Source organism: Spirillospora sp. NPDC048824 (genome assembly GCF_043198455.1).
Taxonomy (GTDB): Bacteria; Actinomycetota; Actinomycetes; order Streptosporangiales; family Streptosporangiaceae; genus Spirillospora.
In genome coordinates this window covers 1-43,031 of sequence record NZ_JBICUS010000033.1, presented here as the reverse complement: position 1 = coordinate 43,031, position 43,031 = coordinate 1, and the positions used below count along the sequence as shown (strand labels likewise).

General features: G+C 69.2%; 39 protein-coding genes, 1 tRNA gene and 1 pseudogene. 33 read left to right on the top strand and 8 right to left on the bottom strand.

Annotated elements, in window-relative coordinates; translation table 11 throughout:
- Positions 1 to 221: 221 nt before the first annotated feature.
- Positions 222 to 914, top strand: a complete 693-nt coding sequence (locus ACGFIS_RS36030; protein ID WP_392973855.1) for an SUKH-4 family immunity protein — start codon at positions 222 to 224, stop codon at positions 912 to 914.
- A 349-nt stretch (positions 915 to 1,263) separates the two neighbouring features.
- On the opposite strand, the gene ACGFIS_RS36025 is transcribed toward ACGFIS_RS36030, so the two are convergent.
- Together ACGFIS_RS36025 and ACGFIS_RS36020 are read right to left on the bottom strand one after the other, a co-directional pair.
- Positions 1,264 to 2,424 carry a helix-turn-helix domain-containing protein gene (locus ACGFIS_RS36025; RefSeq protein WP_392973856.1) on the bottom strand — a complete coding sequence of 387 codons (1,161 nt, stop codon included), beginning with the start codon at positions 2,422 to 2,424 and terminating at the stop codon, positions 1,264 to 1,266.
- Complete coding sequence (locus tag ACGFIS_RS36020; RefSeq protein WP_392908291.1) at positions 2,414 to 3,175, bottom strand: hypothetical protein; 762 nt, start codon at positions 3,173 to 3,175, stop codon at positions 2,414 to 2,416. Before ACGFIS_RS36020 ends, ACGFIS_RS36025 begins: the two co-directional genes overlap by 11 nt.
- Before the next feature lie 1,213 nt (positions 3,176 to 4,388).
- Here ACGFIS_RS36020 and ACGFIS_RS36015 point away from each other — a divergent pair.
- The gene (locus tag ACGFIS_RS36015) at positions 4,389 to 5,333 is read left to right on the top strand and encodes a hypothetical protein (RefSeq protein WP_392908294.1); all 945 of its coding nucleotides are present in this window, start codon (positions 4,389 to 4,391) and stop codon (positions 5,331 to 5,333) included.
- 34 nt (positions 5,334 to 5,367) lie between these two features.
- On the opposite strand, the gene ACGFIS_RS36010 is transcribed toward ACGFIS_RS36015, so the two are convergent.
- Both ACGFIS_RS36010 and ACGFIS_RS36005 read right to left on the bottom strand, forming a co-directional pair.
- Positions 5,368 to 6,690 (bottom strand): hypothetical protein, encoded by a 1,323-nt coding sequence (locus tag ACGFIS_RS36010; protein WP_392908297.1) that lies wholly within the window; start codon positions 6,688 to 6,690, stop codon positions 5,368 to 5,370.
- 678 nt (positions 6,691 to 7,368) lie between these two features.
- Positions 7,369 to 7,440, bottom strand: a tRNA-Arg gene (locus tag ACGFIS_RS36005).
- 127 nt (positions 7,441 to 7,567) lie between these two features.
- On the opposite strand from ACGFIS_RS36005, the gene ACGFIS_RS36000 reads away from it, so the two are divergent.
- The 7 genes from ACGFIS_RS36000 (at position 7,568) to rho (ending at position 15,946) form a co-directional block, all read left to right on the top strand.
- Positions 7,568 to 7,930 carry a response regulator transcription factor gene (locus ACGFIS_RS36000; RefSeq protein ID WP_392908831.1) on the top strand — a complete coding sequence of 121 codons (363 nt, stop codon included), beginning with the start codon at positions 7,568 to 7,570 and terminating at the stop codon, positions 7,928 to 7,930.
- Positions 7,931 to 7,951: 21 nt separating this feature from the next.
- Positions 7,952 to 8,638: a DALR anticodon-binding domain-containing protein gene (locus tag ACGFIS_RS35995; protein WP_392908299.1), complete on the top strand. Its 687-nt coding sequence runs from the start codon at positions 7,952 to 7,954 to the stop codon at positions 8,636 to 8,638.
- Entirely contained in the window at positions 8,635 to 10,026 is a 1,392-nt protein-coding gene (lysA, locus tag ACGFIS_RS35990) for a diaminopimelate decarboxylase (protein WP_392973854.1), read from the top strand. Before ACGFIS_RS35995 ends, lysA begins: the two co-directional genes overlap by 4 nt.
- Positions 10,023 to 11,327: a homoserine dehydrogenase gene (locus ACGFIS_RS35985; RefSeq protein WP_392908305.1), complete on the top strand. Its 1,305-nt coding sequence runs from the start codon at positions 10,023 to 10,025 to the stop codon at positions 11,325 to 11,327. Before lysA ends, ACGFIS_RS35985 begins: the two co-directional genes overlap by 4 nt.
- A 49-nt stretch (positions 11,328 to 11,376) precedes the next feature.
- Positions 11,377 to 12,444 (top strand): threonine synthase, encoded by a 1,068-nt coding sequence (gene thrC / locus ACGFIS_RS35980; protein WP_392908307.1) that lies wholly within the window; start codon positions 11,377 to 11,379, stop codon positions 12,442 to 12,444.
- Positions 12,407 to 13,369 carry a homoserine kinase gene (thrB, locus tag ACGFIS_RS35975; protein WP_392908309.1) on the top strand — a complete coding sequence of 321 codons (963 nt, stop codon included), beginning with the start codon at positions 12,407 to 12,409 and terminating at the stop codon, positions 13,367 to 13,369. The genes thrC and thrB overlap by 38 nt, the downstream gene beginning before the upstream one ends.
- Positions 13,370 to 13,840: 471 nt before the next feature.
- Positions 13,841 to 15,946, top strand: a complete 2,106-nt coding sequence (gene rho, locus ACGFIS_RS35970; RefSeq protein WP_392973853.1) for a transcription termination factor Rho — start codon at positions 13,841 to 13,843, stop codon at positions 15,944 to 15,946.
- A 230-nt stretch (positions 15,947 to 16,176) separates the two neighbouring features.
- Here rho and ACGFIS_RS35965 read toward each other — a convergent pair.
- Positions 16,177 to 16,383, bottom strand: a pseudogene (locus ACGFIS_RS35965) (FCD domain-containing protein); the annotation flags it as partial.
- The gene (locus tag ACGFIS_RS35960) at positions 16,364 to 16,831 is read right to left on the bottom strand and encodes a hypothetical protein (protein WP_392908314.1); all 468 of its coding nucleotides are present in this window, start codon (positions 16,829 to 16,831) and stop codon (positions 16,364 to 16,366) included. The gene ACGFIS_RS35960 and the pseudogene ACGFIS_RS35965, both read right to left, overlap by 20 nt.
- A gap of 217 nt (positions 16,832 to 17,048) precedes the next feature.
- On the opposite strand from ACGFIS_RS35960, the gene ACGFIS_RS35955 reads away from it, so the two are divergent.
- The 20 genes from ACGFIS_RS35955 to ACGFIS_RS35860 all read left to right on the top strand — a co-directional run bounded on the left by ACGFIS_RS35955 (position 17,049) and on the right by ACGFIS_RS35860 (position 35,544).
- Entirely contained in the window at positions 17,049 to 18,455 is a 1,407-nt protein-coding gene (locus ACGFIS_RS35955) for a sensor histidine kinase (RefSeq protein WP_392908316.1), read from the top strand.
- A gap of 59 nt (positions 18,456 to 18,514) precedes the next feature.
- Positions 18,515 to 19,165, top strand: coding sequence for a response regulator (locus ACGFIS_RS35950; RefSeq protein WP_392908319.1), 651 nt, complete (start codon positions 18,515 to 18,517; stop codon positions 19,163 to 19,165).
- 329 nt (positions 19,166 to 19,494) lie between these two features.
- Positions 19,495 to 19,713: a 50S ribosomal protein L31 gene (rpmE, locus tag ACGFIS_RS35945; RefSeq protein WP_121434040.1), complete on the top strand. Its 219-nt coding sequence runs from the start codon at positions 19,495 to 19,497 to the stop codon at positions 19,711 to 19,713.
- Positions 19,714 to 19,836: 123 nt separating this feature from the next.
- A complete protein-coding gene (prfA, locus tag ACGFIS_RS35940) occupies positions 19,837 to 20,901 on the top strand; it encodes a peptide chain release factor 1 (RefSeq protein WP_392908322.1) in 1,065 nt (354 codons plus the stop codon).
- Complete coding sequence (prmC, locus tag ACGFIS_RS35935; RefSeq protein ID WP_392908325.1) at positions 20,898 to 21,758, top strand: peptide chain release factor N(5)-glutamine methyltransferase; 861 nt, start codon at positions 20,898 to 20,900, stop codon at positions 21,756 to 21,758. The genes prfA and prmC overlap by 4 nt, the downstream gene beginning before the upstream one ends.
- 72 nt (positions 21,759 to 21,830) lie before the next feature.
- The gene (locus tag ACGFIS_RS35930) at positions 21,831 to 22,748 is read left to right on the top strand and encodes an L-threonylcarbamoyladenylate synthase (protein WP_392908328.1); all 918 of its coding nucleotides are present in this window, start codon (positions 21,831 to 21,833) and stop codon (positions 22,746 to 22,748) included.
- Between the two features lie 132 nt (positions 22,749 to 22,880).
- Positions 22,881 to 23,966, top strand: a complete 1,086-nt coding sequence (locus ACGFIS_RS35925; protein ID WP_392973852.1) for a DUF2207 domain-containing protein — start codon at positions 22,881 to 22,883, stop codon at positions 23,964 to 23,966.
- Positions 23,967 to 24,153: 187 nt separating this feature from the next.
- Positions 24,154 to 25,317, top strand: coding sequence for a glycosyltransferase family 4 protein (locus tag ACGFIS_RS35920; protein ID WP_392908335.1), 1,164 nt, complete (start codon positions 24,154 to 24,156; stop codon positions 25,315 to 25,317).
- Between the two features lie 189 nt (positions 25,318 to 25,506).
- Complete coding sequence (locus ACGFIS_RS35915) at positions 25,507 to 25,923, top strand: hypothetical protein (protein WP_392908338.1); 417 nt, start codon at positions 25,507 to 25,509, stop codon at positions 25,921 to 25,923.
- Between the two features lie 84 nt (positions 25,924 to 26,007).
- On the top strand, positions 26,008 to 26,232 hold the full coding sequence (locus ACGFIS_RS35910; protein WP_392908341.1) for an AtpZ/AtpI family protein: 225 nt from the start codon (positions 26,008 to 26,010) through the stop codon (positions 26,230 to 26,232).
- 61 nt (positions 26,233 to 26,293) lie between these two features.
- On the top strand, positions 26,294 to 27,091 hold the full coding sequence (gene atpB, locus ACGFIS_RS35905) for a F0F1 ATP synthase subunit A (protein ID WP_392908344.1): 798 nt from the start codon (positions 26,294 to 26,296) through the stop codon (positions 27,089 to 27,091).
- Positions 27,092 to 27,193: 102 nt separating this feature from the next.
- Positions 27,194 to 27,427 (top strand): ATP synthase F0 subunit C, encoded by a 234-nt coding sequence (atpE, locus tag ACGFIS_RS35900; protein WP_358465636.1) that lies wholly within the window; start codon positions 27,194 to 27,196, stop codon positions 27,425 to 27,427.
- Between the two features lie 31 nt (positions 27,428 to 27,458).
- Entirely contained in the window at positions 27,459 to 28,016 is a 558-nt protein-coding gene (locus tag ACGFIS_RS35895; RefSeq protein WP_392908347.1) for a F0F1 ATP synthase subunit B, read from the top strand.
- Complete coding sequence (locus ACGFIS_RS35890; RefSeq protein ID WP_392908349.1) at positions 28,013 to 28,834, top strand: F0F1 ATP synthase subunit delta; 822 nt, start codon at positions 28,013 to 28,015, stop codon at positions 28,832 to 28,834. The genes ACGFIS_RS35895 and ACGFIS_RS35890 overlap by 4 nt, the downstream gene beginning before the upstream one ends.
- Positions 28,835 to 28,894: 60 nt before the next feature.
- Complete coding sequence (gene atpA / locus ACGFIS_RS35885) at positions 28,895 to 30,529, top strand: F0F1 ATP synthase subunit alpha (protein ID WP_392908352.1); 1,635 nt, start codon at positions 28,895 to 28,897, stop codon at positions 30,527 to 30,529.
- A 5-nt stretch (positions 30,530 to 30,534) separates the two neighbouring features.
- Positions 30,535 to 31,431: a F0F1 ATP synthase subunit gamma gene (locus tag ACGFIS_RS35880; RefSeq protein WP_392908354.1), complete on the top strand. Its 897-nt coding sequence runs from the start codon at positions 30,535 to 30,537 to the stop codon at positions 31,429 to 31,431.
- A 2-nt stretch (positions 31,432 to 31,433) separates the two neighbouring features.
- The gene (gene atpD, locus ACGFIS_RS35875) at positions 31,434 to 32,864 is read left to right on the top strand and encodes a F0F1 ATP synthase subunit beta (RefSeq protein WP_392973851.1); all 1,431 of its coding nucleotides are present in this window, start codon (positions 31,434 to 31,436) and stop codon (positions 32,862 to 32,864) included.
- Positions 32,865 to 32,944: 80 nt separating this feature from the next.
- The gene (locus tag ACGFIS_RS35870; RefSeq protein WP_392908358.1) at positions 32,945 to 33,331 is read left to right on the top strand and encodes a F0F1 ATP synthase subunit epsilon; all 387 of its coding nucleotides are present in this window, start codon (positions 32,945 to 32,947) and stop codon (positions 33,329 to 33,331) included.
- A gap of 37 nt (positions 33,332 to 33,368) precedes the next feature.
- Positions 33,369 to 33,833 (top strand): DUF2550 domain-containing protein, encoded by a 465-nt coding sequence (locus ACGFIS_RS35865; RefSeq protein ID WP_392908360.1) that lies wholly within the window; start codon positions 33,369 to 33,371, stop codon positions 33,831 to 33,833.
- A 166-nt stretch (positions 33,834 to 33,999) separates the two neighbouring features.
- A complete protein-coding gene (locus ACGFIS_RS35860; RefSeq protein WP_392908362.1) occupies positions 34,000 to 35,544 on the top strand; it encodes a M20/M25/M40 family metallo-hydrolase in 1,545 nt (514 codons plus the stop codon).
- Here ACGFIS_RS35860 and ACGFIS_RS35855 read toward each other — a convergent pair.
- Complete coding sequence (locus ACGFIS_RS35855) at positions 35,529 to 36,473, bottom strand: DUF4097 domain-containing protein (RefSeq protein ID WP_392973850.1); 945 nt, start codon at positions 36,471 to 36,473, stop codon at positions 35,529 to 35,531. The genes ACGFIS_RS35860 and ACGFIS_RS35855 overlap by 16 nt on opposite strands.
- Before the next feature lie 117 nt (positions 36,474 to 36,590).
- Positions 36,591 to 37,217: a cob(I)yrinic acid a,c-diamide adenosyltransferase gene (locus tag ACGFIS_RS35850; RefSeq protein WP_392973849.1), complete on the bottom strand. Its 627-nt coding sequence runs from the start codon at positions 37,215 to 37,217 to the stop codon at positions 36,591 to 36,593.
- A gap of 72 nt (positions 37,218 to 37,289) precedes the next feature.
- Here ACGFIS_RS35850 and ACGFIS_RS35845 point away from each other — a divergent pair, with 72 nt between their 5' ends.
- The 4 genes from ACGFIS_RS35845 (at position 37,290) to ACGFIS_RS35830 (ending at position 42,941) form a co-directional block, all read left to right on the top strand.
- The gene (locus ACGFIS_RS35845; RefSeq protein WP_392908369.1) at positions 37,290 to 38,882 is read left to right on the top strand and encodes a GMC family oxidoreductase; all 1,593 of its coding nucleotides are present in this window, start codon (positions 37,290 to 37,292) and stop codon (positions 38,880 to 38,882) included.
- 224 nt (positions 38,883 to 39,106) lie between these two features.
- Positions 39,107 to 40,492 carry an FAD-binding oxidoreductase gene (locus ACGFIS_RS35840; RefSeq protein ID WP_392908371.1) on the top strand — a complete coding sequence of 462 codons (1,386 nt, stop codon included), beginning with the start codon at positions 39,107 to 39,109 and terminating at the stop codon, positions 40,490 to 40,492.
- Between the two features lie 444 nt (positions 40,493 to 40,936).
- Positions 40,937 to 42,133: a serine hydrolase domain-containing protein gene (locus ACGFIS_RS35835; protein ID WP_392908376.1), complete on the top strand. Its 1,197-nt coding sequence runs from the start codon at positions 40,937 to 40,939 to the stop codon at positions 42,131 to 42,133.
- A gap of 283 nt (positions 42,134 to 42,416) precedes the next feature.
- The gene (locus tag ACGFIS_RS35830) at positions 42,417 to 42,941 is read left to right on the top strand and encodes a hypothetical protein (protein WP_392973848.1); all 525 of its coding nucleotides are present in this window, start codon (positions 42,417 to 42,419) and stop codon (positions 42,939 to 42,941) included.
- Positions 42,942 to 43,031: the final 90 nt, after the last annotated feature.

Here is a 43,031-nt window from a genome sequence, read left to right as displayed (position 1 = left end):
AGAGTACGAAGAAAGGTTTCGTGACGACCATGCAGCTGCTAGGCTAATGGCAGTCGGACACGCGAGATAGTCTCCAAAATCGCCGGGGCGTACCAGGTAGCCGACAGCGCTCGCGGAGGCACTGTAGGGACCTGAAGGCATAGGAGGAGTTTCTACCGGACTCAAACCCCGTGTCTAGGCGTGTCCCCCAAGATTGAACCACGTCTGCAACCCAACAGCGCATGCCGCTGAGTGACCCGCCCTGGAGTCTCTGGCTAGCAATACACGTCCACTCATGCCGCAGTCCGCGTGGCTCTGCCGATGGTCGGATGATGGCAACTGCGGGACAGCGGTGCCTGAACCCGTACCTGGATAGCCTCAGTGGTGTGCCTGTTGGTGATCTCCCAGTGCCTCCTGCGTTCGACGCGGTTACCTCCTGGGCCGGCGCGGGGCGGGTAGTGCGTGCCGTCGAATCCGACGTGGCGACCTGGCGGCTTCCCGAGCCGCAGAAGGCGGCTCTGGTCTCCTGTGGCGTACCGCTGATCGATGATCTGGTGGACGCGGTGTCGTTCAACGCGGAGCCGACGATGTACTGGTTGGCGCGCATCGACGACGACGTACTCGACGTGGCCTGGAAGTACGGCGCCGTGCCGGGGCGTGGCAAGGTGCTGCAAGTAGGGTCGTCGGACGGCAGTGCGAGGTTCGTCAACTCGACGATCAACCACTGGCTGTGTTCGCTGCACTTGGTCGGCAATTGGCTGACCGGCTCGACCGTCATCGGCCACTGGGACGAAGATGAACGGGCCGAAGAGGAGGCACTGGCGGAACTCGCCGACCTGTCGGAGCAGATCAGGGCGCTCGACCCGCCCGCCTTCGGGGATGGCGACCACGAGACTCACCTCTGGCCCGCGGTGCTGGACCGATGGCTCTACTGATCGACGTAGGGATCCTCTTCTGCCGCCAGTCGGGTGATCGGGAGCGATCTTGAAGACCTATCTCAGGGCCAGGTGCTGCCCTCCTGCCGTGTCCAGGGTGCTGGTACCGGCTATCCGGTGACGCGGGGACAGCCCGGCGCTGGTGGCGATCAGCGGAGCGTGCCGCCGATTCGGCGAGGACGTGGCGTACCGTTCGTGCTCGGGGTTGTACGGTCGGCCGCCACTAACTTAGTCCAGGGTGAGGACGGAATCTTGTGGAAACTTCTCGTCGCCACCACCGACTGATCGCATGCCCATCCAATGGGGATTTCGCCAAGGTGACCGTTGGCCATAAGAGCAGCGTGGAGCGCTACACGAGTCGGAGCGTGGGTCGGGTGTCGGGCATTCCGAGGAGTTCGCGAACGTGGTTGGGGTGCCAGCAGAGTTCGTGAGCGAGTTTGCGGATGGTGAGGCCGGTCTCTTGTTCGGCGAGCTCGTACGCCTGTCGGAGCATCACTGGCTGCTCTCCGGGATAGTGAGCGACGGGCTCGGGAGCGAATCCTGGTTGGTGTCGGAGTGCGCGGAGGCGTTGGTAGGCGCGGCTGGTGGTGGCGTCTGAGATCAAACCAAGCTCTCTGCATCTGTAGATCAAGGAGTCGACGGAGACGCCCCAGGTGCCGGACAGTGTCGCGAGCTGAGCGAGATCGAGGCGTGAAGGTAGGAGCGGCAGGATGCTCTTGCGGGGGGTGAGGAATTCGGCAGCAAACGCGTCGGCTTCACGTTCCTGCTGCTGGTCACCTCTAGAGGTGGCGTGCAGAACGAGGTGGCCGAGTTCGTGTGCCCCGCTGAATCGGTAGCGGTACACGTCGTCAGTGCGGTTGGTGGTCAAGACGATCAGCGGGCGGGGCAGCCCGGCATTGGCGAACGCGTCCACTTTCGTAGCGACCCTGTTCTCCTGTGGCGCCACGACCACGATGCCGTGACCCTCAAGTTGCCGGGTCAGGTGTCGGACCGGTCCATCGCCGAGACCCCAGATCATTCGGAGTTCTCGGGCGGCTCCTGCGGGGTCGCCGGGCAGATCCGTGCCAGGGTGGACTTCTCCTCCTGCGAAGCCCGGTAGATCGACCAGCGGGAGCTGGACTCGTCGTTCCAGCGCGTGGGTCAGCTCCCAGATCTGCTCAGCGAACACAAGGGCACGGTCGCGTTGCGCTCCCGAAGTGGAGCGCAACGCGCGGAAATGAGCCATGGACAAGTCGACGGGGGCCATGGGGCGTCCTGCAGCGAAGAACTGAACCGGGACATCGAGTGTCTCGGCCAGGCGAGGAAGCACATCAGGTCGGGGCCTGGTGCTGCCGGTCTCGTACTGGCCGACTGCGGCTGGCGAGACCCCGATCCCCTCGGCGACCTGCTTCTTGGTCATGCCAGCCAGCCGACGAGCCTGAGTGAGTCGTGGAGCGTAGAACGCTTCCCACACCGCCTTGGGCGTGATGGCCGTATCGGTCCCTGGGATTGGCGGCTGATCAGTCTTCATCTCTCTCAACGGCGTCGGCTTGATCGTCTTCAGATTCTGTCCTCGGAGGTACCTTGCCATGCCGATCAGCTTCCGAACGAGCCGACATGGTGATTGAAGGTACGTCTCCTGAGGAGAAGCCGTCCTGGTCAGACCCCTGCTGCGCTGCCTCGCTCAAGGTGATGGGCGCAGTGGCCAGCTCGGAGCACTCAGTGATCCAGCGCATGTGCCCCGCCTCATCCAGCAGAGTCGCCTGACCCCACCAGGCCCGTTGGAGACCGGACAGGTTCATGGCGTAGGGGATGAGGACAAGCGAGGGTCGCGGGGCACGCAGAGCGAGCTCGGCGAGCGTCCGGCGCAGCTCAATGCCCGGAACCTCCATGCCCTCGAAGGTGTCCTCCACCCACTGGCCCTGCTGTGGTTCAGTGAGCTTGAAGAGCTCTCGGATGACACGGGAGAGCTTCGGCTTCGGCCACCGGTCGCCGGGCTCGGCGCCCTTCTTGAGGTCGATCTGGTACGGGTACAGGAGCACGTTGTGGACGAGTGCCAGCTCGTAGAAGACGCCGTCCACCGACACCTGCTCAGTGCCTTCGATGTCCAGAGCGACGATCTGCTCGACGAGCCGCTCGAACTGGTTGGTCATCCGGGAACTACCGGCGGTGAACTTCTTGCTGGAGCGGCCTGCCGTATGGCTGTCGCGCATCGCTTCCTGAGTCTCAGCGAGCGCGGCTTCGATCGCTACCCGAATCGCGCTGGCGTCCTCGCCGAACAAGTCTACAGCCCAGGCCGGTTCTGAAGCGTCCACTTTTACTGCCCCTCTTCACTCGGCGCGAGGTCTGAGTGTATCCCAATCGCTTCAGTCGATCACACAAAACTTGCATTATTGCTTCATCGGTGCCGACGTCGGCCTGGCTCGGATATCTGGGTACCTCAGTGCCGCTCGCTGCCGCCGGGGGTATGCGGTCGCCGGCCTCGGGTTCGGCAACGAACCATGAAGACCGTCAGGCCGGGCGAGCGGCCCGAGCAGCTGACCACCGCCGAGCGCGAAGAGCTCAAGCGGGTGCGCAAAGAGAACAGCGAGCTGAAGCGGCCAACGAGATCTTGAAGGCCGCCTCCGCGCTCCGAGGCGTGGAGCAAGCGGAGCCAGGCAAGACGGGGTGGCGCGGTGACGGCCACGCCGAGGGTCCTGCCGTTGTGTCCCCAGGCTTCGGCGGCTCGGCGTGCTCGGGTGCAGTTGAGCCTGGTGGTCGCTGCGGTGAAGGCGGTGCGCACCCGTTCACGGGTGTTGAGGCCACTGCCGCGAGCGCGGCGGCCGCCGGGGTGGAGCCGGGGCCGATGAAGTCGGCCAGGTCGGCGTTGATCGGGTTGGTGAGCGCACCGCCACTCAGGGGTGCTGATGCCCAGACTTCCGCGCCCGCCTCGTCGGCTCGGTGATGGGGCCGACGCCGCGGAGGGCTTGGGCGAGAGCCGCGATCTGGACGAGGTCACCGGGAGCTGGATCTCCCGTTCGGCGAAGCGAGTTCCTGAGCTGTCATCAGCGAGTTGCCTGTCGTGAGCCTTCGCGCCGCCGCCTCGACCACTCGCCGCTCGGCGCCGGACAACCGTTGGGTAAGCCCGGGAGGCCCGGCGCCCCGTGGCCGCTCGGCACCGGGAGCTACGCTCTGCGAGCCAAGGCCAACGAAGACCGTGATCGGTTGCTATTGAGGGGCGCGGGCAGGCATGCCCTTGGCCGAGACATGCGCTGATGGCAGGCGACAGGGCAACCTTGACATCACCTGATTGAAGGACTTGTGCCAACCGGTACCTATGCCGATTACGCGTTTCAGTCACCGGGTCTCACGGCGGAGGCTACTCTCTTGAGTTGCCTCAGCGAGATGAGAAAACGCGCATAGCGCCAGAAACCTCGCAATGATTGCGTGGTTGAGCATGAATCCGGGAGGAAGTGTCCTATGGCGGCTGGTCCATCGCAGGATTCCATGATCAAGATGTCTGACGAGCACCTCGATCAAGTGCTGGCCGATCTGGCGGTGGTCGTTGAGCAGTTCAGAGCTGAGTACCTGGAGGTGGACTCGCTCGCCGAGCGGTTGGACGACGAGGCCGAGCGACGGTTGGAAGAGCGCGTTGCCAACAGGATGGCAGGTACCACTGATATTACGGCCATCCCTCTTCCGCAGGATACGCTCCTTTCGTTGCGGTGCAAACTGGCTCAAGAAAGTTCCCGGCAACATCGCGAGGCGTTCCGTGGCCTCGTCGCCTGGTGGGCAGACGCAGCCATGATCGCTGTTCTGTTCACCGCTCATGGCCGGAAGCCTAATGCCGTTCGCGTTGCTGCAGGCGATCCCTATTCGTGGTTGACAGATGAAGATATGAAGCATCTTCCCAAAATCCCTGAGCACGACCGCAATCTTGCCGAGTTGGGGATGGTTCTCGCCGACGGGCCAGCCCTCCCCGGTGATCCGCGTTCTGAGGATTTCGCGGCGAAGACACAGGAGCACATCGAGAGCCTTGGCCTAACGGTCCAGACGGGACCAGGCGGAGAGCCGACACTTGTTGAGGACGGTTTCCCCGAAGCACGCCGACGTCGGCTTTGGGGCCGCGACTGGCAGGAACATCGCATGCCGCTGCTAGTGGAAACCACAGAGCTTACAGAGTTCCTCACGCAGCGCGGGGTTCCAACGGAGACTGTCGATGCGATCTCGAAAGTATCTACCTCCGTCGAAGCAGTGCGCGAGACCAAGATCAGAATTGCCAAGCTGGAGGCCCAGCTTCAAGAGGAGGAACTCAGCGGAGACGCGGAAAAAGCGGCCATGACTGAAATCGATCAGTCGTTGTCTGCGTCAGACGCCACGGCTGATCGCCTTATCGACTACGCGCAGACCCTCACAGCGAGCCTTCCGGCCATACGCGGATCCAGATCCGAACGAGCGTGACTGGGGTGATTGCCGCCGATTTCAGAGCAGCTGCCTATCGGGCAACTTTCCTAAGCGCTTGTTTGGCCAGATGTCGATTGTCAACGCTGTTCCACCAAGGGTGGCCGTTGAGCTCTTCAACCAGCCGTAGGCGCTCCCGTCGGGCAGTCGAGAGTTCAGATTCCTGACGTGCGGTGATCTCTGCGCGGCCATCTGCGATATCGGCGGACCGCGGGAGGGCTCCAGAGATTCGTTCGCACTGCTCATCAGCTAGTTGATAAGCGCCCTGTGCGGCTATGAGATCGCCGGGTATGTAGTATCCATCCATCTCCCGAGTCGTGGTGAATTGCGTCAAGGGCGGCTCAGAGATCCAGTCAGAGGCGTCGATCGGATCGCCGTTGTCACGAGGGCGGGCAAGTTCGACACGGATTCCGGCGTCCTCCCCGTAGTAACACGCGGGGTCGCGCGCCTTCGGGACGGGCGCAGGGCCCTCGCGCCCCAGCGCTTTGCCTTGGCTGGCTCCTGGCGATGCCTCTGGGCGGCCTTGGAGGAACTCTTCTTTGTCCGCGGGGGTGACCCACATGTGCCACCCGCGTCGGCCGTCGGAGCGCTCGAAGTAGAGCGGAACGAGTTCGCCGGCGGCCGTCCGGTAGATCACATCGTCGTAGTACAAGCCAGCGGTTGCTTCCCACACACCATGGCGGCCGCCGCAGCGTCCACGACCCTGGTTCGGGCACGGCTGAGGGTTGCTCCAGTCGCAGGTCATCAGGCGAAGCGTCTTCACGCCGCCGCGCACGGGGAGCGCTTCGCGGCTGCCGATGTCTCTCCAGTTGAAGACGCTCAACCGCGCCCAGGGTGCACGGTCAATGGGGATCGCGTTCTCATCGTTGACCAGCCACAACGGGATCAGCGCGTCCGCGTGGGCGACACGGGTCCGCTTGTCCACCGAGCCGCCGGCGATGGCGGACAGTTGGATCTCGTAGCCGATCTCTTTACCCTTGTCGCCTTTGACGACCACATCGGTGCGCCGGCGGCCATGCCTGGGCCGATCCTCTACATGGGCGGTGAAGCCTTCACGGTCGGCGGTCCTCGCCGTGTACTCCTTGAGAGCCTTATGAAGATCGCTCTCGTTCTTCGTCTTCCTGAGTTCGCCGATGTTGACATGCATCGCGTGCGGACACCCATTGAGCTTCCGGATCGTCATGAACCCGGGACACGCGCGACCACCATGTTCATATGCGTCAACGCAGTACAGCAAGTCAGGCATGTAGTTGCGGTACAGCTCATCGAGGAGACCTGGGCGGTCGGGATGCCCCAGATCGTCTTCGGTGAGGTTGAGCTCGATGCCGTAGCCCCGATGGAAAACGGTATGGGTCACACCTCCACAATAGGTACAACCCCTGACATTTCAATGAGACGCTGCGACGTGGCGTGTGCGCGACGCCCTGTGCGTCAGCACCGGCATGTGGATACCCGACATTGATCACGCCCGATGAAGATCAACTGGGGCCGCGGTGCTGGAGGAAAATGCGCGGGTCAAATGCCGGCGGCTTGACCGGTTCCACCGTGAAACCTCGGTTCGCGATGGTGACGAAGGAGCGGCTTCCTGCCAGCCGGAACCGCAGGACATGGTGAATCCCTTCAGCTGGAGACCTTCGAGTCCACCGGTGACACCGACGCCGATCGTGAGTACAGGCAGTCCGTCCAACGTCGATTCGCCGAGTTGACGGCCACCCGGCGCGCTAAGCAAGGCGAACTCGACCAACTCAACGCCGAAAACCCTCCAGCCGGTGACGACGCCGATCTGCTCGGCTCCATCCCACAGCTGCCGCTCAAACTTTCAGAGCTACCCGAGGAACTGGAGCGACGACTTCTCGACGCCTTCCAGTTGCAGATCCGCTACAACCGGACCCGCCACGAAGCCACGTTCCGTGTGACCGTGCGAGAAGATACGCTGAAGATGCTCACCAGAGCCACAGAGAGCGTCACAGAGCGAGGATCTGAAATGCCGAGGGATCACGACCAACAGCGAGACCGGTCGTTCCCATCTTCTGGGTGCCCCCTGCAGGATTCGAACCTGCGCACACGGCTCCGGAGGCCGTTGCTCTATCCCCTGAGCTAAGGGGGCCCTGCGCCCTCGGGCGGCGCGGTAGAAGGTTACCAGGGTTGGCAGGGTGACGCGCACGTGGGCGTTCGCCGTGCGTGTGGGGTGGGAGTGGGCTAACTTCGAGGCCGTGACCGAGCCACTGGGACGCGTGCTGGTCGTCGATGACGACGAGGTGATCCGCCAGCTCATCGCCGTGAACCTGCAACTGGAGGGGTTCGAGGTGGCGACCGCGGTGGACGGCCAGGACTGCCTGGAGAAGGTGGCGGACGTCAGCCCGGACGTGATCACGCTTGATGTGATGATGCCGCGGCTGGACGGATGGGTCACCGCGATCAGGTTGCGGGAGGATCCCGGGACGGCGCACATCCGGGTCGTGATGATCACCGCCAGGGCGCAGGAGCATGATGTGCGGCGGGGGCATGAGATCGGTGTGGACGCCTACGTGACCAAGCCGTTCGACCCGAACCAGCTGATCCAGACGGTGCGGAAGCTCGCCACTGTGTCCAGATAATGGTCGGATAGTCTCACCAGGGTGACTCCAGGCGATGTCGGTGATGCCCTTGTGCGCGCGGTGCGGGACGCCGTGGCGCAGGGTGAGCTTGATGTTCGGGTGCCTGAGAGTGTGGTCGTTTTCAGCCGGGGTCCCGGAGTTTACGAGAGTCCCGTGGCGCTGAAGCTCGGGGTTGATCCGGGGGTCATCGCGCGCCGTGCCGGGGGTGTCGTGACAGGGCGCGGGTTCGTGCGGGTCGTGGTTCCAGCGGCCGACGTGGTGGAGGCCGTTGCCAGGTTTCGCGGTGGGCCGGTGCCCGAGGGTGGATGGAACGAGTGGCCCCGGACGTTTGAGAATCCGGGGTTTTCGGTGCGTTATGCCTATGCGCGGGCTTGCTGGGTGGGGCGCTGGGCTTCTGAGCTTGGGGTCTGGGCAGAGCGTCCTCGGGATTTCGCGCCTGAGGAGCTTGAGCTTGTGGGGACGTTGGGGGACGTGCCGGGGCGCGCCGCACAGGCGGAGCGGGAACGGGATGCAAGGCCGCTGATGTTTTGTTTGGAGAGAGTGGCCGGGGCGTACCACGACGTCCATGAGCGGTGTCCTGCCGTGCCCAGGGGTGATGAGGAGCCCGGGACGGTGCATGCCGGGCGGGTGGGCTTGGCGGAGGCCGTGAAGGTCGTCCTCGGCAACGGGCTGAACGTTATTGGTGAGACCCCTAGAGAGCGGATATGAGTCGAGTACATCCAGCTGGGCCCCTGCACGCTGACGTTTTGCCGGAGGACCATCCGGTGGGGCCTGCGGACGATCTGAATGCGCTGGAGCCAACGGTCTGGCCGCGCAGCGCCAAGCGGGACGGGGGCGTTCTCACCGTCGGTGGTGTCGACGTCCGGGATCTCGCGCGGGAGTACGGGACGCCTCTTTTCGTCTATGACGAGGAGGACGTGCGGAGCCGGGCCAGGGAGTATGCGGCGGCGTTCCATGACGGGGACGTGCACTACGCGGGCAAGGCGTTTCTGTGTGCGGCCGTGGCGAAGTGGCTGAACGAGGAGGGGCTCGGGCTCGATGTGTGCAGTGGCGGCGAGCTTGCCATTGCATTGGCGGCCGGGTTCCCCACGGAGCGCATCACGTTGCATGGAAGCAACAAGGCGTCCTGGGAGATTGAGAAGGCCCTCGAGGTAGGGGTTGGGCGGATCGTGCTCGATTCGTTCGAGGAGATCGCCCGCGTGGGGTACATCGCCCGGGAGAAGGGCGTCCGGGCCAAGGTGATGGTGCGCGTCACCACGGGTGTTGAGGCGCACACCCATGAGTTCATCGCGACCGCCCATGACGACCAGAAGTTCGGGTTCTCCAGGAATTCCGGGGCCGCCCTTGAGGCCGTGCGCCGGGTGCTGGGGCTGAAGCAACTTGAACTGGTGGGGCTGCACAGCCATATCGGGTCGCAGATCTTCGAGGTGGACGCGTTCGAGGTGGCCGCGCACCGGCTGGCCGGGCTGCTGGTGGCCATCCGGGACGAGCACGGGGTCCAGCTTCCGGAGCTGGACCTCGGCGGCGGGTACGGGATCGCGTACGTGCCGGGGGAGGAGCCCCATGACCCGAAGTCGATCGCGGACGCGTTGCGGGACATTGTGGTGCGCGAGTGCCGGGCGTACGGGCTGACGGTGCCGCGGCTGACGGTGGAGCCGGGGCGGGCGATCGTGGGTCCCGCGGGCGTCACGCTGTACGAGGTCGGGACGGTGAAGGACGTCGAGGGCCTGCGCACGTACGTCTCGGTGGACGGGGGGATGAGCGACAACCTGCGGACGGCCCTGTACGGCGCCGAGTACACCGGGGTGCTGGCCAGCAGGTCGTCTGAGGCACCGCCCATGCTCAGTAGGCTTGTCGGCAAGCACTGCGAAAGCGGCGACATTGTGGTGCGTGACCTGTGGTTCCCCAAAGATCTTGCGGCGGGGGACCTGGTGGCGGTCGCCGCGACCGGTGCGTACTGTCGATCGATGGCCAGTAACTACAACTTCGTCCCGAAGCCGGCCGTGGTGGCGGTGCGGGACGGCAGGTCACGCGTGATCGTCCGCCGGGAGAGCGCGGAGGACCTGTTGCGGCTCGATGCGGAGGTCGAAGCGTGAAACCCGGACTGCGCGTGGCCCTGCTCGGATGCGGGGTGGTCGGCACGGAGGTCGTCCGGCTGCTGAACGAGCAGGCGGACGACCTGGCCGCGCGTGTCGGGACGCCGCTGGAGCTGGCGGGGATCGCGGTGCGGCGGCCCGACCGGGTGCGCGAGGGCATCGGCCGAGAGCTGCTGACGACGGATGCGCAGGGCCTGGTGACGAGGGACGACGTCGACATCGTCATCGAGGTGATCGGCGGTATCGAGCCGGCCAGGACGCTGATGCTGGAGGCGATGAAGGCCGGCAAGTCGGTCATCACGGCGAACAAGGCGCTGCTGGCCGAGGACGGGGCGACGCTGTTCGCGGCGGCGAGGGAGTACGGCGCCGACCTGTACTACGAGGCGTCCGTGGCGGGGGCGATCCCGCTGCTGCGGCCGTTGCGGGAGTCTCTGGTCGGCGACCACGTGCATCGGGTGCTCGGCATCGTGAACGGCACCACGAACTACGTCCTCGACCAGATGGACACGCATGGTGCGGGGTTCAACGAGGCGCTCGAAGAGGCGCAGGCGCTGGGTTACGCGGAGGCCGACCCGACGGCCGATGTGGAGGGTTTCGACGCGGCGGCCAAGGCGGCGATCCTGGCGCAGCTCGCCTTCCACACTCCGGTGACGGCCGCGGACGTTCACCGGGAGGGCATCACCGAGGTGAGCGCCGCGGACGTGGCGGGCGCCCAGGGGATGGACTGCGTCGTCAAGCTTCTCGCCATCTGCGAGCGGGTTCCTTCGGAGGACGGCCGCAACGGCCGTGGCGTGTCGGTTCGCGTGTATCCGGCGATGATTCCGCGGTCGCATCCGCTGGCGAGCGTCCGCGAGGCGTACAACGCGGTGTTCGTGGAGGCGGAGTCGGCCGGTTCGCTGATGTTCTATGGCGCGGGTGCCGGTGGAGCGCCGACGGCGTCGGCGATTCTCGGTGACCTGGTCGCGGTGGCGCGGAACGTCGCCGGCGGTACGCCCGGACCGGTCGAAGTGACGTACGCCAAGCTTCCGGTACTGCCGATGGGCGAGACGGTCACGCGCTACTACATCCAGGTGGACGTGACCGACGAGGCCGGTGTCCTGGCCACGGTCGCCGAGGAGTTCGCCAGGCACGGCGTCTCGATCCAGGCCGTCCGGCAGGTCGGGCTGGGCGAGGAGGCGCAACTCGTCGTCGTGACGCACCGGGCACCGGACGCGGCGTTGTCGGCGACGGTGGCGGGGCTCCGCGGGCTCGACATCGTCCGCGAGGTGGCGAGCGTCATGCGCGTCGAGGGCGAGGAGTGAGCGACCGGTAGAATCCGGTCAACATCGCAGGTCATCCGAGGAGATCGACTTGAATCCGAACGCCCGCGCGTGGCGTGGCCTTATCGAGGAATACCGCGACCGGCTTCCGGTGACGGACGCGACGCCGGTCGTCACGCTGCTGGAGGGCGCTACCCCGCTCCTGCCCGCCGGCCGCCTGTCCCAGCTGACCGGCTGCGAGGTGTTCCTCAAGGTGGAGGGCGCCAACCCGACCGGGTCGTTCAAGGACCGCGGGATGACGCTGGCGATCAGCAAGGCCGCCGAGGACGGCGCCAAGGCGGTGATCTGCGCCTCGACCGGCAACACGTCCGCGTCCGCCGCCGCCTACGCGGTGCGTGCCGGGATGACCTGCGCGGTCCTCGTCCCCAACGGCAAGATCGCGATGGGGAAGCTGGCGCAGGCGCTCGTGCACGGGGCCCGGCTGCTGCAGGTCGACGGCAACTTCGACGACTGTCTCGAACTGGCGCGGAAACTGTCGGTCGACTACCCGGTCGCGCTCGTCAACTCGGTCAACAAGTACCGGCTGCAGGGCCAGAAGACGGCGGCGTTCGAGATCGTCGACGCGCTCGGCGACGCCCCCGACGTCCACTGCCTGCCCGTCGGGAACGCCGGCAACATCTCCGCGTACTGGATGGGGTACAAGGAGTACGCCGCAGACAAGGAGGCGTCCAGGACGCCGCGCATGCTCGGTTTCCAGGCGAGCGGGGCCGCGCCGTTCGTGAAGGGCGAACCCGTCCTGAAGCCGCAGACCATCGCCACCGCGATCAGGATCGGCAACCCCGCGTCCTGGGATCTCGCCATCGCCGCGCGGGACGAGTCCGGCGGCGCCATCGCGTCCGTGACCGACAGGCAGATTCTGGCCGCCTACAGGCTTCTCGCCAGGGAAGAGGGGGTCTTCGTCGAGCCCGCCTCTGCGGCGAGTGTCGCGGGCCTTCTGCAGGCGAGTGAGCAGGGTGGTGTCGAGCCCGGTTCCAAGGTCGTCTGCACGGTGACGGGCAACGGCCTCAAGGACCCCGACTGGGCCATCTCCGGTGCGCCTGCCCCGACCATCATCAAGGTCGATGCGCACTCCGCCGCGTCCGAGCTCGGTCTCACCTGAGGTGGGCTGGACGGAAGGGCCGGTGCTCGTCCGGGCCCCGGCCACCAGCGCCAACCTGGGCCCCGGGTTCGACTCGCTCGGCCTCGCGCTGAGCCTGCACGACGACGTCGAGGTCGAGGTGACCGGCGGTGGGCTGTCCATCGAGGTGGACGGCGAAGGGGCGGAGACCGCCGACCGGGGCGAGCGGCACCTCATCGTCAGGACGCTGCACCGCACCTTCGGCGTGCTGGACGAACTGGCCGGATCCGGTCCCGGCCGGCCGCCGGGGCTCCGGTTGCGATGCCGCAACCGGATCCCGCACAGCCGCGGGCTCGGCTCGTCGTCCGCCGCGACCGTCGCCGGGATCGTCGCCGCCCGCGCGCTGCACCCCGCGGGCAAGCTGCTCGACGACGACGCGGTGCTGCGTCTGGCCACCGAGACCGAGGGGCACCCCGACAACGTCGCGCCGTGCCTCGCCGGCGGTCTGACCATCGCCTGGACGACGCCGGGCGGCCCGCGGCTCGTGCGCCTGGAATCGCAGGTCAAGCAGGTCGTGGCGTTCATTCCCGAGCAGCGGCTGGCGACCGAGCGGGCGCGGGGGCTGCTGCCGGGGACCGTCCCGCACCGCGACGCCGCCGCCAACGCGGGACGCGCCGCGCTGCTCATCGCGGCGCTCACCGGCGGGCTGGACGCCGGCGTCCTGCTGGACGCGACGGAGGACCGGCTGCACCAGGACTACCGCGCTCCCGCGATGCCGGAGTCCGCCGCACTGGTCAGGAGCCTGCGCGCGGCGGGAGTGCCGGCGGTGATTTCCGGGGCGGGTCCTACTGTCCTGGCCTTCACAAGCGCATCACAAGTTGATTCGATGGCTCTCGGAGTGGGTAATGGGTGGCTCAAGCACCCATTGGACGTCGCGACCCGCGGCGCACGCGTCCTGACCGGATGATCGGGGTTCCGGTCCTGATGGCGGCACCGGGGGCGGGGCCCGTCGCGGCCCCCGCCCGGCTCAGGTCCCGGCATGATCCCGCTAGGTAAAATGCGAAGACATCGACCTCTGGGGAATAGCAGTGCGGCCTGGTGATGTTAGGCTGAATGCCGCACCAGATGCCCCGTTCGGGGCAGCGTGCTCGTCAGCCGCGCGTCGCCTGTCCGGCCCTCCGGCCGTATCGGTCCCGCGTACAAGGCTTCCCGACACCGTGACAACCCGTTGTCCGGCATTCCAGCGAAACTTCGGACGTGGCGGTACCGGGAACACGCACGAGCGAACCGTTCCGTCCACCATCTGGCTGCGCCCAGAACACGCAGATCCCGGCCCCACCGTGATCAGCGGAGCCCGTTCCGGCGCCCCCGCCGGGCCGCAACATCGGGTCGACTGGCCGGAAACCGGCCAACGCCCGCGCCCTGGGAAGGACCCTTAGTGAGCGAATCCAGCGAACTCCTTACGGACGCATCAAGCACGGGACCCGCCGACGCCGCACCGGCCGGCGCGGAGTCCGCCACCCCCCGGCGCCGCCGGTCGGGCACCGGCCTGTCGGCCATGGTGCTGCCCGAGCTCAAGGCGCTCGCGTCCAGCCTCGGCATCACCGGTGTGACCGGGATGCGCAAGAGCCAGCTCATTGCCGCCATCCAGGAGAAGCAGGGCGGTCAGCAGCAGGGCTCGGCGGGGGGCGAGCAGGGAGCCGCTGCCTCGGTGAAGTCCGAGCGTCCCCGGCGCAGCCGGACCGCCGCGGCCAAGCACGAGGTGTCCGACGACCAGGTGACGATCGGCGAGGGCGAGCAGGCGCCCGCCGCCAAGCCGGCCGACGCGCAGGCCCCGGCCGCGGCGCAGGCCCCGGCAGACAAGCAGGCGGACGCGCAGGCGGACAGGACCGCCGAGAAGCCGGCCGACAAGCCCGAGAAGCAGGACCGGGCCGAGCGGCAGGGCGGCGGCCGGCAGCGGAACGACAGGCAGGATCGCGGGGGCCTCGAAGGACGCGGCGAGCGCGGTGAGCGGCAGGGCCGCGACCGTGACCAGGGCCGCGAGCAGAACGCCGAGGACGGCGAATCCCAGGGCGGACGCGACGGCGGCAGGGACGGGCGCGAGAACCGCGACGGCGGCCGTGACGGCCGTGAGGGGCGCGAGGGCGGCGGACGCCAGCGGCAGCGCGGCGGCCGGGAGCGCGGCGAGCGGGGCGAGCGGGGCGACCGCGGCGAGCGGGGCGACCAGGGCGGCGGCCGCCAGCGCGGCCAGAACCAGGGCGGCCAGGGCGGCCAGCACGGTCAGGGCGGCCAGGGCGGCCAGCACGACGATGACGACGGCGGCGGCAGGGGCCGGCGCGGGCGCCGGTTCCGCGAGCGCAACCGGGGCCGCGGCCGCGAGCGCTACGAGGAGCCGGTGATCACCGAGGACGACGTCCTGATCCCGGTCGCGGGCATCCTCGACATCCTCGACAACTACGCGTTCGTCCGCACCACCGGTTACCTGCCGGGCCCGAACGACGTGTACGTGTCGCTGGCGCAGGTCCGCAAGAACGGGCTGCGCAAGGGCGACGTCATCACCGGTGCGGTGCGGCAGGCCCGCGAGGGCGAGCGGCGCGAGAAGTTCAACGCGCTGGTGCGCCTCGACACCGTCAACGGGATGGAGCCCGACCAGGCCAAGGGCCGCGTCGACTTCAGCAAGCTGACTCCGCTGTACCCGCAGGAGCGGCTGCGGCTGGAGACCGACGCGGGCATCCTGACGACCCGGATCATCGACCTGGTGTCGCCGATCGGCAAGGGGCAGCGCGGCCTGATCGTGTCGCCGCCCAAGGCCGGCAAGACGATGGTGCTGCAGGCGATCGCCAACGCGATCACCAAGAACAACCCGGAGTGCCACCTGATGGTCGTCCTCGTGGACGAGCGTCCGGAAGAGGTCACCGACATGCAGCGGACGGTGAAGGGCGAGGTCATCCACTCGACCTTCGACCGTCCCGCCGAGGACCACACCACGGTCGCCGAGCTGGCGATCGAGCGCGCCAAGCGGCTCGTCGAGCTGGGCCACGACGTCGTCGTGCTGCTCGACTCGATCACCCGTCTGGGCCGCGCCTACAACCTGGCGGCGCCCGCGTCCGGACGCATCCTGTCCGGTGGTGTCGACTCGACGGCCCTGTACCCGCCCAAGCGGTTCTTCGGCGCCGCGCGCAACATCGAGAACGGCGGCTCGCTGACCATTCTCGCGACCGCGCTGGTGGAGACCGGGTCCCGGATGGACGAGGTCATCTTCGAGGAGTTCAAGGGCACCGGCAACATGGAGCTGAAGCTCAACCGGAGCCTGGCCGACAAGCGGATCTTCCCCGCGGTGGACGTGGACGCGTCCAGCACCCGCAAGGAGGAGATCCTCATGGCTCCGGAGGAGCTGCGGGTCGTGTGGCAGCTGCGCCGGGTGCTGCACGCGCTCGACACGCAGCAGGCGCTGGAGCTCCTCATCGAGAAGATGAAGGAGACCAAGTCCAACGCCGAGTTCCTGCTCCAGGTGCAGAAGACCACGGTCTCCGACGACCGCTGACCGAGAAGCCGCAGACGCCCCCGTCCGGATCGTTCCGGCGGGGGCGTCGGCGTTCCCGGGGCGAGCGCGTCAGTCGTCCTCGACGGCCCCCGTCGTGGCCACGTGCAGCGGGACCCCCGCGGCGCCGTAGCCTGGTCGGGCCGGCGGCCGGTCAGATGGACGACCGCCTTCTCCAGGTGGGTGCGCATCCGCTCCACCGCGTCGTCCATCGACCCCTCGGTGATGGCCGACAAGACCTCACGGTGCTCGCGGCCGAGCGCGGCCGGCGATGCCCACGCCGGCCGCAGCTGGGCGACGCACAGCCGGATCTCTCCGTCCAACGCCTGGTAGAGGCGGCTGAGCCGCTTACTGCCGACCGCCTCGACCAGCGCATTGTGGAACGCGCGGTCCGCCTCCACCACGTCGCTCCGGTGCGCCTCATGCGGCAGCTCCTCCATCTGCCGGGTGGCCTCCTCCGCCGCGGGGATCACCACCATCCGGCCGACAAGGGCCCGCACCGTCTGGCAGAGAGCCGCCGCGCCAGTCGTACTGGAGCCGGTGCAGACGGTCGCTTCCGTCGCCGGTGGACACCGGGTGACCGGCAGCGGAGGCCACGGGCAGTCGCCGGTCCAGCCAGGCGCGGCGTACGCCGGGCGCCCCGGTGATGTTCAGCTGACGCGGGGACGCGGCAACGTGCACGATCCGCCACGCCGGGATGTCGAGCCTGGCCAGCGCCTGGTCGACCAGGCTGGCGGATCCGCAGTCGTGGACATCGCGGCGTGTGAAGACGGCGGCGAACGCGCCGTCGAGGGGACGCAACGCCACGTGGACGAGTTCCGGATCCTCGTCCGAGGCGACCACCAGCCGGAACCCGGCGCGCGCGGCGAGTGCCACGGCGGGCGCCACGTCCGGATGCGGCCGGCAGGTGTGGAGGGCCTCGAAGCGCCGGCGCAGGTGGCAATGCCGACGATCGCCAGCCGATACCGGCCGATGCGGCGATCGGACGCGGTTCCGCCGGGGGTGGGGATAGCCCTACCTCCCATTGGGCGGTGGCCGTCATGTCGCCCGTCCCTCCCGCTCGGCAGGCTTGGACCGTAGGTTGGAACGGGTACGGAGGGACGACGTGGGCGAGCTGAGCAGCAGGGACCCCGGCGGCGGGGGCGCGACCGCGGGCGGCGCCGCCGCGCGGTGGGCGGCGGCGCGATGGGCCGCGGTGATGCAGGTCGGCGGGGACACGGCGGCGACCGTCGCGAACACCCCGTGGACTCCGCTCGCCATGGCGAAGTCGTCGCTGACATGGCGGTCGGCGATCTATCTGGCCGCGAGCATGGCGTTCGGGCTCGCCTGCTTCATCGCGCTGGCCGTGGGGCTGTCGCTGTCCCTCGGCCTGCTGATCATCTGGGTGGGCCTGCCGATGCTGGCGCTGATGATGATCGCGTGGCGGTGCGCCGCGATACTGGAACGGCAGTTCGTCCGCGCGGCGTTCGGCGTGCGCATCCCGAGCCCGTACCGGCGGCTGCCGAAGGGACGCAACCCGCTGGCCAAGCTGAAGGGGATGGCGTCCGACCCCGCGACCTGGAAGGACCTGCTCTACCTCGCCGTCCTGTTCCCCATCACGCTGGTGGAGTTCGTCGTGTCGGTGACGGTGTGGGCCGCGACGGGGATGCTGCTGGCGATGCCGGTCATCGTGGCGTTGGACGGCGGCGCCGAGGTGAGCGTCGGGTTCGTCTCGTACTGGGCCGGCAATCCGCTGGAGGCGCTGCCGTTGTCGGTGGGCGGGCTGGTGTTCCTCGTCCTGGCGATGTACGTGACGCGGACCATGGCGATCGGGCATTCCGCGTGGGCGCGGCTGATGCTCGGCCCGAGCCCCTCGCAGACCGAGAACCTGGAGCTGCGCAAGCGCACGGAGCATCTGCGGGCGAGCCGTGCCCGCGGGGTGGACGCGGCGGAGTTCGAGCGCCGCCGCATCGAGCGCGACCTGCACGACGGCGCCCAGCAGCGGCTGCTGGCGGTGGCGATGGACATCGGGCGCGCCCGCGCCAAGCTCGACGACGACCCGGAGGGCGCGCGGGCGCTGATCGAGCAGGCCCACTCGGGTACCCGGGAGGCGATCTCCGAGCTGCGCGACCTGGCCCGCGGGATCTACCCGGCGATCCTCACCGACCGCGGCCTGGACCCGGCGCTGTCGGGGCTGGCGGGCCGCGCCCCGGTGCCCGTCGAGGTGGACGTCGACCTGCCGGAACGCCCCCCGGCGGCGGTGGAGAGCATCGCCTACTTCATCGTGGCGGAGTCGCTGGCGAACATCGCCAAGTACGCCCGCGCGACCCGCGCGTCCGTCCGCGTCGTCCGCGAGGACCGCTGGGTGGTCGTCGAGGTGATCGACAACGGGATGGGCGGCGCGGTCGCGCGCCCCGACGGCGGTCTGGCGGGGCTGGCCGACCGGGCGGCCACGATCGACGGAATGCTCATCGTGGACAGCCCGGCCGGCGGTCCCACGATCATCCGCGCCGACCTTCCCTGCACCTGGTAGCCCGCGCCGGATGGCCTGCGGTGGCCCGCCACGGCCGCCGCAGGCCCGATAATGGGTGGATGCGGGTAGTGATCGCCGAGGATTCGGTGCTGTTGCGCGAAGGGCTCGTCCGGCTGCTCGGCGACGCCGGGATCGATACGGTGGCGACGGTCGGTGACGGTCCCGGGCTCCTGGGGATCGTCGAAGAGCACGACCCGGACCTCGCGATCGTGGACGTCCGGATGCCCCCGTCGTTCACCGACGAGGGGCTGCGCGCCGCCCTCGCCGTCCGGGAGCGCAGGCCGGGCACGCCGATCCTCGTCCTGTCGCAGTACGTGGAGGAGCGGTACGCGACCGACCTGATCGGCGGCGGTGCCGAGGGCGTCGGCTACCTGCTGAAGGAGCGCGTGTCGGACATCGCCGAGTTCATCGACGCGGTGCGCCGCATCGCCGGCGGCGGGACGGTCATCGACCCCGAGGTGATCGGCCAGCTGCTGGGGCGGCGGCGCATCGGGGACCCGCTGGAGGCGCTGACCCCGCGTGAGCGGGAGGTGCTGGGGCTGATGGCGCAGGGACGGTCGAACGGCGCCATCGCGGCGGACCTCGTCGTCACCGAGGGCGCCGTGGAGAAGCACATCTCCAACATCTTCATGAAGCTGGACCTGCAGCTCGCGCAGGGTGGGCACCGGCGGGTCATGGCCGTCCTCGCCTACCTGGGCCGCGGCGGCTGACCGCCGACCACGGGCCGCCGACCACGGGCCGCTGACCACGGGCCGCTGAGCGCCCGTGACCGGGGACGTTCCGCGCGCGCGTGCGTCCCCGGCGGGATCGGGAATGCCCGGTGACCTCGCCACGTTCAGGTATCTGGCACACTTGGAGCGAGTCGTTCTCATCCGGGGTGTTCCGGCGGCCCGGCACCGCCGACCCAGCCGAGGATGAGGACGGTTCGCGCAACCGCTGCGGTACCGGTTCACGTCTCCTGCATCATTCATGGCCCTGTCGGGCGTGATCGGCCATGTGACCCCGGGGCGCCCGGCGACCGCCAGAAGCGAGGAGAACAATGAAGCCTGACATTCACCCGAACTACGTCGTCACGACCGTGACGTGTACGTGCGGCAACACCTTCGAGACCCGCAGCACCGCCGAGAACGGCGTGATCCACGCGGACGTGTGCTCGAACTGCCACCCGTTCTACACGGGCAAGCAGAAGATCCTCGACACCGGTGGCCGGGTCGCGCGCTTCGAGCAGCGCTTCGGCAAGAAGAAGGCCGACAAGTAGCGCGAGCGCCGCACACAGCGACCAGGGACGGCCCGGGGACACCTCGAAAGGTCCCCGGGCCGTCCGAAGTCGGTTTCCGGAAGCCGCCGTGGCCCCGGGGGCCGGGACGGGCCAGGACACAGCGTGAATCTCGACGATCTGATCAGCGAATACGCGGGCATCGAGGAACGGCTCGCCGACCCGTCCGTCCATGGTGACCAGAACCTGGCCCGCAAGCTGGGCAAGCGCTACGCGGAACTGCGGCCGATCGTCGAGACCCACCGGGACCTGGCGTCGACGGAGGACGACCTCGCCACCGCGCGTGAACTGGCCGGGGAGGACGAGGCGTTCGCCGCCGAGGCCGTCGAGCTGGAGAAGCGCCGGGAGGGGCTGGAGGAGCGGCTGCGGCATCTTCTCGTCCCGCGCGACCCGAACGACGCCAAGGACGTCATCCTCGAGGTGAAGGCGGGCGAAGGCGGTGAGGAGTCCGCGCTGTTCGCCGGTGACCTCCTGCGCATGTACCTGCGGTACGCCGAACGCGTCGGCTGGAAGACCGAGATCATCGACTCCCACCTGTCCGACCTGGGCGGGTACAAGGGCGTGACGGTCGCGGTGAAGGCCAGGGGCGCCCAGGAGGAGGGCGTCTGGACGCGGCTCAAGTTCGAGGGCGGAGTGCACCGCGTGCAGCGCGTCCCCGCGACCGAGTCCCAGGGACGCATCCACACGAGCGCCGTCGGCGTGCTGGTGACGCCCGAGGCCGAGGACGTCGACGTCCAGATCGACCCGAACGACCTGCGCATCGACGTGTACCGCTCGTCCGGCCCCGGCGGGCAGAGCGTGAACACCACCGACTCCGCCGTCCGCATCACGCACCTGCCGTCCGGTGCCGTCGTCTCGTGCCAGAACGAGAAGAGCCAGCTGCAGAACAAGGAGCAGGCGCTGCGCATCCTGCGGTCGCGGCTGCTGGCGATGGCGCAGGAAGAGGCCGACGCGGCCGCCGCGGCCGAGCGCAAGAGCCAGGTCCGGACGGTGGACCGGTCCGAGCGGGTGCGCACCTACAACTATCCGGAGAACCGGATCTCCGACCACCGGGTCGGCTACAAGGCCTACAACCTCGACCAGGTGCTGGACGGCGATCTCCACAACGTCACGCAGGCGCTCGTCGACGCCGAGATGGAACGCCGACTGGCCGAAGCACAAGGATCATGAATCTGCTGCTCGACGAGATCGCCAGGGCGACGGCACGGCTCGCGGACGCGGGCGCGGCGTCCCCGCGCGCCGACGCCGAGGAGCTGGCGGCGGCGGTGCACCGGGTGCGGCGCACGGAGCTGCACGGCGTCCCCGACAGCGCGTTCGACGCCCGGTTCTGGGAGTTCGTCGCGCGCCGTGAGGCGGGGGAGCCGCTGCAGCACATCACCGGGCGTGCGTTCTTCCGCTACCTGGAGCTGAAGGTCGGGCCCGGCGTGTTCGTCCCGCGCCCGGAGACCGAGGTCATGGTCGGCTGGGCACTGGAGACGCTGCGTGACATGGACGTCCGCGACCCCCTCGTCGTCGACCTCGGCACGGGCTCGGCGGCGATCGCGCTGTCGATCGCGCTGGAGGCGCCTCGCGCGCGCGTGCACGCGGTGGAGAAGGACCCGACCGCGTTCGTGCACGCCACCCGCAACATCGAGGAGCTGGACGAGCGGGGCCGCGTCCGGCTGCACCTGGACGACTTCGCCTCCGCGCTCAAGGAGCTGGACGGCACCGTCGACCTCGTCGTCAGCAACCCCCCGTACATTCCGATGAGCGAGTGGGAGTACGTGCCGCGCGACGTCCGCGACCACGATCCCGCCGACGCGCTGTGGGGCGGCGGGGACGACGGCCTGGATGCGATCCGCGTGGTGGAGCGCACCGCCCGCCGGCTGCTGCGTCCCGGCGGCTACGTCGCCGTCGAGCACAGCGACCTGCAGGGCAACGGCGTCTACTGGATCCTCGCGGAGGAGTACGGCTGGCGGGACGTCCGCAACCGCCGCGACCTGACCAACCGGGACCGCTTCGTCACGGCGCGGCTGGCGGCGGAGTGACGCGCCGCGCGGCCGTTATCCTTGGCGGTGCCATACCCGATGAGCGCCGCGAAGACAGGAAGACGGGCGACCGTGAGCCGACGTTATGACTGCGCCGATCCGAAGCAGCGCACCCGCGGGATCGAGGAGGCCGTGGCGGCCGTACGGCGCGGCGAGCTGATCGTCATGCCGACCGACACGGTGTACGGCGTCGCAGCGGACGCGTTCACCGCGCCCGCGGTCACGGCGCTGCTGGACGCCAAGGGGCGCGGGCGGGAGATGCCGCCGCCGGTCCTGGTCGGGTCGGTGCGGGCGGCGACGGCGCTGGTGGAGGACCTCGGCACCTACGGGCAGGACCTCATCGACGAGTTCTGGCCCGGCGCGCTGACGCTGGTGTGCCGCGCGAACCGGAACCTCATGTGGGACCTCGGCGACACCAAGGGGACCGTCGCGGTGCGGATGCCGATGCACGAGCTGGCAGTGGAGCTGCTGAAGGAGACCGGTCCGCTGGCCGTCAGCAGCGCGAACCTCAGCGGGCAGACCCCGGCCCGCACCGCCGACGACGCGGAGAAGATGCTCGGCGACTCGGTCTCGGTGTATCTGGCCGGCGGAGCGACCGGGCACGCCGCCCCGTCGACGATCGTGGATCTGACCGGCGCCGTCCCGCGGCTGTTGCGGGCGGGCGCCGTTCCCGAGGACCGGATCCGCGCGGTGGTCGGCGTACTGCTGACCGACGAGGACGACCCGGACGGCACGGACGAGCCCGGCGAGGTCACGGCGGACGCCGAGCCCGCAGGGGCCGTGCCGGCGTTGGACATGGCCAAGCCTTCCCTGACGAAGGGGGAGGAGCCGGAAGCCCCGGACGCGGCGGCTGAGCCCGCCCCCGAGCCCGTCGCCGAGCCCGCCGGGCCCGCCGACGGGACGGTCTCCGCCGGGGCCGCCGAGGCCGGCGCGGACGTGAAGCCGTCGCTCACCAAAGAGTCGCTCACCGAAGGCGAGGAGCAGGCGTAGAACGGGGACCGCGCCCGGCCGGCCGGCGGCCCATGACTCACGTCACAGCGGGCTCCGGACCCGCCAGTGGCACGTAGCCTGGCGGGTGTATCGACGTCGTTACGCCGACACAGCGGCGGCAACGGTGAAACTATGCCTGACGTGCGTGGCCGTGTCCGTGGTCCCGCGATTGCCGCGGGGACGCTACTGCTGGCCCTCGCCATGCCCGCCCTCGTGCTCCTGCCGCCCGCCCGCGGCGCCGACGGAACCCACGAGACCGGTGGAACCGACGGGACCAGCGGGACCTCTGGGTCGGCCGAACCCGTTCCCGCGGTGTCCGGGGCGGTGCCGCCGCCGGAAACGGGCGCCGGGGAACTCACGGAGAGCATCGCGACCTACGACGTCGTCCTCGCCCTGGGCACCGACGGGGTCCTGCGCGTCCGGGAGACCATCACCTACGACTTCGGCGATACCGGCCGGCACGGCATCGTCCGGCAGGTGCCGTTCCGCCGCGGCGACCGGCTGTACGGGATCCGCGGCATCAGGAGCAGCTCGTCGACGGGCGCCCCGGCCCGGGTCCGGACGATGAAACTGCTGAACGACGTGCAGATCAGCGTCGGCGGCCTGCAGCGCGAGGTCCGCGGACGCCAGGCCTACGTGATCGAGTACGAGGTCGAGGGGGCGTTCACCCCCCGCCCGGACCACGACGTGCTGGTCTGGGACGCGATCGGGACGAGATGGGACGTCCCGATCAGGAACGCGGCCGTCCGGGTGGAGGCGCCGGTCCCGCTGCGGCACGTGACCTGCGCCGCCGGCACCTCCGGCGCGACGACCCGGTGCCTGCGCGACCGCGACGGCCCCTACGCCGTGGACTTCATCCAGCGCACCCTTGCCCCGCACGAGGGGATGAAGGTCCGGGTCCGGCTGCCCAAGCACGCGGTCGCCGTCCAGCCCCCGCGGTACGTCCCGCCGCGCTGGACCGGGGGCTGGCCGGGCACCGCGCTGCTCGTGCTGTCCCTCGGGACGGTGGCGCTGCTGTCCCGTGGTCCGGTCCCGCGCCGCCGGGCCGGCCCTGCCCTGGCCGCGGCCGGGGTGCTGCTGGTCGCCGCCGACGCGGGCGCCGAGGTCGCGGCGCACGGGCTGTGGGCGTTCTCGCTGGGCGACCGGTGCCTCGCCGGTCTCGCGCTGGTGATCGTCGGGGCCGGGGCGATGCTCGTCCACCGGTTCCGGGCCGTGTAAGCGCCGCGAAGAGTCGCCGGGAGGTTTACAGTTGACCGATCGCGATCGTGAACAGATCGTCCTGCTCAGCCGTCTATAAGGTGACGCGGCCCGGAATCCGGGGGCGGTCCCGGGGGCGGGATGTGAGGGATCGCGCGCACGGGGCAGTCCAACGACCAGCGGTGATCGGTGAAGGAGGCGCAGGGGAGTGCGGGAATACCTGCTCGCGATCCTGGTCGCCGCCCTGGTCGCCTACCTGCTGACGCCGCTGGTGCGCAGGTTCGCCGTCTGGTTCGGGGCGCAGGCCGTTCCCCGCGACCGTGACGTGCACGTCATCCCGACGCCCCGGCTGGGCGGTCTCGCGATGTTCGGCGGGATGGTCGCGGCGCTGGTGGTGGCGACCGGGCTGCCGGAGATGCGCAAGGTCCTCGCGGACGGCGACGTCAGCGTCGCCAAGGCGCTGCTGCTGTCGGGCGGGCTGATCGTGCTGATCGGCATCGCGGACGACCGCTGGGAAGTGGACGCGCTCACCAAGTTCGCCGGCCAGGTCGCGGCGGCCGGGATCTTCATCATGCAGGGCATCCAGATCTATGTGATCCCGCTGCCGACGGGCGAGTCGCTGTCGCTGCCGCCCGCCTACGGCGTGCCGCTGACCGTCCTCGTCGTCGTCGCCACGATCAACGCGGTCAACTTCATCGACGGGCTGGACGGGCTGGCCGCCGGCGTCGTCGGGATCGCCGCGCTCGCGCTGTTCTCCTACGCCTACCTGCTGTCGCGGACGAACGGGCTCACCACGCTGACCGCCGCGACACTGATCGCCGCGGTCCTGTTCGGGATGTGCGCGGGCTTCCTGCCGCACAACTTCAGCCCGGCGAAGATCTTCATGGGCGACACCGGCTCGATGCTGATCGGGCTGCTGCTCAGCGCGTCCACGATCATGCTGACCGGCCAGTTCGACCCGGCGATCCTCGCGAACGGGCTGTTCCCGTTCTTCGTCCCCGTGCTGCTGATCCCGGCGGTGGCGGCGGTGCCGTTCATCGACATGCTGCTCGCCGTGTGGAGGCGCACCAACCAGGGCAGGTCGCCGTTCTCGCCGGACAAGCAGCACCTGCATCACCGGCTGCTGGAACTCGGCCACTCCACCCGCCGCGCCGTGCTGATCATGTACTTCTGGGTCGGGTTGCTGGCCTCCGGGCTGGTCGGCCTCGCGCTGTTCGACGCCGCCTGGATCACCCTCGGGATCACGCTGCTGGTGGCGATCGCCGGTGTCCTGCTGATGCTCCGCAAACCGCGGTCGTCCACCCCGCGCGACCCGCTGGCGTCCCCGCCCCGGCCCGGTCGGTCGTCACGCCATGGCGCGGGTGTTCCGTGACCGGCCGTCTTCGCGCTGACGCCTGAAGCACGGGTTCGCCTCGGCTAAAGTCCCTGGTGGAAGCGTTGCGGAGGTGGAGTCACAGGCCCGGACGGGCATTACCTCAAGGGTAATTGTGGACGATCCGGACGCTTGTGATACCTTTCACGAACAGAAAACGACCACCGAACGTGACCAGCCGGAGCCCTCATGCAATCCAATGACGCCAGGATGCTCCGCGGCGCCGCGATCCCGACCGCGGCCGCCGGGGTGGGCGCCGTCGTGATCGGCCTGATGGTCGCCGGCGGCAAGGGCGCCCTCGCGGCGGCGCTGGCCGCCGTCGTGGTGATCGCCTTCTTCTCGATCAGCGCGCTCGTGGTCTCGTGGGCCGGCAAGTACTCCGCGCAGACGATGATGCTCGCCGCGCTCGCGAGCTACATGGTCAAGATCCTCGCGGTGATGCTGCTGGTCACGAGCATGGACGGCGTCACGATCTGGAACACGAAGGTCTTCGGCTGGACGGTCATCGGGCTCGCACTGCTCTGGATCGCCGCCGAGTTCCGAGTCGCGCTGCAGCGGAGGCCCTACATTGACGAACCCGAGAACGCGCTGGACCGGAGTCCGTGATGTCCGCGCCACGGACGCCGGTGACCCCAATGGGCTACTCCAATATGACCACCGCGTGGGTGGCCTGCTATCGTCCGGAGCGCGATGAGCGAGCACAAACGTCGGCCGGAGGACGGCCAACGGGAATTCGCCGATGCCGCCTGGTCCGTACCCAGCTACCTCCTCTCCGGGATGATCATCTGGGGCGGGGTCGGGTGGCTGCTGTCCGAATGGACGGGGCAGACCTGGCTGACCCTGGTCGGCGTGGTCCTGGGCATCGGGCTCGCCATCTACCTGGTCTACGTGAAGTACGGTCGCCACTCCCTCTGAGCGGCCCCGCCGCCGAGGAAGCCTTCGTGAAACATCACCACATTGATGAAGGGAACGCCGCGTGAACGCGCTGACGGTCCTCGCCGCCTCCGGTGAGGGGGAGTTCCAGGCTCCGGGGACGGAGCTGTTCGACTTCCCGCCCCTGTTCGCCGGCGGCCCCGCCTGGCTCACCAAGCCCGCCGTCTTCGCGGTCTTCGGCGCGCTGGTCGTCTGCGTCGTGTTCTGGATGGCGTTCGCCAAGCCGAAGCTGGTGCCGAGGGGCATGCAGAACATCGGCGAGGTCGGCTACATGTTCGTGCGGGACGAGATCGCCCGCCCGTTCCTCGGCCGCAACACCGAGCGGTGGATGCCGCTGCTCATGTCGCTGTTCTTCCTGATCTGGATCTGGAACATCTTCTCGGTCATCCCGATCATCCAGTTCCCGATCGCCTCGCACATCGCGTTCCCCGCCGTCCTGGCGATCTTCGTCTACTGCATCAAGGTGTACCTGGGCATCAAGCACCAGGGCCCGGTGAAGTACTTCACGAACATGATCCCCAAGGGCCTGCCGCTGCCCGTCTACTTCCTGCTGGTGCCGATCGAGTACCTCTCGACCTTCATCATCGCCCCCTTCACCCACGCGGTGCGGCTCTTCGCCAACATGTTCGCCGGGCACATGATCCTGGCGTTCTTCAGCCTCGTCGGATTCTGGTTCCTGTTCGAGAAGCCCACGGCGCTCGGGTTCGGGGTCGGCATCATCGGCGTGCTGGTCACCATCCTGCTGACCGTGTTCGAGCTGCTGATCCAGTTCCTGCAGGCGTTCCTGTTCGCGATGCTCGCCGCCATGTACATCCAGAGCGGCCTGCACGCGGACCACTAAGCCCGGGCCCGCAGTGCCCCGGCACGGGGGCCCCAGCACGACAACCTCGATAAAGCCAGACCGGCGGAGACTCCGCCGGCCGACAGAAAAGGAAATGAACCCATGACGGGAGTCCTCGCCGAAGTCAATGGCAACGTCACCTCGATCGGTTACGGCCTCGCGGCCATCGGCCCGGGCATCGGCATCGGCATCATCTTCGGCCAGGGCGTGAACGCCATCGCCCGTCAGCCGGAGCTCACCGGCGTGATCCGCACCAACATGATGCTGGGCTTCGTTCTGACCGAGGCGCTGGCGCTGATCGGCCTGGTCGCGCCGTTCATCTTCCAGGGCATCTGAGCACGGTCCCAGCTGAGGAAGGGCTGCAGACATGATCGGAGCAGCTTCCGTCCTTGCGGCGGAGGAGAACAACCCTCTCGTCCCGCACGCCTACGAGCTCGTCGTCGGTATCTTCGCGTTCCTCGTCGTGATGATCGTCCTGGGCAAGATCCTCACTCCGCGCCTGCAGAAGACGCTGGAGGAGCGGACCGAGGCGATCGAGGGCGGGCTGGAGCGGGCCGAGCGGGCGCAGAAGGAGGCCCAGCAGGTCCTCGACCAGTACAAGGCGCAGCAGAAGGCGGCCGCGGTCGAGGCGTCCAACGAGCGCCGCAAGGCCGAGGAGCAGGGCGCGCAGATCATCGCCCAGGCCAAGGAACAGGCCCAGGTCGAGGCGCGCCGGATCGTCGACAACGCCAAGGCGCAGATCGAGGCCGAGCGGCTGCAGGCGCTGCAGTCGCTGCGGGCCGAGATCGGTGCCATGTCGGTCGAGCTGGCCGGACGGGTCGTGGGCGAGTCCCTTGAGGACAGCGCGCGGCAGAGCCGGGTCGTCGACCGGTTCCTCGAGGAGCTCGAGGACCGCGCTCGCACGCAGGAGCAGATCACATCATGACCATCACGGGAGCGGTGAGCAGGGCGTCGCTGGCCGAGGCCAAGGAGCGGCTGGAGGCGGTCATCCCGTCCTCCGACCTGGCCGAGCTCGGCGGCGACCTGTTCGCGGTGCTGCACCTGATCGACCGCGAGCACGGCCTGCGGCGGGCGGTCTCCGACCCGTCGCGGGACGGTGCCGACAAGGCGCAGCTCGTCCAGATCCTGCTGGAGGGCAAGGTGTCGCCGGCCGCTCTCGGGCTGGTCGCCGACGTCGTCCGGCTGCGCTGGTCCAAGCCTTCGGAGCTGTCGGACGCGGTGGAGGTCCTCGCGGTCACCGCCGAGGCCGCCCGCGCCGAGGCCGACCGGCGGATCGACGACCTGGAGGACGAGCTGTTCCGGTTCTCCCGGGTCATCGAGGGCGAGTCGGAACTGCGCGGTGCCCTCGCCGGGCCGGGCCTGCCGGCCGAGCGCAAGCTCGGCGTGGTGAAGGCCCTGCTGGACGGCAAGGTCACACCCGCGACGCTGACGCTGGTCACCGAGCTGGTGCTGCGTCCGCGAGGACGTAGCCTGGAAGGCGGGCTGGCCGAGTACGGCAAGCTCGTCGCCCAGCGCCGGCAGCGGCTGGTCGCGCTCGTGCGCACGCCCGCCGAGCTGTCGGAGGCGCAGCGGACCCGGCTCGCCGCGGTCCTCGCCGCCGCCTACGGCCACGAAGTACACCTGAACATCGAACTCGACCCCACGGCGATCGGCGGACTGTCGATCGAGATCGGGGACGAGGTCATCGACGGCACGATCGCCGGACGGCTGGACGACGTCCGCCGGCGGCTCGGCGCCGGCTGACGCCGGCGTGACCGGCCGCCGACCGGCGGAGCCGACCCCAAAGGGAGCAAGAGAGGAATCATGGCGGAGCTGACGATCCGTCCGGACGAGATCCGGACCGCGCTGGAGCGCTTCGTCCAGTCGTACGAGCCTGAGGCCGCCGCGCGCGAAGAGGTCGGCACCGTTGTCGATTCCGGCGACGGCATCGCCCACATCGAGGGCCTTCCCTCCGCGATGGCGAACGAACTCATCGAGTTCGAGGACGGTACCCGTGGCCTGGCTCTGAACCTGGACGTGCGTGAGATCGGCGCCGTTGTCCTGGGTGACTTCAGCAAGATCGAGGAGGGCCAGAAGGCCCGCCGGACCGGCGAGGTCCTCTCGGTCCCCGTCGGCGACGGCTTCCTCGGCCGCGTCGTGGACGCGCTGGGCAACCCGCTGGACGGCAAGGGACCGGTCGAGAGCACCGAGCGCCGCGCGCTCGAACTGCAGGCCCCGACGGTGGTGCAGCGGCAGTCGGTGAGCGAGCCGCTGCAGACCGGCATCAAGGCCATCGACGCGATGACCCCGATCGGCCGCGGCCAGCGGCAGCTGATCATCGGTGACCGGCAGACGGGCAAGACGACCGTCTGCGTGGACACCATCATCAACCAGAAGGAGAACTGGGAGTCCGGCGACGAGAGCAGGCAGGTCCGCTGCATCTACGTCGCGATCGGACAGAAGGGCTCCACGATCGCCAACGTCCGCCGCTCCCTGGAGGAGGCCGGCGCGCTGGAGTACACCACGATCGTGGCGGCTCCCGCGTCCGAGCCGGCGGGCTACAAGTACATCGCCCCCTACACCGGGTCCGCGATCGGGCAGCACTGGATGTACCAGGGCAAGCACGTCCTGATCATCTTCGACGACCTGTCCAAGCAGGCCGAGGCGTACCGCGCGGTCTCGCTGCTGCTGCGCCGCCCGCCGGGCCGCGAGGCCTACCCCGGTGACGTGTTCTACCTGCACTCGCGTCTGCTGGAGCGCTGCGCGAAGCTGTCGGACGACCTGGGCGCCGGTTCGATGACGGGTCTGCCGATCATCGAGACCAAGGGCAACGACGTGTCGGCGTACATCCCGACGAACGTCATCTCCATCACCGACGGTCAGTGCTTCCTGGAGTCGGACCTGTTCAACCAGGGCGTCCGGCCGGCGATCAACGTCGGCATCTCGGTGTCCCGGGTCGGCGGCGACGCGCAGATCAAGGCGATGAAGACCGTCGCCGGAACGCTGCGCCTGGCGCTGTCGCAGTTCCGTGACCTGGAGGCGTTCGCGGCGTTCGCGTCCGACCTGGACGCCGCCTCGCGTTCGCAGCTGGACCGCGGTGCGCGCCTGGTCGAACTGCTGAAGCAGCCGCAGGGCAGCCCGTTCCCGGTCGAGCAGGAGGTCGTGTCCGTGTGGGCGGGCACCTCCGGCGAGCTGGACGAGGTGCCCGTCGCCGACATCCGCCGCTTCGAGCGCGAGTTCCTCGACTACATGGAGCGGGAGGAGAGCGGCATGCTCACCTCCATCCGGGAGACCGGCAAGCTCTCCGAGGACGGCCTCACCAGCCTCAAGAACGCCATCACGCAGTTCAAGAAGGGCTTCCAGACCAGCGAGGGCGAGATCCTCGTGGACGAGCCCGTCGAGGCGATCGCGGACGAGGACGTCGAGCAGGAGACGATCACCCGCGTCAAGAAGGACTGACGGCAATGGCCGCACAGCTTCGTCAACTCCGGCAGCGGATCAAGTCGGTCAAGTCGACCGCCAAGATCACGCGCGCCCAGGAGATGATCGCCACCTCGCGGATCGTCAAGGCCCAGCAGGCGGTGACGGCGTCCAAGCCGTACGCCGACCAGATCACGCAGGCCCTGACGGCGCTGGTGAGCCATCACGTCGGGATCGACCACCCGCTGCTCCAGGAGCAGCCGGCCGACACCCGCAGCGCGGTCCTGATCGTCACGAGCGATCGCGGGTTCTGCGGCGCCTACAACGCCAACGTGATCCGCGAGGCCGAGTCCCTGATCAAGGCGCTGCGGGACGAGGGCCGCGAGCCCGTCCCGTACGTCGTCGGGAACAAGGGCATCACCTGGTACCGGTTCCGGGACCGGCCGGTCGCGCAGACCTGGCACGGGTTCAGCGACCGGCCGACCTTCGCGAACGCGGAGGAGATCGGCCGGCGGCTGACCGAGGACTTCCTCAAGACCGACGCCGAGGGCGGCGTCGGTGAGATCCACGTGGTCTACACCGAGTTCGTCTCGATGCTGACCCAGACGGTCCGGGTCACCCGGCTGATGCCGCTGGAGATCGAGGAGGCCGAGTCCTCCAAGGTCCCGCCGGCGTACGAGTTCGAGCCGTCCCCGGCGGCCGCGCTCGACCTGATGCTGCCGAACTACATCGAGAGCCGCATCTTCCACATGCTGCTGCAGTCGGCGGCGTCGTTCCAGGCGTCGGTCCGGCGGGCGATGAAGTCGGCGACCGACAATGCCAACGAACTGCTCGGGGTCTACACGCGCCAGATGAACCAGGCGCGGCAGGCCGCGATCACCCAGGAAATCAGCGAGATCGTCGGTGGCGCTGACGCGCTCGCCGAGTCTGGCGGGGAGTGATAATGACTGCTCAGGTAGAGACGGCGACCGCCACCGGGCGCGTCGCACGTGTCATCGGCCCGGTCGTCGACGTGGAGTTCCCCGCCGACGCCATTCCGGAGATCTACAACGCCCTCAACGCGGAGATCGCGCTGGGCGGCGAGGAGAAGACCCTGACGTTCGAGGTCGCCCAGCACCTCGGCGACAACATGGTCAGGGCGATCTCCATGCAGCCGACGGACGGCCTGGTCCGCGGTGCGCCGGTGCGCGACACCGGCAAGTCCATCGCGGTCCCGGTGGGCGACATCACCAAGGGCCACGTGTGGAACGCCCTCGGCGAGGCGCTGGACGTCCCGACCGCGTCCCTGGAGGTTAACGAGCGCTGGGGCATTCACCGGCGCGCTCCGGCCTTCGACCAGCTCGAGTCCAAGACCGAGATGCTGGAGACCGGCATCAAGGTCATCGACCTGCTGTGCCCGTACGTCCAGGGCGGCAAGATCGGCCTGTTCGGCGGCGCGGGTGTGGGCAAGACGGTGCTCATCCAGGAGATGATCCGCCGCGTCGCCCGCAACTTCGGTGGCACCTCGGTGTTCGCCGGCGTCGGTGAGCGCACCCGCGAGGGCAATGACCTCTGGGTGGAGATGGCCGAGGCGGACGTCCTCAAGGACACCGCGATGGTGTTCGGCCAGATGGACGAGCCGCCGGGCACCCGGCTGCGGGTGGCGCTGTCCGCGCTGACGATGGCGGAGTACTTCCGCGACGTGCAGAACCAGGACGTGCTGCTGTTCATCGACAACATCTTCCGGTTCACGCAGGCCGGCTCGGAGGTCTCCACGCTGCTCGGGCGCATGCCGTCCGCGGTGGGGTACCAGCCGACGCTGGCCGACGAGATGGGTGTGCTGCAGGAGCGGATCACCTCGACGCGCGGTAACTCGATCACCTCGATGCAGGCGATCTACGTGCCCGCCGACGACATCACCGACCCGGCGCCGCACACCACGTTCGCGCACCTGGACGCCACCACGACCCTGTCGCGCGGCATCTCCGAGAAGGGCATCTTCCCGGCGGTCGACCCGCTCGACTCCACGTCGCGGATCATGGACCCGCTGATCCTAGGGAACGAGCACTACTCCGTCGCGCAGGAGGTGAAGCGGATCCTGCAGAAGTACAAGGAACTGCAGGACATCATCGCCATCCTCGGTATCGACGAGCTGTCCGAGGAGGACAAGGTCACCGTCCAGCGGGCGCGGCGCATCGAGCGTTTCCTGTCGCACCCGATGTACGTGGCCGAGCAGTTCACCGGCCAGCCCGGCGAGACGGTGCCGAAGGACGAGACGATCGCCTCGTTCAAGGCGATCGCGGAGGGCAAGTACGACCACCTGCCCGAGCAGGCGTTCTTCATGTGCGGTGGCATCGAGGACGTCGAGAAGAAGGCCAAGGAGCTGGAGAAGTAGTCCGCTCCGGCGGGGCCGTCCCTGGCGGGGCGGCCCCGCTCCAGTAGTCGAGGGACGCTCCAGTAGTCGGAGGAACAGACGTGGCAACCCTGAAGGTCGGGCTGGTCTCGCCGGAGCGCGAGATCTGGTCCGGCGAGGCGAAGATGGTGGTCGCCCAGACCATCGAGGGCTCACTCGGTATCCTGCCGGGCCACGCCCCCGTGCTCGGCGTCCTCCTCGACGGCAGCGTGGTGAAGATCGAGCCCGCCGACGGCGGCGAGCCGGTCACCGCGATGGTCGGCAGCGGCTTCTTCTCCATCGCCGCCGACGAGGTGTCGGTGCTGGCCGAGCAGGCCGAGCTGGGCGGCGAGATCGACGTCCAGGAGGCCAGGCGGGCGCTGGAGGACGCGCTCGCGGCCGAGAGCGAGGACGCGACGCCGGAGCGGCGGGCCCGGGCGCGGCTGCGCGCCGCGGGCATCGAAGCCTAGGCGCCGCGCGCGGCGGTTCGGACGGACGGCGGGGGATGTGGGCGAGCACCTGGCACTGGAAGCGGGCGGGGTGCTCGCCGTGCTCATTCTGGTGGCGGCGCTGCTGTACGTCTCCATGAGGGTGCGCCGCCGGCTGTTCGCGCGGGGAGGCGGCACCCTGGAGTGCAGCCTGCGTGAACTTCCCCGGGAGGGCGGAGCCCCGGGAGTGTGGAGGCTCGGCATCGGCCGCTACAGGGGCGACGCCCTGCACTGGCACCGCGTGTTCGAATTCCGCAGCAGGCCCCGGCAGGTGATTCACCGCCGGGGCCTCGTCGTGTCCAACCGCCGCGACCCGGACCCGGAGGAGGCCGAAGGGCTGCTGCCGGACGCGACCGTCATCGAGGTCAGGGACGGCGGCGTGACCCTGGAGCTGGCGATGGGCGCGGCGGCACTGACCGGTTTCCTGGCCTGGCTGGAGGCGGCCCCGCCGGGTCTCCCGGTGAACCTGCGCTCCCCGGAGTGACCGGGCCCGCGATCCGGGGCCGCCCTGCAATTGGGGGCCGCTTCGCAATCGGGGGGTAAGGCGCCGGTATCGAATCGGCGTGGGCGCCGTGCCGTCCTTTGAGGCGGACGGGACGCGGGACCAGGATCGCTCCTGGTCCGCTTCGTCTCCGTCCGCAGGAGTGCACGTGCGCCAGTCCAAGTGGAAGCAGAAACTGCTCACCGGCACCGCCGTGGCGCTGCCCGCCGCCTTTCTGCCGGCGGCCCTCATCCCGTCGGCGCTGCCGGCCGCGGATGCCGCGCCGGCGCGTCCCGACCTGGCGAAGCTGGTCACGTTGAAGGACGTCGAGGCCCACCTGAAGGCGTTCCAGGAGATCGCCGACTACAACGGCGGTCACCGCGCCGCGGGAGGCGCCGGCTACGACGTTTCGGTGAAGTACGTCGTCGGGCGGCTGCGGAAGGCCGGTTTCCGGCCGAAGATCCAGAAGTTCACCTACCCGTACTGGCGGGAGAAGTCCGGCGCGGTCCTCGCCCGGACGGCGCCGTCCAAGAAGTCCTACAAGCGGGGCGACGACTTCGTCGCCCTCGCCTACTCGGGTTCCGGTGACGTGACCGCGCCCGTGATCGCCGTCGATGTCCCGGCCAGGGGCAAGGACGGGACGAGCGGCTGCGAGAAGCGCGACTTCAAGGGCTTCAAGAAGGGGTCGATCGCGCTCGTCCAGCGCGGGACCTGCACGTTCGAGAGCAAGGCCGCCAAGGCCAGGGCCGCGGGCGCGTCCGCCGTCGTGATCTACAACAAGCCGGGGGAGAAGGGGCCGGTGAACGGCACGGTCGGCAAGCCGGCGAAGATCCCGGTCGTCGGCCCCACCCACAAGCTGGGTGCGGCGCTGGTGAAGGACGCGAAGAAGGGCAGGCTGAAGCTGCGCGTGAAGGCCGACACCGTCCACGGGAAGCGGTCGTCGTCCAACGTCATCGCCGACACCGAGCGGGGACGGGCCGACAACGTGGTGCTGCTCGGCGCGCACCTGGACAGCGTCCCGGACGGTCCCGGGATCAACGACAACGGCACCGGCGCCGCCGCGCTCATCGCGATCGCCGCCAAGATCAAGGAACTCGGGAAGGGCGGCCTGCGCAACCGGGTGCGTTTCGCCTGGTGGGGTGCCGAGGAGGAGGGCCTGCGAGGCTCCGCCCACTATGTGGAGTCGTTGTCGGACGAGAAGCGCGACGCCATCGCCCTGAACCTCAACTTCGACATGCTCGGTTCACGCAACGGCACCCGGGGCGTGTACGACGGCGACCACTCCACCGGTGCCGGCACCCGGGCGCCCGCCGGGTCGGGCGCGATCGAGAAGATGTTCCGGGACTACTTCAAGGGCCGCAAGCTGCCGACGACGGAGAGCGAGTTCAACGGCCGGTCCGACTACGGCCCGTTCGTCGAGCACGGTATCCCCGCCGGCGGTATGGACACCGGCGCAGACGGGGTCAAGACCGCCGCGGAGGCCAAGGCGTTCGGCGGCAAGGCCGGCAAGGTGTACGACCCGTGTTATCACGCGAAGTGCGACCGCCTGAAGAACGTGAACCTCAAGCTTCTCGACACCAACGTCGACGGCATCGCGCACGTCACCCAGCACCTGGCCCGCACCACCGTCGCCGTCAACGGCGGGGCCCGGCTGATCCTGTTCCGTGAACCGTCCTACCGGCCGCTCTGGCAGGGCCCCTACCAGCTCCGCTGATCCGCGGGGGTGACGGTGATGCTGCCGTCCCTGGCGCCCAGCTTGATGCGGTGCGACGACCCGGAGTCCTGGTTCACGGCCGGGTCGATCCGCTCGCCGCCGTTGAACGTGGACGCGGTGATCGCGTAGCTCTGGGCGCCCGGGAGCGCGACCTGGATGGAGCCGTTCTCGCTGTTGGCCTGAACGTCCGTGGGAGCCGAGACGAAGCCGAGCCGGACGCCGCCGTCGCGTGTCTTGGCGGTGACGCGGTCGGCCGTCAGGCCCACGGCTTCGATGGAGCCGTTGTGGGTGTCCAGGTCGGCGGCCTTCACGCTGCCGCTCAGGCGGATGCGCCCGTCGCGGGAGCGGGCCGTCAGCCGGTCGGTGGTGAGGCCGGCGGCGGTGATCGAGCCGTTGTCGCTGCGCAGGTCGGCGGTGGCGGCCCGTCCGGAGACGCGGATCGACCCGTCGTTGGAGCTGAGGGACGCCGAGGTCGCGTTCATGTCGCTGACCTCGATCGATCCGTTGTCGCTGTGCAGCTTCACCGTTCCGGCGAGACCGGACGCGACGATCGACCCGTCGCGGCTGTTGATCTCCACGGGGATGTCGCGCGGAACCTGGACGCGGTAGGAGACCCCGCATTTGGTGGCACCCATCGTGGCCCTCGCGCATTTGGCCGACAGCGTGAGCGTGTCGCCCGCGGTGGCGTGTTTGACCTTCGGCTTGTTGTTCTCGTTGGACCAGCGCAGCCGTTCGCTGACCTTGATGGCGCCGGTGTCGGAGGCCGTGACCTGCACCCGGCTCCCGTCCCCCTTGATCTTCAGTGCGGTGATGCCGGCGGGCGCGGTGTAGGAGCGGGTCTCCCCGTGCGTGCCGAAGCTCAGGTTCCCGCAGCCGGCCGCCGCCGTCGCCGCGACCGCCAGCATGGCCGTAGCCGTCAGGATCCTCACGTGGTCTCTCCCCTTGTCGCAGTGCGCCCGTACGAACCAAGCCTGCTTTGGACGGGGCGCCGTCACCAGGAGGTGAGCCGGTCTCCGGAGGGTGGGGTTAGCCCCACCCCGCACCTGTCAGCGTTCCCCGCCGGGCTTCCACAGAACGTCGCCGTGCTCGGCGTTGGCGACACGGCACAGGATGAACAGCAGGTCGGACAGCCGGTTGAGGTACTTGGCCGTCAGCGGGTTCACGCCGCCCTCCGCCGCGTCCGGGTCGCCTTCGGCGGCGGCGCCGTGGGCCTCGACGGCCGCCCAGGCCGTGCGTTCGGCGCGCCGGGAGACCGTCCGGGCCACGTGCAGCAGCGCCGCCCCCGGAGAGCCGCCGGGGAGGATGAAGCTGCGCAGCGTCGGCAGGTTCTCGTTGTGCTCGTCGCAGGCCTCCTCGAGCCGCTCGACGTAGGACGGGTCGACGCGCAGCGGCGGGTACTGCGGGTCGGGGACGACCGGTGCGCACAGGTCGGCGCCCACGTCGAAAAGGTCGTTCTGGACGCGGGTCAGCAGCGTGACGACGTCCTCGGGCAGTGAGCCGAGCGCGATCGCGGTGCCGATCGCGGCGTTGGCCTCCTCGACGTCCGCGTAGGCGGCGAGCCGCGGATCCGTCTTGCGGGTACGGGACGCGTCGCCGAGCGCGGTGGTGCCGTCGTCGCCCGTCCGGGTGTAGATCCGCGAGAGCACGACCGGGTTGTCCCTGTTCTTCGCCATGGCCAGAAGCCTAGCGCCGTCGCACGTAGAAGCCCGTTCGGTAGGGTTTCGGAAAGACTCCCGGAGGCCGCCGTGTACGACTACATCATCGTGGGAGCGGGCAGCGCGGGCTGTGTCCTCGCCGCCCGGCTGACCGAGGACCCCTCGGTGAACGTCCTGCTGCTGGAGGCGGGCCCGCCCGACGACGCTCCCGAGATCCACATCCCCGCCGCAGTGGCGTCGATGATCAAGGGACCGTACGACTGGGACTACGCCACCGTCCCGCAGGAGCACGCCGCCGGACGCAGCGTGTACTGGCCGCGGGGGCGGACGCTGGGCGGCAGCTCGTCCACCAACGCGATGATCTACATCCGCGGCGCCCGGCACGACTACGACACCTGGCGCGACTCGCACGGCTGCGACGGCTGGGGCTATGAGGACCTGCTGCCCTACTTCCTGCGCGCCGAGGACCAGCAGCGCGGCGAGATCCCCTACCACGGCGTCGGCGGTCCCCTGCGCGTGGAGGACCTGCGCTACAAGCACCCGCTGACCCGCGCCTGGGTGCAGTCGGCCAAGGCGTACGGGCTGGCCGCGAACCCCGACTTCAACGGCGCCGACCAGGACGGCGTGGGCTTCTACCAGGTCACCCACAAGCGGGGCCGGCGCTGGTCGACCGCCGCCGGGTACCTGCACCCGATCGAGCACCGCCCGAACCTCACCGTCGTCACCGACGCCCTCGCGACCCGCGTCGTGATCGAGGACGGCCGCGCCACCGGCGTCCGCTATGACGCACGGGGCGAGACGATGCTGGCCCGCGCCGGGGCCGAGGTCATCCTGTCGGGCGGCGCGGTGAACAGCCCGCAGATCCTCATGCTCTCCGGGGTCGGGCCCGCCGGCCACCTGCGCTCCCTCGGCATCGACGTCCTGGTCGACTCCCCGGTCGGGCAGGGGCTCCAGGACCACCCGTTCGTGAACGTCATGTTCGCCACCCCCCGCAGCAAGGCCCTGTGGGAACTGGCGAACGCCCGTTCCCTCGCCCTCTACCAGGCCCTCGGACGCGGCCCGTACGCGTCCAACGTCGCCGAGGCGGGCGGGTTCGTCCGGACGGCCGAGGGGCTGCCCGCACCCGACCTGCAGTACCACGTGCTGCCGACGCCGTTCGTCAACCAGGGGCTCACCGATACGGCCGAGCGGCTCCTGTCGGTCATGGTCACCGCGATCTCCATCGCCGGGCGCGGCTCGCTGACCCTCCGCTCCGCCGACCCCCGCTCCAAGCCGCTGATCGACCCCGCCTACCTCGCGGAGAAGGCCGACCTGGACATCCTGGTCGCCGGTGTCCGGCAGGCCCGCGAGATCGCCGCGTCCGGACCGCTGGCGTCCCTGGTCGGAGGCGAGTGGGCCCCGGGCGAGCAGGTGGAGTCCGACGAGGCCATCACGGACTTCGTCCGCCGCGAGGTCGCGACGCTGTTCCACCCCACGAGCACCTGCGCGATGGGCGCGGGCGATGCGGTCTGCGACCCCGACCTGCGCGTCCGCGGCGTCGAGGGCCTCCGCGTGGTGGACGCGTCCGTCATGCCGGCGGTCCCGCGCGGCAACACCAACGCCCCCACCATCGCGATCGCCGAACGCGCCGCCGACCTCATCCGCGGCCGCACCCCCCTCAAACCCGCCAACGCCCCGACCTAAGCCGCGCCCCGGAGGAGGCGAGGCCGCGCCCGGGATAGGCCGCGCCCGGGGTGGCCATGGTCCCGTCCGCTCGGACGTCGGGCAGTATTTTCCCTTTGTCTGGTTGTGGGGGGATTGAGTGCGGGTTGATGCTGGTGGTAACTCCCTGCCGGGAGGGACCCGGCGGGGCATCGATACCCGGGTACGCGGAACGGGGTGTGCCGCGGCCCGACGGGGGAGGCCTGATGGAGGCCACGGTTCTGGAATCCATGCGGACTACGCTGCGCGGCCCGGTCGTCGGCCCACAGGACTCGGAGTACGTCCGGGCGCGCGCGATCTACAACGCGATGATCGACACATCTCCCGCCGCGATCGTCCCGTGCGCCGACGCCGCGGACGTGGCGGCGGCCATCGGCCTGATCCGCGACGCCGGTGCGGAGGCGGCCGTCCGCGGCGGTGGCCACAGCGGTCCCGGCCTGTGCCTGGTGGAGGGCGGCGTGACCATCGACCTGTCGCCCATGCGCTGGGTGCGGGTCGATCCGGACGCGCGCACGGCCGAGGTCGGCGGCGGAAGCCTCCTGAGCGACCTGGACCACGCCGCCCACGGGTTCGGGCTGGCCACTCCCGCGGGGATCGTCTCGACGACCGGGGTCGGCGGCCTCACGCTCGGCGGCGGCCACGGACATCTCACCCGCAAGTACGGCCTCACCGTGGACAACCTGCTCGCCGCCGACGTCATCCTCGCGGACGGCACCTGGGTCACCGCGTCCGAGTCGCGGAACTCCGACCTGTTCTGGGCGCTTCGAGGCGGAGGCGGGAACTTCGGCGTCGTCACCGAGTTCACCTTCCGGCTCCACCCGGTGCGGACGGTCGGGGTCGGCATCACCGCATGGCCGATCGATGCCACACGTGACGTGCTCCAGTGGTACCGCGACTTCCTGCCACAGGCGCCCGAGGACCTGAGCGGCTTCTTCGCCGTCCTCGTCATCCCTCCCGGACCGCCGTTCCCCGAGGAGATCCACGGCAGGAAGATGTGCGCCGTCGTCTGGTGCTACACCGGCGACCCGGACGAGCTGGACGGCGCCCTCGCGGAGGTGACCGCCCCCGGCCGGCCTGCGTTCCACTTCACCAGCCCGATGCCGTACCCGATGCTCCAGACCATGTTCGACGACCTCATCCCGGCCGGTCTGCAGTGGTACTGGCGGGGCGACTTCTTCGACCGCCTCACCGACGAGGCCATCGACGTCCACCACAAGTACGGTTCGGAGATCCCCACCGACCTGTCCACCATGCACCTGTACCCGATCGACGGCGCGGCCCACCGGGTGGGAAGGGACGACACCGCCTGGAGCTACCGGGACGCGACCTGGTCCGGCGTCTACGCCGGCATCGACCCCGATCCCGCGAACGCGGCGACCATCCGGCAGTGGTGCGTGGACTACTGGGAGGACCTGCACCCGTACTCGATGGGCGGTTCCTACGTGAACTTCCTCGGCGCGGACGAAAGCGAGGACAGGGTCCGGGCCACCTACCGTGACCACTACGAGAGGCTCGCGCAGGTCAAGGCGAAGTACGACCCCGACAACTTCTTCCGGGCGAACCAGAACATCCACCCGGCCGCACACGCTTAACGGCCCGTCCGGTCTGCCTGGTCTGCCTGGTCTTGCTTGGTTGGCCTGGTCTTGCTTGGTTGGCCTGGTCGGCCCGCTCTGACTGGTCGGGCCAGTCTGACTGGTCTGCCCGGCCTGGGGAGGCCGTGGAAAGAGCAACGCCCCCGTCCGTCCGACGGGGGCGCTGTGTGCGTACAGGCCGCGGGCGTCACCGCTTGATCGCCTTCGCGATGCGAACGCGACGCGCCTTCTTCGCCTCGTTCCGCAGCACCCGTACGCGGTCGTTGATGATCACCTTGCTGAACTCCGGCCGGTTCATGTCCTTCTCCTTGTTCCCGCCGGGCCTCTCTTGGCCCGACATGTACAAGGTTCGTCCTAAGACCCCACCCCCCACATTGGGACGACGCCTTATCTACGCCGCCTAGGACGCCTTAGATTCGTGCCGACCCTCCGGAGGAACCTCAGATGGACGCGCAGTCACGCACCCAGGAACTGGCCGACCACCTTGTCGCGTCCGGGCAGGAGGTCGGCCTCCAGATCGCCGCCTACCTGAACGGCGAACTCGTGGTGAACGTGTGCTCTGGCAAGGCGGACACCACCACCGGCCGTCCGGTCGATGAACGAACCCTCTTCACCTGTGGTCCGGGCCCTGGGCCGGTGTCGACCGTCGTCCATACCCTCGCCGAACGTGGACTGCTCGACTACGCCGCCCCGGTTGCCGCCTACTGGCCGGAGTTCGGCGACCACGGTAAGCACGATATGACGATCGCCCACGTTCTCACTCATTCCGCCGGGGTACCGCAGGCACCGCCCGGCATCACACTCGACGACCTCGCCGACTGGGACGGGATGTGCGCGCGGATCGCGGACCTGCGGCCGCTCTGGCGGGCGGGCACCGCGACCGGTTTCCACGCGCTGACCTTCGGTTTCATCCTCGGCGAGGTCGTCCGCCGGGTCACCGGGCGGCCCGTCTCGGCGGTGCTGCGTGACGAGGTCGCAGCCCCGCTCGGCGTTTCCGGCGACCTGTGGTTCGGCATCCCCACCGGTCACCTGCCCCGGGTAGCGCGGTTCGAGGACGCAGACCGATCGGAACCGATGGCGAACTTCCCTGACGGCTCGCTGTACCACCAGGTGGTCCCGCCATGGCTGCAAGAACACGCCGCACTGGCGAACCGGCCAGAACTGCAGACGGCCCCGTCCGGGAGTGGGGCGACGGCCCATGCTCTCGCCCGCATGTACGCCGCCCTCATCGGTGAGGTGGACGGTGTCCGACTCATCGGCCCGGCCAGGACAGGCCGCCTCTCGAGGGCGATCACGACGAAAGAGGACCGGGTGACCTGGGGCCCGGTCCCGAAGGGACTCGGCTACATGGTCGGCATCATGGGCATGGGCAGTGCGAGCGCCTTCGGCTGGACGTCCGGCAGCGGCGGCTTGGCCTTCGCCGACCCCGATCGCGGATTCTCTTTCGCGTACATGCCCAACCTCCTGACCCTCGCACCGCTGGGCCTCGCCGACGAGGTCGCCGACGCGGTCCGGTTGGCACTGGGCCTGGAAACGGGGACGATCCAGGCCGTCCGGAGGAGGCAAGCGGAACGCGCGGTCCGCCGCCTCCGCACCCGTGTGGCCAAGCGAAGAGCAGCCGACGCCAAGCGCCGCCGGTAGGCGGCCAACACCAGGCGCCGCTGGTAAGCGGCTGGCAGCGGACGCCACTGGTGAGGGGTTGGCGGTAGGCGCTGCTGGTAGGCGGCCGGTCGGGGCGCCGCTGGTGAGGGGTTGGTAGTGGGCGTCGTCGGTGAGCAGATGCTGCTGTGAGCGGCCGATGCCAAGCGTTGCCGGTAAGCCGCTGTCTCGTGCGTGGTGATGGGGAAAGGGGTGGACAGGCGGGCCAGCGGTCTGTCAGCATCCGGTTCATGATCTATGAAAGGGGCGTCGCCGCCCTCGTCCGGTGAGCGTCTTCGCGCAGCGGGAAGCTGCCGACATCCGTGCGGAATGGCTCGGGCATCTGCTGTCCACCGAGCCCGCCGACCGTCCGGCGGCCGAGGCCGCCATCTCCGAGCTCTACCGGCTGATCGGGCTCGATCCACCGCGATTCCACTGGGTCGCCTCCCCTGTGTCCGCCCTGGAAACCGTCCCGCCCGGCGTGCGGCTGCGGGCGTCCGAGACCGTGGACCGTTTCGCCGACTGGCCCCAGCCACTGGGTTTCCGCAGGCTGATCAGCGAACTGACCGCGCAGCTCGACGTCTGCGTCCTCCGGGGCTACCGCCCACTGGACCTGATGTTGAGGCAGTTGGTCCGAGCACCGATCGCGGTTTCCGGCAGCAGCACGCTTGCCATGGCGCTTTGGTCGGTTCAGAGGACGGACAGGCGGAGCGACTTCTGGTACGCGGCTCTTTGCGCGTCCTGGTCCGCCCACTATGACGCGGTTCGCCGGACGTCCGGTGTGGTTTTCACGCCCGAACAGAACGTCTGAGGCGCCCCGGATCTTCCGGACAGGTCCCCAACTAGGGTTGGGGAGAACCGGAAGGGAAGGTCGTTGGCACGACAGAGGCGGCATTTCACC

Bases quoted from the DNA above. Each gene is read 5' to 3' on its own strand.
- ACGFIS_RS36030 (WP_392973855.1), top strand. From the start codon at position 222: ATGCCGCTGAGTGACCCGCCCTGGAGTCTCTGGCTAGCAATACACGTC.
- ACGFIS_RS36025 (WP_392973856.1), bottom strand. From the start codon at position 2,424: ATGAAGACTGATCAGCCGCCAATCCCAGGGACCGATACGGCCATCACG.
- ACGFIS_RS36015 (WP_392908294.1), top strand. From the start codon at position 4,389: ATGTCTGACGAGCACCTCGATCAAGTGCTGGCCGATCTGGCGGTGGTC.
- lysA (WP_392973854.1), top strand. From the start codon at position 8,635: ATGAGTCGAGTACATCCAGCTGGGCCCCTGCACGCTGACGTTTTGCCG.
- thrB (WP_392908309.1), top strand. From the start codon at position 12,407: ATGCGCACTCCGCCGCGTCCGAGCTCGGTCTCACCTGAGGTGGGCTGG.
- ACGFIS_RS35950 (WP_392908319.1), top strand. From the start codon at position 18,515: ATGCGGGTAGTGATCGCCGAGGATTCGGTGCTGTTGCGCGAAGGGCTC.
- rpmE (WP_121434040.1), top strand. From the start codon at position 19,495: ATGAAGCCTGACATTCACCCGAACTACGTCGTCACGACCGTGACGTGT.
- prmC (WP_392908325.1), top strand. From the start codon at position 20,898: ATGAATCTGCTGCTCGACGAGATCGCCAGGGCGACGGCACGGCTCGCG.
- ACGFIS_RS35925 (WP_392973852.1), top strand. From the start codon at position 22,881: ATGCCTGACGTGCGTGGCCGTGTCCGTGGTCCCGCGATTGCCGCGGGG.
- ACGFIS_RS35915 (WP_392908338.1), top strand. From the start codon at position 25,507: ATGCAATCCAATGACGCCAGGATGCTCCGCGGCGCCGCGATCCCGACC.
- ACGFIS_RS35910 (WP_392908341.1), top strand. From the start codon at position 26,008: ATGAGCGAGCACAAACGTCGGCCGGAGGACGGCCAACGGGAATTCGCC.
- atpE (WP_358465636.1), top strand. From the start codon at position 27,194: ATGACGGGAGTCCTCGCCGAAGTCAATGGCAACGTCACCTCGATCGGT.
- ACGFIS_RS35895 (WP_392908347.1), top strand. From the start codon at position 27,459: ATGATCGGAGCAGCTTCCGTCCTTGCGGCGGAGGAGAACAACCCTCTC.
- ACGFIS_RS35890 (WP_392908349.1), top strand. From the start codon at position 28,013: ATGACCATCACGGGAGCGGTGAGCAGGGCGTCGCTGGCCGAGGCCAAG.
- atpA (WP_392908352.1), top strand. From the start codon at position 28,895: ATGGCGGAGCTGACGATCCGTCCGGACGAGATCCGGACCGCGCTGGAG.
- ACGFIS_RS35880 (WP_392908354.1), top strand. From the start codon at position 30,535: ATGGCCGCACAGCTTCGTCAACTCCGGCAGCGGATCAAGTCGGTCAAG.
- atpD (WP_392973851.1), top strand. From the start codon at position 31,434: ATGACTGCTCAGGTAGAGACGGCGACCGCCACCGGGCGCGTCGCACGT.
- ACGFIS_RS35850 (WP_392973849.1), bottom strand. From the start codon at position 37,217: ATGGCGAAGAACAGGGACAACCCGGTCGTGCTCTCGCGGATCTACACC.
- ACGFIS_RS35840 (WP_392908371.1), top strand. From the start codon at position 39,107: ATGGAGGCCACGGTTCTGGAATCCATGCGGACTACGCTGCGCGGCCCG.
- ACGFIS_RS35835 (WP_392908376.1), top strand. From the start codon at position 40,937: ATGGACGCGCAGTCACGCACCCAGGAACTGGCCGACCACCTTGTCGCG.